Source organism: Streptomyces sp. NPDC024698 (genome assembly GCF_055559015.1).
The window spans coordinates 115344-173008 of record NZ_JBVHLK010000016.1 but is presented as its reverse complement, the minus strand read 5'-3'; the positions used below and the strand labels follow the sequence as shown (position 1 = coordinate 173008).

General features: G+C 71.7%; 41 protein-coding genes. 12 read left to right on the top strand and 29 right to left on the bottom strand.

Annotation, left to right across the window (positions count from 1 at the left end; all coding sequences use genetic code 11):
* The coding region (locus ACZ4AA_RS28715; RefSeq protein WP_467609165.1) for a carboxyl transferase domain-containing protein at positions 1 to 277 on the bottom strand (277 nt) is incomplete at its 3' end.
* A gap of 396 nt (positions 278 to 673) precedes the next feature.
* Between ACZ4AA_RS28715 and ACZ4AA_RS28710 the strand changes: the two genes are divergently transcribed.
* Entirely contained in the window at positions 674 to 1297 is a 624-nt protein-coding gene (locus ACZ4AA_RS28710; RefSeq protein WP_467609163.1) for a YceI family protein, read from the top strand.
* Between the two features lie 152 nt (positions 1298 to 1449).
* On the opposite strand, the gene ACZ4AA_RS28705 is transcribed toward ACZ4AA_RS28710, so the two are convergent.
* Positions 1450 to 2811: a hypothetical protein gene (locus ACZ4AA_RS28705; RefSeq protein WP_467609161.1), complete on the bottom strand. Its 1362-nt coding sequence runs from the start codon at positions 2809 to 2811 to the stop codon at positions 1450 to 1452.
* Between the two features lie 267 nt (positions 2812 to 3078).
* Between ACZ4AA_RS28705 and ACZ4AA_RS28700 the strand changes: the two genes are divergently transcribed.
* Positions 3079 to 3330 carry a hypothetical protein gene (locus ACZ4AA_RS28700; RefSeq protein WP_467609159.1) on the top strand — a complete coding sequence of 84 codons (252 nt, stop codon included), beginning with the start codon at positions 3079 to 3081 and terminating at the stop codon, positions 3328 to 3330.
* 69 nt (positions 3331 to 3399) lie between these two features.
* Here the strand turns inward: ACZ4AA_RS28700 and ACZ4AA_RS28695 are convergent, their stop codons facing one another.
* Positions 3400 to 6441 (bottom strand): glycoside hydrolase family 3 protein, encoded by a 3042-nt coding sequence (locus ACZ4AA_RS28695; protein ID WP_467609157.1) that lies wholly within the window; start codon positions 6439 to 6441, stop codon positions 3400 to 3402.
* A 300-nt stretch (positions 6442 to 6741) separates the two neighbouring features.
* Here ACZ4AA_RS28695 and ACZ4AA_RS28690 point away from each other — a divergent pair, with 300 nt between their 5' ends.
* Positions 6742 to 8628 carry a lectin gene (locus ACZ4AA_RS28690; RefSeq protein WP_467609155.1) on the top strand — a complete coding sequence of 629 codons (1887 nt, stop codon included), beginning with the start codon at positions 6742 to 6744 and terminating at the stop codon, positions 8626 to 8628.
* 90 nt (positions 8629 to 8718) lie between these two features.
* Here the strand turns inward: ACZ4AA_RS28690 and cimA are convergent, their stop codons facing one another.
* From cimA to ureA, 5 genes are all read right to left on the bottom strand, one after another.
* Complete coding sequence (gene cimA, locus ACZ4AA_RS28685; protein ID WP_467609153.1) at positions 8719 to 10323, bottom strand: citramalate synthase; 1605 nt, start codon at positions 10321 to 10323, stop codon at positions 8719 to 8721.
* 329 nt (positions 10324 to 10652) lie between these two features.
* Positions 10653 to 11243, bottom strand: a complete 591-nt coding sequence (locus tag ACZ4AA_RS28680; RefSeq protein ID WP_467609151.1) for a TetR/AcrR family transcriptional regulator — start codon at positions 11241 to 11243, stop codon at positions 10653 to 10655.
* A gap of 15 nt (positions 11244 to 11258) precedes the next feature.
* Complete coding sequence (locus tag ACZ4AA_RS28675; protein WP_467609149.1) at positions 11259 to 12296, bottom strand: agmatine deiminase family protein; 1038 nt, start codon at positions 12294 to 12296, stop codon at positions 11259 to 11261.
* A gap of 26 nt (positions 12297 to 12322) precedes the next feature.
* Positions 12323 to 14032, bottom strand: a complete 1710-nt coding sequence (locus ACZ4AA_RS28670; RefSeq protein WP_467609147.1) for an urease subunit alpha — start codon at positions 14030 to 14032, stop codon at positions 12323 to 12325.
* Positions 14029 to 14733, bottom strand: a complete 705-nt coding sequence (gene ureA / locus ACZ4AA_RS28665) for an urease subunit gamma (RefSeq protein ID WP_467609145.1) — start codon at positions 14731 to 14733, stop codon at positions 14029 to 14031. Before ureA ends, ACZ4AA_RS28670 begins: the two co-directional genes overlap by 4 nt.
* 165 nt (positions 14734 to 14898) lie before the next feature.
* Between ureA and ACZ4AA_RS28660 the strand changes: the two genes are divergently transcribed.
* The gene (locus ACZ4AA_RS28660; protein WP_467609143.1) at positions 14899 to 16332 is read left to right on the top strand and encodes a cytosine permease; all 1434 of its coding nucleotides are present in this window, start codon (positions 14899 to 14901) and stop codon (positions 16330 to 16332) included.
* On the opposite strand, the gene ACZ4AA_RS28655 is transcribed toward ACZ4AA_RS28660, so the two are convergent.
* The 4 genes from ACZ4AA_RS28655 to ACZ4AA_RS28640 form a co-directional block, all read right to left on the bottom strand.
* Positions 16279 to 17505 carry a KamA family radical SAM protein gene (locus ACZ4AA_RS28655; RefSeq protein ID WP_467609170.1) on the bottom strand — a complete coding sequence of 409 codons (1227 nt, stop codon included), beginning with the start codon at positions 17503 to 17505 and terminating at the stop codon, positions 16279 to 16281. The two genes, ACZ4AA_RS28660 and ACZ4AA_RS28655, sit on opposite strands and share 54 nt — an antisense overlap.
* A 137-nt stretch (positions 17506 to 17642) precedes the next feature.
* A complete protein-coding gene (locus ACZ4AA_RS28650) occupies positions 17643 to 18713 on the bottom strand; it encodes a hypothetical protein (RefSeq protein ID WP_467609141.1) in 1071 nt (356 codons plus the stop codon).
* A 155-nt stretch (positions 18714 to 18868) separates the two neighbouring features.
* The gene (locus ACZ4AA_RS28645) at positions 18869 to 19957 is read right to left on the bottom strand and encodes a branched-chain amino acid aminotransferase (protein ID WP_467609139.1); all 1089 of its coding nucleotides are present in this window, start codon (positions 19955 to 19957) and stop codon (positions 18869 to 18871) included.
* A 265-nt stretch (positions 19958 to 20222) separates the two neighbouring features.
* Positions 20223 to 21266, bottom strand: coding sequence for a 3-isopropylmalate dehydrogenase (locus ACZ4AA_RS28640; protein WP_467609137.1), 1044 nt, complete (start codon positions 21264 to 21266; stop codon positions 20223 to 20225).
* A 142-nt stretch (positions 21267 to 21408) separates the two neighbouring features.
* On the opposite strand from ACZ4AA_RS28640, the gene ACZ4AA_RS28635 reads away from it, so the two are divergent.
* Positions 21409 to 23010: a purple acid phosphatase family protein gene (locus ACZ4AA_RS28635; RefSeq protein ID WP_467609135.1), complete on the top strand. Its 1602-nt coding sequence runs from the start codon at positions 21409 to 21411 to the stop codon at positions 23008 to 23010.
* 51 nt (positions 23011 to 23061) lie between these two features.
* On the opposite strand, the gene ACZ4AA_RS28630 is transcribed toward ACZ4AA_RS28635, so the two are convergent.
* The gene (locus ACZ4AA_RS28630; protein WP_103550476.1) at positions 23062 to 23193 is read right to left on the bottom strand and encodes a hypothetical protein; all 132 of its coding nucleotides are present in this window, start codon (positions 23191 to 23193) and stop codon (positions 23062 to 23064) included.
* Positions 23194 to 23462: 269 nt separating this feature from the next.
* A complete protein-coding gene (locus ACZ4AA_RS28625) occupies positions 23463 to 24005 on the bottom strand; it encodes a GNAT family N-acetyltransferase (protein ID WP_467609133.1) in 543 nt (180 codons plus the stop codon).
* Positions 24006 to 24141: 136 nt separating this feature from the next.
* On the opposite strand from ACZ4AA_RS28625, the gene ACZ4AA_RS28620 reads away from it, so the two are divergent.
* On the top strand, positions 24142 to 25011 hold the full coding sequence (locus tag ACZ4AA_RS28620) for an alpha/beta fold hydrolase (RefSeq protein ID WP_467609131.1): 870 nt from the start codon (positions 24142 to 24144) through the stop codon (positions 25009 to 25011).
* 176 nt (positions 25012 to 25187) lie between these two features.
* Here ACZ4AA_RS28620 and pruA read toward each other — a convergent pair whose 3' ends face one another.
* Complete coding sequence (gene pruA, locus ACZ4AA_RS28615; protein ID WP_467609129.1) at positions 25188 to 26819, bottom strand: L-glutamate gamma-semialdehyde dehydrogenase; 1632 nt, start codon at positions 26817 to 26819, stop codon at positions 25188 to 25190.
* A gap of 38 nt (positions 26820 to 26857) precedes the next feature.
* Positions 26858 to 27784 (bottom strand): proline dehydrogenase family protein, encoded by a 927-nt coding sequence (locus ACZ4AA_RS28610; protein ID WP_467609126.1) that lies wholly within the window; start codon positions 27782 to 27784, stop codon positions 26858 to 26860.
* A 164-nt stretch (positions 27785 to 27948) separates the two neighbouring features.
* Here ACZ4AA_RS28610 and ACZ4AA_RS28605 point away from each other — a divergent pair, with 164 nt between their 5' ends.
* Positions 27949 to 29199: a PucR family transcriptional regulator gene (locus ACZ4AA_RS28605; RefSeq protein WP_467609123.1), complete on the top strand. Its 1251-nt coding sequence runs from the start codon at positions 27949 to 27951 to the stop codon at positions 29197 to 29199.
* 82 nt (positions 29200 to 29281) lie between these two features.
* On the opposite strand, the gene pdxR is transcribed toward ACZ4AA_RS28605, so the two are convergent.
* A complete protein-coding gene (pdxR, locus tag ACZ4AA_RS28600) occupies positions 29282 to 30685 on the bottom strand; it encodes a MocR-like pyridoxine biosynthesis transcription factor PdxR (RefSeq protein WP_467609121.1) in 1404 nt (467 codons plus the stop codon).
* A gap of 242 nt (positions 30686 to 30927) precedes the next feature.
* On the opposite strand from pdxR, the gene ACZ4AA_RS28595 reads away from it, so the two are divergent.
* Complete coding sequence (locus tag ACZ4AA_RS28595; RefSeq protein ID WP_467609169.1) at positions 30928 to 32016, top strand: MFS transporter; 1089 nt, start codon at positions 30928 to 30930, stop codon at positions 32014 to 32016.
* Between the two features lie 24 nt (positions 32017 to 32040).
* Here ACZ4AA_RS28595 and ACZ4AA_RS28590 read toward each other — a convergent pair whose 3' ends face one another.
* The gene (locus tag ACZ4AA_RS28590) at positions 32041 to 32616 is read right to left on the bottom strand and encodes a TetR/AcrR family transcriptional regulator (protein ID WP_467609118.1); all 576 of its coding nucleotides are present in this window, start codon (positions 32614 to 32616) and stop codon (positions 32041 to 32043) included.
* Between the two features lie 136 nt (positions 32617 to 32752).
* Here ACZ4AA_RS28590 and ACZ4AA_RS28585 point away from each other — a divergent pair, with 136 nt between their 5' ends.
* Together ACZ4AA_RS28585 and ACZ4AA_RS28580 are read left to right on the top strand one after the other, a co-directional pair.
* Entirely contained in the window at positions 32753 to 34402 is a 1650-nt protein-coding gene (locus tag ACZ4AA_RS28585; RefSeq protein WP_467609116.1) for an MFS transporter, read from the top strand.
* Between the two features lie 338 nt (positions 34403 to 34740).
* Entirely contained in the window at positions 34741 to 37713 is a 2973-nt protein-coding gene (locus ACZ4AA_RS28580) for a helix-turn-helix transcriptional regulator (RefSeq protein ID WP_467609114.1), read from the top strand.
* Positions 37714 to 37794: 81 nt separating this feature from the next.
* Here the strand turns inward: ACZ4AA_RS28580 and serA are convergent, their stop codons facing one another.
* The 6 genes from serA to ACZ4AA_RS28550 form a co-directional block, all read right to left on the bottom strand.
* Complete coding sequence (gene serA, locus ACZ4AA_RS28575) at positions 37795 to 39384, bottom strand: phosphoglycerate dehydrogenase (protein WP_467609112.1); 1590 nt, start codon at positions 39382 to 39384, stop codon at positions 37795 to 37797.
* 343 nt (positions 39385 to 39727) lie between these two features.
* A complete protein-coding gene (ilvC, locus tag ACZ4AA_RS28570) occupies positions 39728 to 40729 on the bottom strand; it encodes a ketol-acid reductoisomerase (protein WP_467609110.1) in 1002 nt (333 codons plus the stop codon).
* A 135-nt stretch (positions 40730 to 40864) separates the two neighbouring features.
* On the bottom strand, positions 40865 to 41392 hold the full coding sequence (gene ilvN, locus ACZ4AA_RS28565) for an acetolactate synthase small subunit (protein ID WP_261705560.1): 528 nt from the start codon (positions 41390 to 41392) through the stop codon (positions 40865 to 40867).
* Positions 41393 to 41412: 20 nt separating this feature from the next.
* Positions 41413 to 43266, bottom strand: coding sequence for an acetolactate synthase large subunit (locus tag ACZ4AA_RS28560; RefSeq protein ID WP_467609108.1), 1854 nt, complete (start codon positions 43264 to 43266; stop codon positions 41413 to 41415).
* Between the two features lie 227 nt (positions 43267 to 43493).
* Positions 43494 to 46847 carry a putative bifunctional diguanylate cyclase/phosphodiesterase gene (locus ACZ4AA_RS28555; protein ID WP_467609106.1) on the bottom strand — a complete coding sequence of 1118 codons (3354 nt, stop codon included), beginning with the start codon at positions 46845 to 46847 and terminating at the stop codon, positions 43494 to 43496.
* 217 nt (positions 46848 to 47064) lie between these two features.
* Entirely contained in the window at positions 47065 to 48006 is a 942-nt protein-coding gene (locus ACZ4AA_RS28550; protein WP_467609104.1) for a 2-hydroxyacid dehydrogenase, read from the bottom strand.
* A gap of 75 nt (positions 48007 to 48081) precedes the next feature.
* Between ACZ4AA_RS28550 and ACZ4AA_RS28545 the strand changes: the two genes are divergently transcribed.
* Both ACZ4AA_RS28545 and ACZ4AA_RS28540 read left to right on the top strand, forming a co-directional pair.
* A complete protein-coding gene (locus ACZ4AA_RS28545; protein ID WP_467609102.1) occupies positions 48082 to 49089 on the top strand; it encodes an aldo/keto reductase in 1008 nt (335 codons plus the stop codon).
* 102 nt (positions 49090 to 49191) lie between these two features.
* Complete coding sequence (locus ACZ4AA_RS28540) at positions 49192 to 50355, top strand: PQQ-dependent sugar dehydrogenase (RefSeq protein WP_467609100.1); 1164 nt, start codon at positions 49192 to 49194, stop codon at positions 50353 to 50355.
* 13 nt (positions 50356 to 50368) lie between these two features.
* Here ACZ4AA_RS28540 and ACZ4AA_RS28535 read toward each other — a convergent pair whose 3' ends face one another.
* The 5 genes from ACZ4AA_RS28535 to ACZ4AA_RS28515 form a co-directional block, all read right to left on the bottom strand.
* Positions 50369 to 53503, bottom strand: coding sequence for a helix-turn-helix transcriptional regulator (locus tag ACZ4AA_RS28535; protein WP_467609098.1), 3135 nt, complete (start codon positions 53501 to 53503; stop codon positions 50369 to 50371).
* A gap of 152 nt (positions 53504 to 53655) precedes the next feature.
* Positions 53656 to 53850 carry a hypothetical protein gene (locus ACZ4AA_RS28530; RefSeq protein WP_467609096.1) on the bottom strand — a complete coding sequence of 65 codons (195 nt, stop codon included), beginning with the start codon at positions 53848 to 53850 and terminating at the stop codon, positions 53656 to 53658.
* 185 nt (positions 53851 to 54035) lie between these two features.
* Positions 54036 to 54638: a hypothetical protein gene (locus ACZ4AA_RS28525; RefSeq protein WP_467609093.1), complete on the bottom strand. Its 603-nt coding sequence runs from the start codon at positions 54636 to 54638 to the stop codon at positions 54036 to 54038.
* A gap of 34 nt (positions 54639 to 54672) precedes the next feature.
* Complete coding sequence (locus ACZ4AA_RS28520) at positions 54673 to 55248, bottom strand: GNAT family N-acetyltransferase (protein WP_467609091.1); 576 nt, start codon at positions 55246 to 55248, stop codon at positions 54673 to 54675.
* A 4-nt stretch (positions 55249 to 55252) separates the two neighbouring features.
* Positions 55253 to 57556: an MMPL family transporter gene (locus ACZ4AA_RS28515; protein WP_467609089.1), complete on the bottom strand. Its 2304-nt coding sequence runs from the start codon at positions 57554 to 57556 to the stop codon at positions 55253 to 55255.
* Between the last annotated feature and the right edge of the window lie 109 nt (positions 57557 to 57665).

Genomic DNA, 57665 nt, shown 5'->3' with positions numbered 1-57665 from the left:
CGGTGTACGGCTTCTTCGCCTCCAGACCGAAACCGGTCGCCCGATGCCGGCGCAGCTGCTCGACCTCCTGGAACGAGCCCGCGTCGAGCAGCAGCTCGATCCGCTCCCGCGCCGTCAGCTTGCCCTTGGCGTGCTGCGCCTCGGTCGCCTTCTCGCTGGGACCCCGCAAGGCCTCCGCACGGATGGCGTGCAGTTCCGCCACACGGCCACGCGCGTCCGTCGGCTCGCCTGTGGGGATCGTGGTGCTCGCGGTGTCGGCCTCGTCCAAAACGGTCATGTAGTGACCATACGAAGTCCACCAAGGAAAGAGGCCCGTCGACTCTGCACAGTCCTCGGACCGTTTTCCTGGTGCCCCTGAACAGAACCACCATCACATGCAGGCGATCCGACTGCCCGGAGGGGTTCGGGCTTGTGGGGATCACACAAACCGTTCGGCCGAGTGCCATCCGACATTCATGAGCGGCACATGCCGTCACCGGGGTGACGCGCACCCCCGTTCGGCTGGCCGCGCCCTTTCGAGGTGACCGAGCGTCGCGACTCAAGCACTTTCCGGATGATGTTGAAAGTTGAACGGAATAGGTCTACGGTTGCCCGTGTTGACCTCGTTGAACATTCAACAGAACGTCGCCGTGGCTCTCCCCTGAACCGCGGCCCGTCCCCCAAGGAGCATCTGATGGGCATCTTCGGCCGCAAGACCACCGAGACCTCCGCCGCCGCGACGGCCACCGCGACGACCGGCACCGTGAACCCGGACCTGGCCGCACTGACCGGCGACTACACCATCGACCCGGCCCACTCGACGATCGGCTTCGTCGCCCGGCACGCGATGGTCACCAACGTCAAGGGCTCGTTCAAGGACTTCGAGGGCACGCTCCACCTGGACGGCGGCGACCCGTCCCGGTCCACGGCCTCCCTCGACATCACGATGGACAGCATCGACACCGGCTCCGCCGACCGCGACGGTCACCTCAAGAGCGCCGACTTCTTCAAGACCGACGAGTTCCCGGCGATGACCTTCCGTTCCGTCAAGGCGGAGGCCCTCGGCGGTGACGACTACCGGATCACCGGCGACCTGGAGATCCTCGGCACCACCCGACAGATCAGCATCGACCTGGAGTTCAACGGCTCCGCGAAGGACCCGTTCGGCAACGAGCGCGTGGGCTTCGAGGGCAAGGCCGAGATCCTTCGCTCCGATTGGGGCCTCACCTGGAACGCGGCCCTGGAGACCGGCGGCGTCCTCGTCGCCGACAAGATCAAGCTGAACTTCGACATCTCGGCGATCAAGAACGCCGGCTGAGCCCCGGGCCGACGGCCCCCGCACCGCCGCACGCTGTTCTCCGGCGCCGGGCTCCCCTCACGGGGGCGCCCGGCGCCGCCGTGTCGCGCGGACCTCGTAGGCACTCTCCTCAGGCCGTGTCCGGCACCTCGCACAGGCCGCACGCGGACGTCTCAGAAGCCTCCGCCGAAGTCGCCGCCCCCGCCGCCTCCGCCGAAGTCGCCGCCCCCGCCGTCGCCGAAGCCGCCGCCGAAGTCACCCTGGTCGAAATCGGCGCCGGAGACATCGCCTCCGTCGTAGCCGCCGCCGAAGTCGCCGTAGCCGCTGCCGTACGCGGCACCGTACCCGGGGCTCGCCATCATGCTGCCGAGCACGGTCCCGACGAGCAGGCCCGGCAGCACCCCGCCGCCGAAATAGCCGCCCGCCCAGGGACCGTACGCCGGGCCCGCGTCCCAGTACGGGCGGCGGCCGCCGTCCGTCTCGACCTCGCGGACCGCCGGTTCCTCACCGCCCGCGAGACGCATCCAGTCCGCCTTGCAGACCGGGACCTCGCGCGGCGCGCCCCCGGCAGGTGTCCAGGCCGTGTCGGCGACGGAGGGACCGTGCCGGGGGTCGAAGAAGCAGGGCGCGCGGCGCTCGGGGACCGGACGGCCCTCGCGGCGCGCGGCGAGCACGGCGAGGGAGAAGCGGCCCTCCTCCAGGGACTGGGTGACACCGCGTACGTCCTCGGGCCGCTCGGCCTTGGCCATGAAGGACTTCGCCTGTTCGTAGGCGTCCAGCGCGCGTTCGTAGTCCGCGCGCATCGTGTCGTCGGCGCCGGCCTCCGCCGGGTGGAAGTCCAGCCGGTCCAGCTCCTCACCGAAGGCGGTGATGTCCTCGTCGACGACCACGCGGAGCCGGTCGAGCGCGGCCCTCTGCTCCTCCCGCTCGCGGCGGCGGTTGCGGCGTACGACCGCGTACGCGCCGGCGCCGCCGAGGACGGCCACCGCGCCGACCGCGATCAGCGCCCCCGTCGGGACGTCGCTGCTGTCCATGCTGCCGCCCCAGCTCTCGGGGGCCGAACCGTGGATGTTCGCGAGCGCGCGGTCGGTGAACTCGTTCAGCTGGGTGTTCACGTCCGAGACGCCCTGGACGCTGGTGACGAGGTTCCGCACGGCCGAGCGGGACATCACCGCGGAGTCGGCGCGGGCGTCGAAACGGTCGCCGAGCCTGATCGCGTAGAGGCCGGTGATCCCGGTGGCGGTGCGCAGGTCTCGGAAGAGGTTCTCGGTGGGGAAGCCAGCGGGGAGCACGGCGACGAAGACCGGCCGGTCCGCCTTCTCGATCTTGGTGGTGAGGGCGTCCGCCTGCGACGCCGAGAGCTGTCCCGAGGCGGCCGGGTCCACATAGACGGGACCCTTGCGCAGGGCCGCCGCGACGGTGGAGACATCGGTGGCGGCGTGGGCCCGGGGTGCCGGGATCCACACCATCGCCAGGGCCGCGAGCATCAGTGCGACCAACAGGCCTGGACGTCCTCGGGTGTGTGCGGCCCTCATGCCTTGAAGCTACCCGAACCAGAGCGAAACAGGACATCGGAACTGCGGCTCACCAACCGTGCGGGAGCCGGTCCGGCACCTCGGCCGCGGGGGGCGTCGGCCGTCGCGCACGCCATGGACCCCCTGACGCCGGACCCGGCCTCGGACCGGCCCGGGTCCGGACCTGGACCGGCGTCGGACCCTCGTCACGGAACGATTCGGTTCCACCTTCCGGAACTGTGGCCTCCGTCACAGCAGTGGATGGCATGAACCTGCTGAAGTGACCGGATGATCGGACTCATCCTTCGCGTACTCCCCTTCTGGGTGCGCGAGCCGCTGCTCATCGCCGTCGGCTTCCCCTTCAGCGGCTTCCTCTTCTACGCGGCGGCCCGGGACGGATCCGCCTTCGGCGCGTTCCTCGGCCTCGCGATGCTCGTGTTCTCCGTGATCCGCGTCCACACCGTGGTCAAGGCCCTCCAGGCCCGCAAGCTCACCAGGGAACCGAGGAGCGCCGTGCCGGTGACGCCGCCCGCGCCGTAGGACACGGGGCCGGGAACACGGGAGGGCCGGGACCGCTGTGCGGCCCCGGCCCTCCCTGCGCGTTCTCCCTCATGCAGCGCGGTACGCCTGGGCCAGCTTCGCCACCGCCTCTCCGTAGTGGCCGGTCAGCAGCAGATGGTCCGCGTCCGCGAAGGGACCCGCGTTCGCCGCGGTGACCGCCGAGCCGATCCTCCCCTGGACGAGCAGGCGGGCCTTCGTCACGGCCGCGCGTCCCGCCGCGTCGTTGCCGCGCCGCTCCGCCGCCGAGGCCGCCCGGGCGAGCTCCCGCAGCGCGGCGGTGCCGCCCACGGGGACCTTCGTCAGCGTCGTCAGGCCCCATCCGTACGGGAACTGCGGGTCGTAGGAGGTGTCACCGACGTTGATCGGCACCTGGGCCTCCGACTTCGGCCAGGTGACCGGCAGCTGCCCGGTGAAGGCGCGCTTCCCGTAGAGGACGTCAGCGACCCCGTCGCCCTCGGTGCCCGGCAGCCACGAGGCCACCAGGGAGTCGACGGAGCCCAGCCGGTCGCCGATCAGCTGCGGGCGGCCCGAGACGATCAGCACCGCGCACTTCATGGCCGCGCAGACCTTGTCGACGGCGGCCTTGTCGGCCGCGGTCAGCTCCAGGTCGTTGCCGTTGCCGACATCGCCGAAGCCCTCCGCGTAGGGGGTCTCGCCGACGACGACCACACCGACGTCGTATCCGGCGGTCGGCGCCGAGGCGTCCTTGGAGTAGGTGACGTGACCGCCGGCGTCGCGCATCCCCTGGAGGATCGTCGTGCCCTTGGTGATGGCGCCGGACGAGCCCTGCCAGGTGACGGTCCAGCCGCCGGTCTGGTTGCCGAGGTCGTCGGCGTTCGAACCGGCGACGTACACCTTCTGGGACTTGCGCAGCGGCAGTACGCCGCCCGCGTTCTTCAGCAGGACCTGCGACTCGGCCGCCGCCTGCCGCGCCACGGCCCGGTGACCGGCCGAGCCGATCCGCGAGGCGCCGCTCGTGTCCGCGTAGGGCTTCTCGAAGAGGCCCAGCTCGAACTTCCGGGTGAGGATGCGCGACACGGCGTCGTCGATCCGCCGCTCGCTGACGCGGCCGGCCTTCACCTCGTCGATGAGCGTCGTCCGGAAGTCCTTGTACGTGTACGGCACCATCATCATGTCCACGCCCGCGTTGACCGAGGTGCGAACCTGCGAGGCGTAGTCGCCGGGGAGCTGGTCGATGGCGTTCCAGTCGCTGATCACGAAGCCGTCGAAGCCCATCCGGCCCTTGAGCACACCGTTGATCATGTCGGCGCGGGCGTGCATCTTCACCGGGCCCCGGCCGTCGCCGATGATGTCGAGCGAGGAGTAGGACGGCATGACCGAGCCGACACCCCGGTCGACCGCCGTCCGGAACGGTGCCAGGTGCACGGCTTCCAGCTGCTGCCGCGTGACCGTGGTGACGCCCTGGTCGAGGACGTACGAACCCGTCGTGGACGTGCCGTACCCGGTGCCGCCGTCGCCGGCGAAGTGCTTGGCGGTGGCGAGGACCTTGTCGTCGTCCTTCAGGTCCTTGCCGCTGCGCGCGCCCTGGAGACCCTGGATGATCGTCTCCATGGACTTGACGAGCGCCGGGTCCTCGCCGAAGGACTCGTAGGAGCGGCCCCAGCGTTCGTCGCGGGTCACGCACAGGCAGGGCGCGAAGTCCCAGGGGACGCCGGTGGCGCGGACCTCGGAGGCGGTCACCGCGCCCGCCCGCTCGGCCAGTCGCGGATCACGGGTGGCGCCGATCCCGATGTTGTGCGGCATGATCGTCGCGCCGACGAGGTTGTTGTGGCCGTGCACCGCGTCCACGCCGTAGATCAGCGGGATCTGGAACCGGGTCGCCTGCGCCCGCAGTTGGAAGGCGTCGATCATCTGCGCCCAGGCGGCCGCGGTGTTGGGGGTCGGCGTGGAGCCGCCGCCGGAGAGCAGTGATCCCAGGTCGTAGGAGGCGATGTCGCCGCCCGCGCCGACCGCGCCGCGCTCGGCCTGGGTCATCTGCCCGGTCTTCTCCTCAAGGGACATCCGGGAGACGAGATCGGCGACCCGCTTCTTCACCGGCAGCTTCGGGTCCAGATACGGCAGCCCGTGGGCGTCGATGACGACCTGCGGGCTCTCCGCGGGGGCTTTGGCGCCCGTCACCGTGAGCTTGAGCGGGATCGTCTCGGCCGCCTCGGCGGACTTGTCGCGCAGGGTCCTGACCGTGACGGTGCGGCTCGTGCCGGACGTCGTGCCCGCCGGGAAGGTGATCTCGCCCTTGACCGGCGCGTAGTCCTTGCCCGGCTCGGCGCTGCCGCCCGCGCTCTCATAGGCGACGGTCACCGGCTCGTCGATCGGGGTGAAGCCGGTGGTGGCGACGGAGACCTTCACGGCGGCCGTGCCGCCCTCCCGTACCGGGTAGACGGAGGCGTCGGTGGTGACGGAGGCCCGCAGGGTCTGATCGGCCTTGCCGTACAGCTCGACGTCGTCCATGGCGAACTGCCCGTGGACGCCGACCGGGAGGGTGAGGGCGTAGCCCCACATCTGGGTCAGGCCGAGGACGTGGTCGATCCCGCCGACGGGCTGGTAGTCCGTGCGGTAGACGAAGTCCGTGAAGGGGATCTCGATCTGCTTCCAGCCGGTGAAGTCGTCCGTGAAGGAGGTCGTCCACAGCTCGGAGGCCTCGCCGTCGGCGCCGCCGTCCTTGATCTCGAAGGAGATCTTCTTGGCGGTGTTCCGGCCGTCCCACCAGAAGCGGATGCCCTGGTGCGCCGACCAGTCGTGGGCCGGCCGGCCGGCCGCGAAGTCGTGGGTGAAGCCGCCGTAGCCGCTGATGTCGTAGTCGCCGGTGAGGACCTTCGTCCCCTCGGGCGCGTCGGACCGCGCGGTCAGGGCGAGCTTCGGCGGGTCGTCGCTGTCGCCGCCCCAGGTGAAGAGGCCCTCGGCGGGCTGGCTCGCGAAGGGCACCTCGCCCTCGAAGCGGTCGACCGAGACGGGCGCCGGCTCACCCGCCGCCGACGGTCCCGCCGAGGCGAGAGGAAGCAGTGCGGCGACCAGCGCGGCACCGGCCAGCAGAGCGGTTCTTCGTGCGGAATTCCGATCGAGCCCGGTCAATGGGGTTCCCCTCGACTCTCACGTTGTTCTGGCGACGTGCTTCCTGACGATGGCGTGCTCGTTCCGTTCCCTGCTCCTTCGGACGCCGCTCTCACGGCTTAGATCACGGCGTGAGTTAACTGGCGCCCCGGCACGTCGTCAAGACTTCACGCCAGAACCGGTACACACTCAACTCCCGTCCTGATCAGAGCAGTTGTTCCTTCAGAATCTGAACGCGCAACCCCTTGACGCGCCCCCGAACCCGTCATTTACTCACGCCTCGCACGCCTCCCACCCCCACCTCGAGAAGGGCGGCGCTCCATGAGGAGATCCAGCAGGGGATCCAGCAGGGGATCCACCCGGGCGGTTCGGACGATCGTTGCCGGGCTGCTCGTCACCGCGGGATTCACGGCGGCCGCGCCCGCGCATGCCGCGGGTGAACAGGTCACCGCCTATCTGACGACGACGGACGACGCCGGCGGACGCCATGTCGTGCGCGGGCTTCAGGCCCAGGCGCCGTTCGCCTTCCAGTCGGGCAGCGGCGGCGGCGGTGAGAACATCACCGTCGACGAGAACACCCGGTACCAGACCTTCACCGGCGGCGGCGCGTCGTTCACGGACACCGCCGCATGGCTGATGAACAGCAGCGGAGCCCTGTCGCAGAGCACGCGTGACGCGACGATGCGCAAGCTCTTCTCCCCCACCGACGGCATCGGACTGTCCTTCCTGCGCAACCCGATGGGCGCCTCGGACCTCGCGCGCTACGGCTACTCCTACGACGACCTGCCGGCCGGGCAGAGCGACCCGGACCTGGCGCGGTTCTCCATCGCGCACGACCTCGCCGACGTGGTCCCGCTGACCAGGCAGGCGCTCCAGCTCAACCCCTCCCTGACGGTGATGGCCTCGCCGTGGACGGCACCGGCCTGGATGAAGGACAGCGGGTCGCTGAACGGCGGCTGGCTGAAGGCGGAGGACTACGGCGCGTACGCCGCGTACTTCGTGAAGTACCTCCAGGCGTACCGGGACCAGGGCGTCCCCGTCTCGTACGTCACCGCCCAGAACGAGCCGACCTGCTGCTCGGGGTATCCCTCGATGAGCTGGAACGCCTCGGGGCTCGCCTACTTCACGAAGAGCGAGCTGCTGCCGAGGCTCAACGCCTCCGGTCTGTCGACGAAGGTGCTGGCGCACGACTGGAACTGGGACGTGTACGACTCCTACGCCGCCCAGACCGTCGACGACGCGGCGGTCCGCTCGAACCCCAACTTCGGCGGGATCGCCTGGCACGGGTACGGCGGTGACGTCACGAAGCAGACGAGCGTGCACAACCAGTACCCGGGTCTCGACGCCTTCGGGACCGAGCACTCCGGCGGCACCTGGATCGCCGATCAGCAGCGCGAGGACATGCTGAACATCGTCGACTACACCCGCAACTGGGCGAAGTCGGTGACCAAGTGGTCGCTCGCCGTGGACCAGAACAAGGGCCCGCACAACGGCGGTTGCGGCACCTGCACCGGCCTGATCACCGTGCACGACGGCGACGGGGCGAGCGGGACCGTCGACTACACGGTCGAGTACTACACGATGGGCCATCTGACGAAGTTCGTCCGGCCCGGGGCCCAGCGGATCGCCTCCACCGCCTCGTCGGCCGTCCCGAACGTCGCCTGGCGCAACCCGGACGGCGGCAAGGCCCTGATCGCCTACAACGAGGCGTCGGCCGCCAGGACGGTGACGATCAACTGGGGTTCCCAGCACGCCACTTACTCACTGCCGGGCAAGACCTCGGCGACCTTCACCTGGTCCGGCACCCAGTCGGGCGGGGGCAGCCGGTCGGGCGCCTTCGTCGGGCTGGCCGGCAAGTGCCTCGACGTGGCGGGCGGTTCCAGTGCCAACGGCACGGCGGTGCAGCTCTACGACTGCAACGGCACCGCCGCGCAGTCCTGGACCGTGGGCGCCGACGGTTCGGTGCGCGCGCTCGGGAAGTGCCTCGACGTCGCCTCGGGCTCGACGTCCGACGGCGCCGCGGTCCAGCTCTACGACTGCAACGGGTCGGGCGCCCAGCAGTGGTCGTACAACTCTTTGACGGGTGACGTGGTCAACACCGCGGCGAACCGATGCCTCGACGTGACGGGCAACTCGTCGGCGAACGGGGCGCGGGCGCAGATCTGGTCGTGCACGGGGGCCGCCAACCAGAAGTGGCAGCTCCGGTAGCCGCCCGGCACCGCGAAGGAGCCGGGACGCGGTGAACGCGGTGAAAGCCGGAGGGTGCCGTTCGCGCGCCCTCCGGCTTTCGGGGCGGGTCTACGCGGCGGGTTCGACCCCGGCCCGCAGCAGTCCGTAGGTGTACGCGTCCTCCAGGGCCTGCCAGGACGCGGCGATGACGTTCTCCGCCACGCCGACCGTGGACCACTCCCCCGTGCCGTCGGACGTGGAGATCAGGACCCGGGTCGTGGACTGCGTGCCGTGCTTGCCCTCCAGGATGCGGACCTTGTAGTCGACCAGCTCCAGCTTGGCCAGCTGCGGGTACAGCGTCTCCAGGGCCACGCGCAGGGCGCGGTCGAGGGCGTTGACGGGGCCGTTGCCCTCGGCGGTGGCGACGATGCGCTCGCCCTTGGCGAAGAGCTTGACCGTGGCCTCGTTGGCGTGGCTGCCGTCGGGGCGGTCCTCGACGATGGCCCGCCAGGACTCGACCTCGAAGTAGCTGCGTCTGCGGCCCTCGGCCTCCTCGCGGAGCAGGAGTTCGAAGGAGGCGTCGGCGGCTTCGTAGGTGTAGCCCTTGAGCTCGCGTTCCTTGACGCGCTCCACGACCCGGCCGATGAGTTCGCGGTCGTCGCCGAGGTCGACGCCGAGTTCCTTGCCCTTGAGCTCGATGGAAGCGCGGCCGGCCATGTCGGAGACGAGCATCCGCATGGTGTTGCCGACCTGCTCGGGGTCGATGTGCTGGTACAGGTCGGGGTCGACCTTGATCGCGGAGGCGTGCAGGCCCGCCTTGTGCGCGAACGCCGACACTCCCACGTACGGCTGATGGGTGGAGGGGGTGAGGTTGACGACCTCGGCGATCGCGTGCGAGATCCGGGTCATCTCCCGCAGCGCGCCCTCGGGGAGCACCTTCTTGCCGTACTTGAGCTCCAGCGCGGCGACCACGGGGAAGAGGTTGGCGTTGCCGACGCGTTCGCCGTAGCCGTTGGCGGTGCACTGGACGTGCGTGGCGCCGGCGTCGACGGCGGCCAGGGTGTTGGCGACCGCGCAGCCGGTGTCGTCCTGGGCGTGGATGCCGAGACGGGCGCCGGTGTCCGCGAGGACGGTGGAGACCACGGCCTGGACCTGCGCCGGGAGCATGCCGCCGTTGGTGTCGCACAGGACCACCACGGCGGCGCCGGCCTCGTGCGCGGCCCGCACCACGGACTTCGCGTAGGCGGGGTTCGCGCGGTAGCCGTCGAAGAAGTGCTCGCAGTCCACGAACACCCTGCGCCCCTGCGCCACCAGGTGAGAGACGGTGTCGCGGACCATCTCCAGGTTCTCCCCCAGCGTGGTGCGCAGCGCCAGCTCCACATGCCGGTCGTGCGCCTTGGCGACCAGCGTGATCACCGGGGCACCGGAGTCCAGGAGGGCCTTGACCTGGGGGTCCTCCGCGGCCTTGCCGCCGGCCCTGCGGGTCGCCCCGAAGGCCACGAGCTGGGCGTGCCGGAAGTCGATCTCCTGGGCGGCGCGGGCGAAGAACTCGGTGTCGCGGGGGTTGGCGCCGGGCCAGCCGCCCTCGATGAAGCCCACCCCGAAGTCGTCCAGGTGCCGTGCGATGGCCAGCTTGTCCGCCACGGTGAGGTTGATGCCCTCGCGCTGCGCGCCGTCGCGCAGCGTCGTGTCGAAGACGTGGAAGGAATCGTCGACTTCGCTGGTTTCCGTCATGGTCTCAAGGCTCCTGTATTGAATCTCGGTCTACCGGAATGACCGGCTCCACCGTCCCCCAATGATCCCTCGCGCTGCGCTCCCGGCTGAAGGTGGGCCAGAAATGCGAAAAACCCCTCGCGGGTGCGAGAGGTCTGCGCGCGGGTCGAGAACGACGGTGTCCGCCCGTACGTGGTCGTACGTGGCGGTCACTGCGGACCGGCGCGCCTGCTGCCAATAATCGTGGCGAACGAGAGCACGAGGGCAGTGTGGCACATACCGCCCTCGTGATCACACGGTGTCTCAGGATGCGAGCACTGGGCTACATGACCGGCGCGTCCGTGCGGCGTTCAGCTCAGGGACGCGTCGAGGAACTCCCGCACATGGGAGAGGACCTGTTCGCGGCTGGTACCGCGCAGGCCGATCGCCACATGGATGGAGAAGCCGTCCAGCAGGGCGCGCAGCCGGGCGCCGAAGCGGTCCGCGTCGACGGGCCGGAACTCGCCGCGCGAGACGCCCTCGGCGAGCAGGGCGACGAGGTCGCGGTGCCAGGCGCCCTCGATGGCCACCTGGCGTTCCCGGGCGTCGTCGTCCGCGTTCTGGGAGTGGTTCCAGACCTCGAGCCACAGGGTCCAGTGCGGGTCCCGGTGGCCGTCGGGCACGTACAGGTCGACGTAGGCGTCCAGGCGCTCGCGGGCGGTTCCGCGCGCGGCGAGCAGCCGGCCGCGCTCGGCGCCGAGGCGGCCCTCGCTCCACTCCAGGGTGCGCAGCAGCAGCTCGTCCTTGGAGCGGAAGTAGTACAGGAGATGGCCGCTGCTCATGCCGACCTCACGGCCGAGCGCCGCCATGGTGAGTTGCTCAAGACCGCGTTCGGCGATCATCTCCATGGCGGCGGCGAGGACCTCCTCGCGCGGTGGCGCGTTCTTCCGCGCACCGGCCATCCGTGACTCCCGTTGTCAGACCTTCGGCTGCTGCTGGGTGATGCAGTGGATGCCACCGCCGCCCGCGAAGATCGTACGTGCGTCCACCAGCGTCACGGTCCGCTCGGGGAACAGCCGGCGGAAGATGTCCGCCGCGGTCTCGTCGCGCGGGTCGTCGAAGCCGCACAGGACGACGCCGTCGTTGCAGAGGTAGTGGTTGATGTAGGAGTAGTCGGCCCAGTGGCCGTCGGCCTCCAGGACGGTCGGGGCGGGGACCTCGACGACCTCGATGGCACGGCCGCGCGCGTCGGTCTGGGCCCTGAGCAGCCCGATGACCTCCCGGCTGACCTCGTGGTCGGGGTGCGCGGGGTCCTGCTGGGAGTGGGCGACGATCACGCCGGGCCGGGCGAACGCGGCGACGATGTCGACGTGCCCGAGGGTGCCGAAGCCGTACGGGGGGTAGTCGCCGGTCAGGCCGCGCGGCAGCCAGATGGCCTTCTCGGTGCCGAGCTGGGCGTGGATCTCCGCCTCGACCTGCTCGCGGGTCCAGCCGGGGTTGCGCTCGGGGCCGAGCTGCACGGTCTCGGTGAGCAGCACGGTGCCCTCGCCGTCGACGTGGATGGCGCCGCCCTCGTTGACCAGCCGGGAGGCGTACGTCTTCGCCCCGGCCAGGTCCGCGACCTCGGCGCCGATCTTGGAGTCATGTTCCCAGCGGGCCCAGTCCTGGGCGCCCCAGCCGTTGAACGTCCAGTCCACGGCGGCGAGTCCGCCCTGGCCGTCGGTGAGGAAGGTGGGGCCGATGTCCCGCATCCAGGCGTCGTCGAGTTCCCGCTCGACGAGGTCGACGCCGGGGCCGAGGAGTTCGGCGGCCGGCGCGGACTGGCCGGGGCCGCACACGACCGTGACCGGTTCGAAGCGGCGGACCGCGCGGGCCACCTCCGCCCAGGCGGCGCGGGAGGCGGCGAGGTCCTCGGGGCTGTCGAAGGTGGGGTTGGGGCCCGGCCACGCCATCCAGGTGCGCTCGTGCGGGGTCCACTCGGCGGGCATGCGGAAGCCGTCGGCGGCAGCAGACATGGGGTGTTCCTTAGAGGCTGTGTCCATCAGAGGAAGTACAGGCGGTTGAGGGAGACCGAGTCGGCGGGCTCGGAGCGCAGCGGTTCGCCGTCGAGGGTGACCAGGCCGGTGCGCCCGTCCACGTCGACCGCTCCGGTACGGGAGTTGAGGCGCAGGTCGGCGGGGCCGATGCCGCGGGTGCCGCGGACCGCGACGCGGCGGCGGCGGGTCGGCATGGTGTCGTTGCCCTGGTCGAGGGCGGCCTGGGCGACGAAGGCCACGGAGATCTCGGCGGGTGTCGCGCCGTGCGCCCCGAACTGCGGTCCGAGGACGAGGGGTTCACAGGTGTCGGTGGCGGCGTTGGGGTCGCCGACGACTCCGTAGGCGGGGAAGCCGGACTTCAGGACGAGTTGCGGTTTGGCGCCGAAGTACTCGGGGCGCCACAGCACGATGTCGGCGAGCTTGCCGGTCTCGATGGAGCCGACCTCGTGCGAAAGGCCATGCGCGATGGCCGGGTTGATGGTCAGTTTGGCCATGTAGCGCAGGACGCGTTCGTTGTCGTGGTCCTCGGGGGCGCCGAACTGGGCCTTCATCTTCCCGGCCATGGCGAAGGTGCGGCGGACGGTCTCGCCGGCGCGGCCCATGCCCTGGGCGTCCGAGGAGGTGATGCCGATGGCGCCCAGGTCGTGCAGGACGTCCTCGGCGCCCATGGTCCCGGCGCGGATGCGGTCGCGGGCCATGGCGGCGTCGCCGGGCAGGTCGGTCTTGAGGTCGTGGACGGAGACGATCATGCCGTAGTGCTCGGCGACGGCGTCCCGGCCGAAGGGCAGGGTCGGGTTGGTGGAGGACCCGATGACGTTCGGGACGCCCGCCATCTTCAGCACGTTCGGGACGTGTCCGCCGCCGCAGCCCTCGATGTGGAAGGCATGGATGGTGCGGCCTTCGAGCACCTTGAGGGTGTCCTCGACGGACAGGCACTCGTTCAACCCGTCGCTGTGCAGGGCCACTTGGACGTCGTGGTCCTCGGCGACGCGCAGCGCGGTGTCGAGGGCGCGGGTGTGGGCGCCCATGTCCTCGTGGACCTTGAAGCCGCTCGCGCCGCCCTCGGCGAGTGCCTCGATCAGCGGAGCGTCGTGGGAGGACGAACCCCGGCCCAGGAAGCCGATGTTGACCGGCCAGGCGTCGAAGGCGCTGAACGCGTGACGCAGCGCCCAGGGCGAGTTGACGCCGACGCCCCACACGGGCCCGAACTCCTGGCCGATGATCGTGGTGACGCCGGAGGCGAGCGAGGCCTCCATGATGCGCGGCGAGAGCAGATGGACATGGGTGTCGACGGCTCCGGCGGTGGCGATCAGGCCCTCTCCGGAGACGATGGACGTGCCGGTGCCGACGACGACGTCGACGCCGTCGAGGGTGTCGGGGTTGCCGGCCCGTCCGATCGAGCAGATACGGCCCTCGCGGATGCCGATGGACACCTTCCGGATGCCCTGGACGGCGTCGATCACCACGACGTTGCTGATGACGACGTCGCAGGTGTCCCGTACGGCGGCGGCCTTGAGGTGCAGTCCGTCGCGGGCGGTCTTGCCGAATCCGGCGAGGAACTCGTCCCCCGGGAGCTGCGCGTCGGACTCGACGCGGACGGTGAGCCCCGAGTCGCCGAGCCTGATCCGGTCACCGGCGCGGGGGCCGTGGGTGGCGGCGTACTCGTAGGGGGTGAGGCGGCGGGCCTCGGCGGGGTGGCCTCCGGGACGGCTCATCGCTCGGCCTCCTGCTCGCGGGTGTCGGGGACGCCGAGGTATCCGCAGGCGGCGGCCCGGCGCAGGGCCTCTTCCCTGGCTCCCGGCGCGTCCAGCGGTCCGTCGACGAGGCCGGCGAAGCCGATGGCGACGCGCGCTCCGCCGATAGGCAGCAGGCCCACCTCGGCGCTCTCCCCCGGGCCGAAGCGGACGGAGGAGCCGGCGGGCACGGCCAGCCGCATGCCGTAGGCGGCCGCGCGGTCGAAGTCGAGCCGCGGGTTGGCCTCGAAGAAGTGGAAGTGGGAGGTGACCGAGACGGGGACGCCGGCCGTGTTGGTCACGGACAGGCGGACGACGGCCTCGGGTTCGGTGTGCTCCGGGCCCGGCAGCAGCGCGCCCGGGGCCCGGTCGCCGAGTCCGCCGCCGATCGGGGCGGTGACGACCGCGAGGCGCGAGCCGTCGTCGAAGACGGCCTCGACGTGCACCTCGGTGACGATGTCCGCGACGCCGGGCAGGACGTCGTCGGGGCCGAGGACGGAGCGGGCCGCCTCGACCGCCTCGGCGAGGCGTCCGCCGTCGCGGGCGACCTCGCAGACGGTGTCCGCGATCAGCGCGGTGGCCTCCGGCACGTTGAGCCTGAGGCCGCGCGCCCTGCGGGCCCGGGCCAGCTCGGCGGCCGAGAACAGCAGCAGTCGGTCACGTTCCGTGGGGGTCAGTCTCACGCCGCGACACCTCCTCGCCTTCCTCCGTTTAGAGCATCACTCTAAACGCCGGATTCATGGAAGGGAAACATTGACGTAGCAGCATCCAAGGCACCACATTGAGCGTCGCTCTAACTCGCGGCGCTTTCCGCGCCACGCCAGGCGGCCGTCAAAGGAGACCCAGCCATGCCGATCGAACAGCGCGGAGTCGACATGATCCCCGACGAGGAACGCACCAGTGGGCCGCGTGACCTCGTGTCGATCCTGCTCGGTTCCAACCTCTGCCTCGGGGTGATCATCTTCGGCTGGCTGCCGCCCTCGTTCGGGCTCGACTGGTGGTCCTCGGTCAGCTCGATCGTGGCAGGCACGGTGGTCGGAACGGCGCTCACCGCGCCGCTGGCGCTGGTCTCCCTGCGCACCGGCACCAACCTCTCCACCTCCTCCGGCGCGCAGTTCGGCGTGCGCGGACGGCTGGTCGGCTCGATCGTCGGCCTGCTGCTGGCGCTCGGCTACACCGCGCTGACCGTGTGGATCGGCGGCGACGTGATGATCGGCGTGCTCGGCCGCCTCTTCGGCCTCCCGGCGAACGGGGTCTCGTACGCCGTGGTGTACGCAGTGCTGGCCGCGGCCACCGTCGCGGGCGCCGTCTACGGCTACCGGGTGCTGCTCACGATGTCCCGCGCCCTGGCGATCGGCATGTCGGCGCTGCTGGTGGTCGGCGTGTTCGCGTACGCCCCGCACTTCACCACCGCGGCGCTCCCGGAGGCCGGCGGCTATCTGCTCGGTTCGTTCTGGCCCACCTGGCTGCTGGCGGCGGTCGCGGCCGGTCTGTCGGGCCCGATCGCGTTCATCACGCTGCTCGGCGACTACACCCGCTACATCTCGCCCGAGCGCCACTCCTCCCGCACGGTCCTGCACGGCACCTGGCTCGGCCTGATCGCCGGTCTGCTGGTCCCCCAGCTCTTCGGCACCTTCACCGCCTACGGGGCCCGCGCGGCCCTCGACTACGCGGGCCCGCTGGTGTCCGCCTCCCCCGGCTGGTACCTGGTCCCGCTGCTGCTGGCCGCCTCCGCGGGCTCGGTCGGCAACGCCGGTCTGATGCTCTACTCGATGGGCCTCGACCTCGACGCGATCCTGCCCCGCGCCTCGCGCGCCCGTGCCACCTGCGCGGTCGCCGTCGTCGCCATGCTCTGCGTGTTCCTCGGCCACTACGCCTGGAACGCCCAGTCGGCGATGACATCCTTCGTCCTGCTGCTGACCGCGATCGGCACCCCGTGGGCGGTCATCACCCTGATCGGCTTCGTCCGCTGCCGCGGGAACTACGACGCCGACGCCCTCCAGGTCTTCAACCGCCGCTCCCGCGGCGGCGTCTACTGGTACCGGGCGGGCTGGAACGTCCAGGCCACGGCGGCCTGGGTACTGGGCGCCTTCGTCGGCCTCCTGGCCGTGTCCCTGCCGTCCTACGAGGGCCCGCTGCTGTCCCTGACGGGCGGGGTGGATTGCAGCTTCATCCTGTCCGGCCTGGTCGGCGGCCTCGTCTACCTGGCCCTCACGGCCGGGACGCCGTCACCCGCCGTCGAGCCCCGGCAGGAACCGGCTTTCGCCGAAAGCCGGCTCTAGGTCGCTGAACCAGGTGGCGCGCTCGTCGTAGGCGGCGAAGAACGGGCGCCCCACCAGGTCCGGATCGCGGGCCTGGATGAGATGCAGCACGAAGACCTTCTCGCCCGCGACCTCCGCCGTCCCGTCCAGGCAGACCTTGCCCGGCATCGCCGACATGACCGGGCCGCGCACGGTCCGCGCGAGGCCGGACACCTGGGCGTAGGCGTCGCGGAAGATCTGGTGGCAACGGGCCAGAGGCACCCCGAAGTAGCCCTGCGGGCCGGTGTCCCGCTCGACGAACTGGTAGTAGGGCACCGCCCCCAGCGCGGTCGTCTCGTTCCACAGCTCGGCCCAGACGTCCGCGCTGTCGTTGATCCCCCTGACCAGGGGACCCTGGCAGCGGATCACGGCTCCCGTGTCACGCACCCGGCGCATCGCCGCGCGCACGGCCGGGGGCCGCAGCTCCTGGTGATGCGTGAAGTGGGCCATCAGGGCGAGGTTCCGGCCGCTCGCGACCACCTTCTCCAGCAGCCTCAGCAGATCGTCCGCGTCGCGGTCGGTGAGGAAGCGGTACGGCCAGAAGGCGAGCGACTTGGTGCCGAGGCGGATCGAGCGGACGGTGTCGATCTCCAGGAGCGGTTCGACGTACCGGCGCAGCACCTCCGTGCTCATCACCATCGGGTCGCCGCCCGTGATGAGCGTGCTCGTGACCTCCGGGTGGGCGCGCAGATAGGCCGAGGTGGCGGCGATGTCGTCGGTGGCGATGCGCAGGTCGGACTCGCCGACGAACTGGGGCCAGCGGAAGCAGTACGTGCAGTAGGCGTGGCAGGTCTGGCCCTGGCGCGGGAAGACCAGCACCGTCTCCGGGTACTTGTGCTGGAGACCGGTCAGGCGGACGCCCTCGTGCACGGGGACGTTGGCGTCGAGCTGACCCGAGGGGTGCGGGTTGAGCTTCATCCGGATCTCGTGGGCCGCGCGCAGCACCTCGGCCTTCGGGGCCTCGTGGCGGAGCAGGTCCGCCATCTGCTTGAGGTCGGGCTCGGGCAGCATCTCGGCCTGCGGGAACGTCAGCCGGAAGATCGGGTCGTCGGGCACGGCCGCCCAGTCGATCAGTTCCTCGATCACATAGCTGTTCGTCCGGAAGGGAAGGACGGCCGCGACGGCCCGCAGGGCGAGCCGTTCGTCGGGCGACATCGCCACGCGCCGGAGCAGGCCGTCGAGGTCACGCGAGGTGAAGGCCCGAAAACGGGGGCTCGTGCCGGGTGAGCCCGTGCTCGCGTGCGGAGCCGGGTGGAGCGCTGAGCACATGGGTGACCGGGGCCTCTGTTCCGTTATTCCGTGATGAGAGCCTGCGGCCTCAATTCGACGAAGGCGGTCGACGAGGCATCGTACTTCTCGGTGAAGTGCTGGAGGAGTAAGGCGTGCAGCTCGCTTTCGTCGTCGACCACGACGAGTTCGTGTGCGCCGGGGGCGCTCAAGGCATCGCTGTGCGCCGACAGTTGGTCCAGCCGGTGGCGTGCCATGTACGACACGAGGTCGTGCCCCGCGACATACAGGGCGTCGTCCGCGTAGACGAAACGGCAGCTGAACGCCCTGCGGCCGTCGGTCGCGTCGACCAGGGTCACCGGCAGACGGGTGAACCGCTCCATGGGTTTGCCCTGCTGCCACAGTTCGTCGAACCTCTGCTCGACGAACGTGCCGAGCGGGGAGCGGACGGCCACTTCGAGCTGGACGCCCTCGCCGGAGAGACGGCCGACGGTGAGGAAGGAGACGAGGGAGCGGTCGTCCCAGCGGTACAGGGTCACCCCGGGGGACGTGGAACACAGGCGCACTTCGAGCAGGTGGCGGCAGTCCTCGTCGAGCCGGTGCGCGAAGCGGTCCAGGGTGCGCAGGTTGCGCATGATGTCGCGGCGGATGTCGGCGCTCTGCTCACCCAGTTCACGGCCGCGCAGGATGACCGCCAGGGAGTCCGGGTCCAGGAGCAGGATCTGTACGCGGGCGCCGTGCGCGGTGGCCGCCTTGACGCCGCGGAAGAGCCGCTCGGAGAACTGCGGGCCGAACACGCTGGAGAAGGTGTCGAGGACCTTGACGTTCGAGGTCGCGCCGTAGACCTGGGCGCTGAACCATTCGTAGTCCAGCCGGGTGTGCTCGCGGACCCGGCCCTCCTGGGCGCGGCTGATCAACGGGCCGATCACGAACACGGTGACGACGACGCCGACGATGTCCGTGCCGAGATTCAGGGCGAGGTTCTCCCCGTAACTGTCCATGCGCCGGGCGCTCCAGAGCAGCAGCGCGGCGACGGCGGCGAGCAGACCGAGGGCGGTGAGGCTCTGGGGACGGCGCGGCGTGCGCAGGGTGCGCAGCAGCCAGCGCGGCCGTGACAGCGGCGACCTTGCGCTCACCTGCGCTCCCTCCGTGGCCGTGCGGGCGCACCGGAGGACACGCTCCCCCGTGGACTGTGTGGATACCCGTGCCGCCGGGGCCCTACGCGTCGAACGAACAGCCGGTCCCCGCAAGCCTGTTGGGGCTGCGAGGACCGGCGGGGAGGAGTGCGGGATCAGCCCAGCGGGTGCATCCAGCCATGGGTGTCCTCGGTGATGCCGCGCTGGATGTCGAGCAGGGCCTCGCGGAGGCGGAGGGTGACCTTGCCGGGCTCGCCGCCGGACTGGAGCCACTCGGTGCCGTCGCGCTTGACCGTGCCGACGGGGGTGATGACGGCGGCGGTGCCGCAGGCGAACACCTCGGTGAGGGTGCCGTTCTCGGCGTCGGTCTGCCACTGGTCGATGGAGACGCGGCCCTCCTCGGCGGTGTAGCCGAGGTCGCGGGCGACGGTCAGCAGGGAGTCACGGGTGACGCCCTCCAGGATGGAGCCGGTGAGGGACGGGGTGACGATCCGGTCGCCGTACACGAAGTACAGGTTCATGCCGCCGAGTTCCTCGATCCACTTGTGCTCGACCGCGTCGAGGTAGCAGACCTGGTCGCAGCCCTTGGCGGCGGCCTCCTTCTGCGCGAGGAGGGAGGCGGCGTAGTTGCCGCCCGTCTTCGCGTCGCCCATGCCGCCGGGGACGGCGCGGACACGGTCCTCGGAGAGCCAGATCGACACCGGCTTCACGCCGCCCGCGAAGTAGGCGCCGGCGGGCGAGGCGATGACGAGGAAGAGGTATTCGTTCGCGGGCTTCACGCCGAGGCCGACCTCGGTCGCGATCATGAAGGGGCGCAGGTACAGGGACTCCTCGCCACCGTGGGCGGGCACCCAGTCGCGGTCCTGGCGGACCAGCGCGTCACAGGCCTCGATGAAGGTCTCCACGGGCAGCTCGGGCATGCCGAGCCGGCGGGCGGAGGCCTGGAAGCGCTTGGCGTTCTTGTCGGGACGGAAGGTCGCGACGGAGCCGTCGGGCCGGCGGTAGGCCTTGAGGCCCTCGAAGATCTCCTGCGCGTAGTGCAGGGTCATGTTCGCCGGGTCGAGGGAGAGCGGTCCGTACGGAACGAGCTGGCCGTCGTGCCAGCCGCGACCCTCGGTCCACTTGACGGTCACCATGTGGTCGGTGAAGTGGCGGCCGAACCCCGGGTTGGTCAGGATCGCCTCGCGCTCGGCGGAGGCGAGCGGACTGGCGGAGGGCTTGAGCTCGATCGTGGGCTGCGTCATGAGTGGTTTTGTCCTTCACCGGTTGTATGTGACGGGCCGCACTCGCACCCGGACCGTCCGTGGCCAGTGCTAGGACGTCCGAGCATTCCCTCGTTCCGCGGCTCCGCCTCGATTATCGCGCGCGGAGGGCCGTGGACGAAACGATGGGAATACGGCCCGGGGGTGACCCAGGGGACTGATGGTGGCACCCGGCGGCGGAACGGCGAAAGCCGCCGGGCGCTGATGCGACCCGGCGGCTGCTACGGAACGTAGGTGGTGCGCCGGGTCAGCCGGCTACGCGCAGGGCGAGCGCGTCGCCGATCTCCTCGGTGCTGCGAGCGGGCTTGCCGACGCGCTCGGCGAGGTCGGCGGAGACGGCCTCCTCGATCCGGGCGGCCTCGGCCTCGTAGCCGAGGTGGCGCAGGAGCAGGGCGACGGACAGCACGGTGGCACTGGGGTCGGCCTTGCCCTGGCCCGCGATGTCGGGCGCCGAGCCGTGCACGGGCTCGAACATCGAGGGGAACTCGCCGCTGGGGTTGATGTTGCCCGAGGCGGCGACCCCGATGCCTCCGGAGACGGCCGCGGCGAGGTCGGTGATGATGTCGCCGAAGAGGTTGTCGGTGACGATCACGTCGAAGCGCTCGGGCTGGGTGACGAGGAAGATCGTCGCCGCGTCCACGTGGATGTAGTCGGTGGTGACCTCGGGGAACTCCTCGGCCACCTTGTTGAAGACGTTCGTCCACAGGTGCCCCGCGAAGGTGAGCACGTTGTTCTTGTGGACCAGCGTCAGCTTCTTGCGCGGGCGGGCCTGCGCGCGGGCGAAGGCGTCACGGACGACCCGCTCGACACCGAAGGCCGTGTTGACGGAGACCTCGGTGGCCACCTCGTGCACGGTGCCCTTGCGGATGGTGCCGCCGTTGCCGGTGTACGGGCCCTCGGTGCCCTCGCGGACCACGACGAAGTCGATCTCGGGCTGGCCGGCGAGCGGGGTGGCGACGCCGGGCAGGAGCTTCGAGGGACGCAGGTTGACGTGGTGGTCGAACGCGAAGCGGAGCTTGAGCAGGAAGCCGCGCTCCAGGACACCGGACGGGACCGAGGGGTCGCCGATCGCGCCGAGCAGGATGGCGTCGTGCCCCTTCAGGGCGTCGAGGTCGGCGTCGGTGAGGGTCTCACCGGTGGCGTGGTAGCGCCGGGCGCCGAAGTCGAACTCCTCGGTCTCCAGTTTCACGTCCTGCGGGAGGACGGCGGAGAGGACTTTGAGCCCCTGGGCCACGACTTCCTGGCCGATGCCGTCACCGGGGATCACTGCGAGATCGATGCTGCGAGACATGACGGCACCGTACTCCCTGTCCCATGGAATGACACACGACGTCCGCCATGCGGACACGATGGTGTCGCGGCACGTCCATGCTTCGACACACGTTCACCCGTAGGTATGAACGCCGTTGGCGTGAGGTGGGAACTTTCCAGACATGACCGCTCCCTCCACCGGGGCCTCCCCCGAGCGTCCCGTCCCCGATGTCGGTATCCCGTACGAGCTCGCACGCGACATGAGCATGGCGGAGCAGTACGAGTACCTGAGGACGCGACCCACGCGGCGCCGGGCGCTCGTCGCGGCGAGCGCCTTCGCGGGCGGCGGCCTGCTGGCCGGCTGCGCCCGGGGCACCCGGGCGCCGTCCCGGACGGCGCCCGGCTCCTCGGCGAACCCGGCCACCCGCGAGGTGTCCGGCTCCGCCGTCACCCCGTTCGGCCGCCACCTCGCCTTCGGCGCCGACCCCAAGACCCAGATGCGGGTCTCCTGGCAAGTGCCGTTCGCGGTCAGGCGGCCCTACATCCGGGTGGGCCCGACACCCTGGACGCTGAGCCGGAGGATCGAGGCCGAGGTCCGCCCGCTGCACACCCCGGGCGTCACCGGCCAGCGGGCGCCCCTGGAGCAGTACTACCTGCACGCGGCGCTCGACGGGCTGCGCCCCGGGACGACGTACTACTACGGCGTCGGTCACGAGGGCTTCGATCCCGCGAGCAAGGAGCGGCACTCCACGATCGGCCACTTCCGCACCGCGCCCGCGCACCCCGGGACGTTCGTGTTCACGGCCTTCGGCGACCAGGGCGTCACCCCCGACGCGCTCGCCAACGACAAGGTGCTCCTCGGCCGCGGACCCGCCTTCCATCTGCACGCGGGCGACATCTGCTACGCGGACGGGGTCGGACTCGGCCGGCAGTCGGACATCTACGACCCGGCCGCCTGGGACCTGTTCCTGAGGCAGACCGAGACGGTCGCGAGGACCGTGCCGTGGATGGTGACGACCGGCAACCACGACATGGAGGCCTGGTACTCGCCGAACGGCTACGGCGGCCAGTCGGCCCGCTGGACGCTCCCCGGCAACGGCTTCGACCCCCGCAACGCGCCGGGCGCCTACTCGTTCGTGTACGGCAACGTCGGCGTCGTCGCGCTGGACGCCAACGACGTGTCGTACGAGATCCCCGCCAACAAGGGCTACTCGCGGGGCCGGCAGACGGCCTGGCTCGACAAGCGGCTCGGGGAACTGCGCAGCCGGGTGGACTTCGTGGTCGTCTTCTTCCACCACTGCGCCTACTCGACCTCGACGCACGCCTCCGACGGAGGGGTGCGCGACGCCTGGGTGCCGCTGTTCGCCAAGCACCAGGTGGACCTGGTGATCAACGGACACAACCATGTGTACGAGCGCACCGACGCCATCAAGGGCGGCACGGTGGGCAGGCAGGTGCCCGTGGGCGCCTCGACCGATCCGACCCGGGACGGGATCGTCTACGTCACGGCGGGCGGCGCGGGCAAGAGCCTCTACCGATTCCCCGCCGGGGTCAAGGACAGTTACGAGGGCAGGGTCACGCACCGCGAGGCGGTCGAGACATTCCACTGGACGAAGTCGAAGCAGCAGAAGCCGGACACCGTGGAGTGGTCCAGGGTGCGGTACACCGGCTTCTCCTTCCTCTCGGTGGAGGCGCAGGCGGGCCCCTCCCCCGTGCTCAAGGTGTCGGCGCTGGCCCAGAGCGGTGAGCGCATCGACCACTTCGAGGTGCGGCGCGGAGCGTGACCCCGCGCCGCACCTCCACGGGCGCGGCTCCCGGTACCGGGGCGGCGGGCCTCAGTGGCCCGTCGCTCCGCCGTTGTCCCTGCGGTCGAGGGCGCGCTGGAGCGCGGCGGCGGCGTTCTTGCGGTCGGACTCACTGCTCGTGCGCGAGAGGTGACGGACTCGGCGGACGGTCGTCTCGGCCATGATGAATCGACTCCTTGCCTCCGGTGGCACCCGAACGGGCGGCCGGAAGTGCGATGAGGGATTTACGAGACGCCGGAAGGGGCGGGGAGCGGTGCCGCAGGGGTTGCCTGCCAAGGGCTCCGGCTCACGACCGCCATTCGCTTGGTCGAGCGAGACGTTCGGCTCCTACCAAGCTAGGCGAGGACCGCGCATCTGTCTCCACAATTACTCGGACTTCCTACTATCTGAGACGGTGGACTGGCTCACACGGCCGCGACCTGGGACTTCACTCAGAGCACGTCACCCTCGCGCCAGTCGAAGACCAGCGCGTGCGCCGGGTCGAGCGGGTCCCGGGCGGGGCCGGGACGCACGAAGGTGGTGCCCTCCTCGTCGGGGAGGCGGACGGTTCCGTCCGGCGTGAGCACACAGACCCGGCCCGGCCAGAGCCGCCAGCCCCGCGCCGCGTACAGGGCGGCGCCGTCCTCGCTGGCGGAGAGCGCGCCGAGCCCGTACGCGCCCGCGATGATCCGTTCCAGCTCGGCCATCACCCGTCCGCCGAGCCCCGCGCGGCGCACGTCGGCACGTACGCCGACCGCCTCGACGTATCCGGCCCGCAGCGAGCGGCCGCGGTGCAGGACGCGCCGCTGGATCACCGAGCCGTGCGCCGCGATGCCCCGGCCGTCGTGGATCAGGACGTGCAGTCCGCCGAGCGCGTGGTCCCAGTCCTCGTCCCGGAAGTCCCCGTCGAAGGCGTCCTCCAACAGGGTGCGGGCGGCGCGGAGTTCGGCGGGTTCGAGATCCGCCGTGTGGGCGATCCGCAGTCGGGTGGCCATGCGGCCAGTATTCACACGCGAGCCGGGAATCCCAGCCTTCCGGCCTAACCTTTGAAATCCACTTGCCCGGTTACAAGGGAGCGTGCTGAACTGTTCTCACCACCAAAAAGCACTTCAGGGGTTAGGGGAATCGGTCATGGGAAGTCACCCGGTCCACCACCGCGCCGTCACCGTCGACGGTCACCGGATCGCCTACCGCGAGGCGGGCCCGGCGGACGCTCCCGTGCTGCTCCTGCTGCACGGCTTCCCCACCAGCTCGCACATGTTCCGGGACCTGCTGCCGCTGCTGGCCGACCGCTACCACCTGATCGCCCCCGACCACCTCGGCTTCGGCCGCTCGGACGCCCCGGCGGCCGCCGCCTTCCGGTACACCTTCGACCGGCTGGCCGAAATCACCGGAGCGTTCACGGAGCGGCTCGGCATCGAGGAGTACGCGCTCTACATCCAGGACTACGGCGCCCCGATCGGACTCAGGCTGGCGCTCGCGCACCCCGAGCGGGTGACCGCGATCATCACGCAGAACGGCAACGCGTACGAGGAGGGGCTGGGCGCGGACGCCTGGGCCCCGGTGCTGGCGCTGATCGCGGAGCGCACCCCCGTGACGGAGGCGCCGGTCCGGGCGATCAGCGGCCCGGACGGGATCCGGTGGCAGTATCTGACCGGCGTGGCGGACCCGACCCTGGTCAGCCCCGACGCCTACGAGCACGATGCCGCCCTGATGGCCCGTCCGGGACAGGCGGAGATCCAGCTCGACCTGATCTCCGACTACGGCTCCAACCTCGCGCTCTACCCCGCGTTCCAGGAGTACTTCCGCACCAGCGGGGTGCCGCTCCTGGCGGTCTGGGGCGCGGGCGACGAGATCTTCGTCCCCGAGGGCGCCCTCGCCTTCCGGCGCGACCTTCCGGACGCCGAGATCCATCTGCTGCCCACGGGGCACTTCGCCCTGGAGACCCACGCGCACCAGGCGGCCGGCCTGATCCGGGACTTCCTCGGGCGGCATCTGTGAGAAGGGCGGCCTGTGCGGGAGGGGCGGCGCGCGCCGGGACACGGGGCGCGCCACGGGACACCGGCACGCGCCGTGGAACTGGAACCGCCCCCGCTCCACGGACGGGGGAGACCGTGAGGCGGGGGCGGAGTGGGTGACGGGCGGCCGGCCCGGGGGCCGGCGGCCTCGTTCGGCTGTCAGCCCATGTGCGGGTAGCCGTAGTCGGTCGGCGGGACCAGCGTCTCCTTGATGGCGCGGGTCAGCGTCCAGCGCATCAGGTTCTGCGGGGCGCCCGCCTTGTCGTTGGTGCCGGAGGCACGGCCGCCGCCGAAGGGCTGCTGGCCGACGACGGCGCCGGTCGACTTGTCGTTGATGTAGAAGTTGCCCGCCGCGTAGCGGAGCTTGTCCATCGTGTACGCGGCCGCCGCACGGTCGCCGGAGATGACCGCGCCGGTGAGCGCGTAGTCGGACGCCGACTCCATCTGGGTCAGCATCTCGTCGTACTTGTCGTCCTCGTAGACGTGCACGGCGAGGAAGGGGCCGAAGTACTCGGTCGTGAAGACCTCGTTCTCCGGGTCCGAGCACGCGACGACGGTCGGGCGCACGAAGTAGCCGACGGAGTCGTCGTACGAGCCGCCCGCGACGATCGTGCAGGTCGGGTCAGCTTTCGCGCGGTCGATGGCCGCCTTGTTCTTGGCGAAGGACCGCTCGTCGATGACCGCGCCGATGAAGTTCGACAGGTCGGTGACGTCACCCATGGTCAGCCCGTCGACCTCGGCCGCGAACTCCTCCTTGAAACCGGAGTTCCAGATGGAGGCCGGGACGTAGGCACGGGAGCTCGCCGAGCACTTCTGGCCCTGGTACTCGAAGGAACCGCGGGTCAGGGCGGTCTTGAGGATCGCGCGGTCGGCCGACGGGTGGGCGACGACGAAGTCCTTGCCGCCGGTCTCGCCGACCAGACGCGGGTAGGAGCGGTACTTCTCGATGTTGTTGCCGACCGTCTTCCACAGGTACTGGAAGGTCTTGGTCGAGCCGGTGAAGTGGATGCCGGCGAGGTCGCGGTGCTCCAGGGCGACCTTGGAGACCTCGATGCCGTCACCGGTGACGAGGTTGATGACGCCCTTGGGCAGGCCCGCCTCCTCCAGGAGCTGCATCAGCAGCACGGCGGCGTGGGTCTGCGTCGGGGACGGCTTCCACACGACGACGTTGCCCATGAGCGCCGGAGCGGTGGGCAGGTTGCCCGCGATCGCGGTGAAGTTGAAGGGCGTGATCGCGTAGACGAAGCCCTCCAGCGGGCGGTGGTCCATGCGGTTCCACACGCCCGGGGAGTTCGCCGGGGGCTGCTCGGCGAGGATCTGGCGGGCGTAGTGGACGTTGAAGCGCCAGAAGTCGACGAGCTCGCAGGGGGTGTCGATCTCGGCCTGCTGGGCGGTCTTCGACTGGCCGAGCATGGTGGAGGCGGCCAGCGTCTCGCGCCAGGGACCGGCCAGCAGCTCGGCGGCGCGCAGGATGATCGCGGCGCGGTCGTCGAAGGCCATCGCGCGCCAGGCGGGGGCGGCGGCGAGGGCCGCGTCCACGGCGTCCTGGGCGTCCGCCTGCGTGGCGTTGGCGTAGGTGCCGATGCGCGCCTTGTGGTTGTGCGGCTGCACGACGTCGAAACGGTCGCCGCCGCCCATGCGCCGCTCGCCGCCGATCGTCATCGGCAGGTCGATCGGGTTCTCGGCCAGCTCCTTGAGCTTGGCCTCCAGGCGGGCGCGCTCGGGCGAGCCGGGCGCGTAGCCGTGCACCGGCTCGTTGACGGGGGTGGGGACCTGGGTCACAGCGTCCATTTTTTCCGTAACTCCTTGAGTCGAGCGGGTGTTCGGTCTCAGCCCTTGGTCAGGATCGAGCGGGCGAAGAAGAGCAGGTTGGCCGGCTTCTCCGCGAGGCGGCGCATGAAGTAGCCGTACCAGTCGGTGCCGTACGCGGTGTAGACGCGCATGCGGTGGCCCTCGGCGGCGAGCCGCACGTGCTCGTCGCTGCGGATGCCGTACAGCATCTGGAACTCGTACTCGTCCAGCTTGCGCCCGGCGGTCCGCGCCAGCTCCTGCGCGATCGAGATGAGGCGCGGGTCGTGGGACCCGATCATCGGGTAGCCCTCGCCCTCCATCAGGATCCTCAGGATGCGGACGTACGCCTTGTCGGTCTCCGCCTTCTGCTGGTACGCGACCTCGGCGGGCTCCTTGTAGGCGCCCTTCACCAGACGGACGCGGCTGCCGCTCTCGGCGAGGCGGCGGGCGTCGGCCTCGGTGCGGAACAGGTAGGCCTGAATCACACAGCCGGTCTGCGGGAAGTCCTTCCGCAGCTCCTCGTGGATCGCGAACATCGAGTCGAGGGTGGTGTGGTCCTCGGCGTCCAGCGTGACGGTGGTGCCGATCGCGGCGGCGGCCTCGACGACCGGGCGGACGTTGGCCAGGGCCAGCTCGTGGCCGCCCTCCAGGGCCTGCCCGAACATGGAGAGCTTGACCGACATCTCGGCCTTGGTGCCGAGGCCGAGCTCCTTGAGGCGGCCGATCAGCTCCAGGTACGCGTCACGGGCGGCGTAGGACTGCTCGGGGGTCGTGATGTCCTCGCCGACGACGTCCATCGTGACTTCCAGGCCCTTGCCCGTGAGGTCCTTGATGATCGGGACGACCTGGTCGACGGTCTCACCGGGGATGAAGCGGTCGACGACCGGCTTGGTCACCGGGGCGGCCGAGATCAGACGGCGCATCTTGTCGCTGCGCGAGGCGGCGAGAATCACGGGACCCAGCACGGGGCACCTCCACAACGAAGTCAGCAGGAGGCCGAATCCCGACGATTCGGGTACGGCACGGAGAACCACCGTGAAACCTAGGGATATCTCCGATCCTGGGCCATCGACAGCTGTCACGCATCCCTGCCCCTGATCTCAGACATATGTATGAAGGCCTCGCGGAAATGCGCGAGAATGCCGGGGTGAGCGGTGAACACAGAGGCGACTATCAAGAGCTGGTCGACGAGATCTCGGCGCTCCTCGGCGTCCCGGCCACGCTGGAGAACCGCGATTTCGAACTGATCGCCTTCGGCGCGTACGACAGCGAGGGCGACCTCGACCCGTCCGCCCTGGACCCCGTGCGCACCCGCTCGATCCTCACCCGACGTTCCACCACCGCCGTCCGCACCTGGTTCGAGGGCTTCGGCATCACCCGCGCGACCGGTCCGGTCCGTATCCCGCCGACCCCTGAGGCCGGGGTCTACCGGGGGCGGATCTGTCTCCCGGTACGCCATCGGGGCATCGTCCTCGGCTATGTCTGGCTGCTCGAGGACGACCCGGGCCCCACCGACGCCCAGCTGGCCGGGGCCATGGAGGTGGCCTCCCGCATCGGCGCGCTGCTCGCGGACGAGGCCCAGGCAGGGGCGGACCTCACCCGGGAGCTGCGGGCCGTCCTGACCGCCGAGCGTGGCTGGCAGCTGGACATGGCGGTGGCCGAACTGCGGACGGCGCTCGGCGCCCGCGGCGAGGGACTGCACACGGTCGTGTGCGTGGCGCCGTGGCCCTCGGCCGACCCGGACGACGCCCCCTCCGCCCGTACGGTGCCGGGCGCGACCGCGCTGTGCACGATCCCGTGGGGCACCACCGACCAGAGCCTGGCCCTGCTGATCCGGCTGCGCTCCCCGGAGGTCCTGGCTCCCGCGCTGACGGCGGCCGGCCGGTTCGTACGGGAGGCCGCGGGCGCCCGCGGCGCGGGCCGGGGCGCGGGCCGGGGCGGGGGTACGGGAGCGGCCTCGCCCGGCGGGACGGCCGCCGCCGGGGTCGCCGGGGCCCGGGAGGGGCTCGGGGAGCTGGGGGCCGCCTGGCGCGAGGCCGCCGCGGCCGCGCGCGCGGTGCTGGCCGAGCCCCGGCTCGGTCCCGTCGCCGAGTGGGGTGCGATCGGCCCCTTCCGGCTCCTGACCGCCCTGCCGCCGGACGCGGCCCACGATCCGGCCGTGAGCGCTCTGTTGGGCACCGCCCACCGTGAACTGGCGCGCACGGCCGAGGTGTTCCTCGACCGCGCGGGTCAGGCCGGGCGCACGGCGGCCGAGTTGGGCATCCACCGGCAGACGCTCTACTACCGCCTGTCCCGGGTGGAGCAGCTCACCGGCCTCGACCTGGACGACGGCGAGGACAGGCTCCTGCTCCACATGGCCCTGAAGGGCGCTCGGCTCTAGGGAGGGGCGGACAGGCCGGGGAGGATCCTGTCGGTCCGTCGGTCCGTCGGTCCGTCGACCAGGAGGCCAGCTGGTCAACAGGTCAGCTGGTCAGCAGGTCGGCGACGGCTGCCACGCCCTCGGCGATCGCCCGCTCCCCCACGTCACCGAAGCCGAGCACCAGCCGGGGCGGTGTCGCCGACCCGTCCGCGCGGCACGGGCTCATGCCGTACAGGCCCACGGCACGCTCCCGGGCCGCGAGGACGACGGACCGCTCGTCGGTGCCCGGCGGCAGATGCAGGACCGCGTGGAATCCGGCGGCCAGCCCGGTGAGCCGGACCTCGGGAGCGTGCGCGGCCAACGCGTCGACCAGGGCGGTGCGCCGGGCCGCGTAGAGCGTGCGCATCCGCCGCAGATGACGGTCGTGGCGCCCGGACTCGATCAGCTTCGCGAGGGCCAGCTGGTCCAGGACGGGGGAACCGCGGTCGGCCAGCCGCTTGGCCTCGGTCAGCGGGGCGGTGAGCGCGGGCGGGCAGAGCAGCCAGCCGATGCGCAGCGCCGGGGCGAGCGACTTGCTGACGGTGCCGATCGAGACGACCCGGTCGGCCGCCAGCCCCTGGAGAGCCCCGACCGGCTCCCGGTCGTAGCGGAACTCGGCGTCGTAGTCGTCCTCGATGACGTACGCGTCCCTGCGCATGGCCCACTCGATCAGCGCGATCCGGCGTTCGGGGGCGAGGACGACGCCGGTGGGCCACTGGTGGGCCGGGGTGACGACGACGGCGCGGGCCCCGGTCGCGTCGAGCGCGCGTACGTCGACGCCGTCCTCGTCGACCGGTACGGGCACGGCCCGCAGACCCGCGGCAGCGGCGGCGGCCGACGCGGTGGCCGGGCCGCCCGGATCCTCGTACGCCACCACCCGCACCCCGGCGAGCGCTAGGCCGCTCAAGGCCAGTCCGAGCCCCTGCGCGTAGCCGGAGCAGACGACGGTCCGCTCGGGGTCGGCCGCGGCCGCCCGTACCCGGCGCAGATATCCGGCCACCACCTCGCGCAGCACCGAACTCCCGCGCGGATCGCCGTAGTCGAGATCCGCGGTCGGCATCGCGCGGGCCGCCTCGCGGGTCGCCCAGAGCCAATCGGCCAGCGGGAAGCTCCCCAAGTCCGGTACGCCGTGCCGGAAGTCGGCGATCAGACGAGGGGCGGTCCGCTCCCGGGAGGCGAGCGCGGGTGGCACGTGCGCTCCCGCGGCGACCCGGGTGGCGGAGCCGACACGGGTCACCAGGTAGCCCTCCGACTGGAGTTGGGCGTAGCAGTCCTGGACGAGACCGCGCGACAGACCGAGTTCGCCGGCGAGTGCGCGGGAGGAGGGGAGCCGCTCCCCGGCGCCGAGCCGGCCCGTGCGGATCGCCTCGCGCAGCTGCCGCTCCAGCTGGGAACGCAGCTGCTCGCCGCTGTCCCGGTCGACGGACAGCAGCAGTTCGGGTGACAGACCGGACCACTGCGGAGGCATGGAATTGGAGCTTACCGGCGGTCCGGCCGGAGCCTAGCGTCGAATCCATGACGCCTTCCTCGACGCCCCGGCCCTCCCGAAGGACTCCCCCGGCACCCGCCCCGTCCCCGGCCCCTGGTCCGGTGGGCGCGTCCGTCTCACCGGCACCGGCGGACCCGGCGGCGTCCGCGTCCCCGGCGCCCGAGGGGCCCGCCGGCCGGCCGCCCTTGCTCAGCCGGCCCCTGATGCTCCGCTTCGTGAGCATGATCGGCGCCTCGGCGAGCTTCTTCCTGCTTCTGTCGGTCGTCCCCGCCTACGCCACGGCGTCGGGGGCGGGCCCGGCCACGGGGGCCCTGATGCTGGCCACCGTGCTCGGTGAGCTGGCCGGTCCCCGTCTGGTCGGGCGGTACGGCTGCCGGGTCGTCCTGGGCGTCGGACTCACCCTGCTCGGGGCGCCCGCGCTCGTCCTGACCCTCGCGCACTGCCTGACGTGGATCGTGCTGGTCTGCCTGGTCCGCGGCCTCGGCTTCGCTCTGACGCTGGTGGCCGGCGGCGCGCTGACCGCCTCGCTGATCCCGGCCGAGCGGCGGGGTGAGGGTCTGGCGCTGGTGGGCGTGGTCTCCGGCGTGCCGTCCCTGGTCGCGCTGCCGCTGGGCGTGTGGCTGGCGGGGCGGGTGGGCTTCACCCCGGTCGCCCTCGCGGCGGGCGTGATCGCGCTCGCCGCCGTCGCGTCCGTACCGGCCCTGCCCGGCCGGGAGCCGGCGTCGGAGAAGCCGGTCGGGATGGTGGCGGCGCTGCGCACCGGCGCCCTGGCCCGGCCCGCGGCCGTCTTCGCGACCACGGCCCTGGCGACCGGGATCATCGTCACCTTCCTGCCGCTGGCGGTCCCCTCGGCCGCCGCCGGGGTCGTGGCGGCGGCCCTGTTCGTCCAGCCCGCCGCGTCGACGGCGGTCCGGTGGGCGGCGGGCCGCTACGGCGACCGGCACGGACCCGCGGGCCTGGTGGTGCCGGGCCTGCTCCTGTCCGCCGCGGGCATGGTGCTCACCGCGTGCACCGGGAGCGCGGTCGCCGTCCTGGCCGGGGTGGCCGTGTTCGGGGCCGGCTTCGGCATCGCCCAGAACGCCACCCTGTCCCTGATGTACGCGCGCGTCCCCGCCTCCGGCTACGGCACGGTCACCGCGCTGTGGAACCTCGCCTACGACGGTGGCATGGGCGTCGGCGCACTCGGCTTCGGCGTCCTGGCGGCTCCGATGGGGTACGCGGCGGCCTTCGCCGTCACGGGCGCCCTGATGCCGCTGGCGCTGGTCCCGGCCCTCCGGGACCGGTCCGCCCCGGTCGTCCGGGCGGGGTGAGCGGGAGCGAAGGCCCTCACCGGCTCAGCCCGCCTCGCGCACCCCCGCGATCACCTGGCGCAGCCCCTCGGTCAGCGCGTCCGCGTCGGGGGCGGTCTTCGGGTCGAAGGTCCACTGGGCGATGAGACCCGACATCAGCGTCAGATAGAAGCGGCCCAGGGTGTCCGCGCTCTCGTCGGACACCTCCTCCTCGGGCACGTCCATCAGGAGCGCGACCAGGCCCCGCCCGCCCTCCCGCTGGGCACGGGAGAGATGGTCGCGCACCTCGGGCAGCTCGATGGTCATGACCTCCATGCTGAGCCGCCAGAGCGAACCGGGCTCCCGCATGGTGTCGACGATGTTGGACCAGACCTCACGGAACCGCTCCAGCGAACCGGGGGCGCCGCTGATCGCGGCCGCGCCCTCGCCGTCGAAGGGCATCTCGTCCACCAGCGCGACATAGGCCTGCGCGAGCAGCGCGTCCTTCGAGCCGTAGTGGTAGCCGATGGACGCCAGGTTGGTCCCCGACTCCTTGACGATGTCGCGCGCGGTGGTGCGCACGAACCCCTTCTCCAGCAGGCAGCGCTTGGCGCCTTCGAGCAGATCCTCACGGTGTCCCATGCCGGTCAGCGTACCCCTGATTCAGACAACCGTCCCATACGCACGTCAAGGACGCACGTATGAAACAAGCGTGTGGAACGAACGTCTTAAACGAACGTACTAGACAAGCGTTTAATACGTCCGTACAGTCCCTGCCATGACGAACCCGACGAGCACGACTCCCGCCTCCGGCGCCCCCGGCGCCCTGGCCGGCCGCCGCGAATGGACCGCCCTCGGCGTCCTGATGCTCCCGCTGCTCCTGGTCTCGATGGACGTCTCCGTCCTCTACTTCGCGATCCCCTCGATCAGCGCGGACCTGGAGCCGAGCGGCACCCAGCAGCTGTGGATCTTCGACATCTACGCGTTCGTGCTCGCCGGCCTGCTGATGACGATGGGCTCCCTCGGCGACCGCATCGGGCGCCGCAGGCTGCTCCTGTGCGGCGCCGCCGCGTTCGGCACCGCCTCGGTGCTCGCCGCCTACGCGAACAGCGCCGAGACCCTCATCGCCGCCCGCGCCCTCCTCGGGGTCGGCGGCGCGACCCTGATGCCGTCGACGATGGCGATCATCCGGACGATGTTCACGGATCCCGGACAGCGCGCGAAGGCGATCGGGCTGTGGTCCGGCGTCATGACCGGCGGTGTCGCCCTCGGCTCGGTGATGAGCGGTGTCCTCGTCCAGTACTTCTGGTGGGGCTCGGTCTTCCTGGTCAACCTGCCCGCGATGGCACTGCTGCTGGTCCTCGGCCCGTTCCTGCTGCCCGAGTCCAGGAACCCGGAGCCGGGACGCTTCGACCTGCCGAGCGTTCCGCTGTCGATGGCCGCGGTCCTGCCGGTGATCTACGGCATCAAGGAGATCCCGTCCGAGGGCTGGAGGACCCAGTACGTCGTCCCGGTCCTCGTCGGCCTCGTCTTCGCCGCCCTGTTCGTCCGCCGTCAGCGCACCGCGGAGTCCCCGCTGATCTCCCCCGCGCTGTTCCGCGGCCGCGGCTTCGCGCCCGCCGTCGTCCTCAACCTGCTCTCCTCCTTCGGGATGATGGGCTCGGCGTACTTCACCACCCAGTACCTCCAGTCGGTGCTCGGCAAGAGCTCCATGTCCGCCGCCCTGTGGGCCCTGCTCCCCACCGTCCTGGTCGGTGTGGCCGCGCCGGTCTCCGCCCAGCTCGTGCAGAAGGGCGTCCACCGCGCCCATGTCGTCTCCGGCGGATTCGTCCTGGCCGCCTGCGGCTACGGCCTGCTCGCCCTCGCCGGCACCGAGTCCCTGTGGCTCGTGCTGGCCGGCGCGGGTGTCCTCGCCTCCGGGATCGTCACCGTGATGTCCCAGATGATGGACCTGGCCCTCGGCACGGTGCCCGTCGGCAACGCGGGCGCCGCCTCCTCCCTGCTGGAGACCGGGGCCGAGTTCGGCGGGGCCCTCGGGATGGCGGTCCTCGGCTCCATCGGCACCGCGGTCTACCGCCACGACATCCCGGCCGGAGTCCCGGCCGCGGCCCACGAGACGCTGGGCGGCGCGCTGGCCGTGGCCGCGCGGCTGCCGGGCCACGCCGGGACGGCACTGGCCGGCGCCGCCCGGGAGGCGTTCACCCACGGGATGCAGGCGGCGGCCGTCGGCGGCGCGGTCCTGCTGCTGGGCGCCGCCGTCCTCGCCACGGCGACCCTGCGCAAGGTGGCGGTGCGCGAGGACGGCGACGTCCCCGACGCCGGGACCGGCGCCCCGCTCCCCGCGACGGCGCCCGGGACGACCGGGGCCACCGGCGTCACTGGGGCGACCGGGGCCACCGGACAAGGCAACGACCTGACACCCGCCTGACCCCGTCCGCCGTCCCGGAACCCACCCACGCCCCGCCCACCGCGCGGCCGGAACACACCCAGCACCCCCCCCGCCCGCCGGACAGGCCGGAGCACACCCCACACCCCCGCCCGCCAGGCGGCCCGAACCTCGCCCCGCACCCCCACCCACCGGGCCCGCACCACATCCAGCACCCCCACCCACCGGGCGGCCCGGAGCACCCCGGGCCGCCCGGCGTCGGCATGCGCCCGGAGGGATCCCCGCACGCGGCGGCGCCCGTCGGACCGGCTCCCCCGGTCGGTTCCCGATCAGGTCGGCGACGCCGGGGAGTTGTCGGCGGGGCGTGCCAGGATGGGCGTGTGACACAGACATTCGGTACGCCGTTCATCGGCCGCGGGGACGAACTCTCCCGGCTCACCGGCGTGCTGGAGCGCGCCAGGGACGGCGAACCGCGTGCGGTCCTGGTCGCCGGGGACGCCGGTGTCGGCAAGACCCGCACGCTGACGGAGGCCGCGGCGCACGCGGCCGCCGCCGGGACGACGGTCCTGACCGGGCACTGCGTGGACCTCGGCGACGTGGGCCTGCCCTATCTGCCGTTCACGGAGATCCTCGGTGCCGCGGCCGCCGACGACCGTCTCGCCCCCGCCTTCGCGGCCCACCCGGCGGTGGACCGGCTGACCGGCGCCGGTCAGGGAACCGACGGCGCACCCGACCCCGGCGGCCGGCTCCGGCTCTTCGAGGCCGTCGCGGGACTCCTCGCCGACCTGGCCGACATCGCCCCGCTCCTGCTGATCATCGAGGACCTCCACTGGGCCGACCAGTCCTCCCGCGACCTGCTGCGCTTCCTGCTCAGCCGGGAGGTGCTCCAGCGGCCCGCCGCCGCCGGCCCCGCCCGCCGGCTCGCCGTCTTCGCCTCGTACCGCGCGGACGACCTGCACCGCCGCCATCCGCTGCGCCCCCTGCTCGCCGAGCTGATCCGGCTGCCGGCCGTCGACCGGCTGGAGCTGCGGCCCATGGCCGACGCGGACGTGGCCCGGCTCGTGCGCGCCCTGCGCACCGGCCCCGTCCCGGACAGCACGGTCCGCGGCATCGTCGAGCGCGCCGAGGGCAACGCCTTCTACGCCGAGGAACTGCTCGCCGCGCTGCCCGGTGACGACGACCCCGCCTCCCCCGCCATGCCCAGCGGACTGGCCGACGTCCTGCTCATCCGCATCGAGCAACTCTCCGACACCGCCCAGCAGGTGCTGCGCACGGCGGCCGTCGCGGGACGCCGCGTCGAGCACGAACTGCTGCGCGGCGCCGTACAACTCCCGGAGGAGGAGCTGGAGTCGGCGCTGCGCGAGGCCGTCGGCCGCCAACTGCTGCTGCCGGGCGCCGACTCGACGTACTCGTTCCGCCACGCGCTCACCCGCGAGGCCGTGTACGCGGACCTGCTGCCCGGTGAACGGGTGCGGCTGCACAGCCGGTTCGCCGCGCTGCTGGCCGGAGAGGCCCGCTCGGCGAAGAACGCGGCGGAACGCGCCCATCACTCACGCGAGAGCCACGACCTGCCCGACGCGCTCACCGCCTCCCTCGAAGCGGCCGATCACGCCCAGCACGTCGGCGCGCCCGCCGAGGAGCTGCGCCATCTGGAGACGGCGCTCGAACTGTGGCCCGCGGTGGAGGCGAGCGCCCGCCCCGACGGGGGCACGGTCGCCCTCACCCTGCGCGCCTCGGCGGCGGCCGCCAGAGCCGGGGAGATGCATCGCGCGGTCCACCTCACCCGTGACGCCCTCGCCAGAGTCGGCTCGGACGCCGACTCCGAGCTCGCGGCCCGGGTCCGGTACACCCTCGCGGGCAACCTGATGCGCATCGACAGCCTGAAGGACGCGTTCACGTACAGCAGCGAGGCACTCGCCCTGATCCCCGCCGAACCGCCCTCGTACACCTGGGTGTGGGCGGCGGCGACGCATGTCATGGCGGCCCGCCACGTGGGCCGGGCCGAGGACGCGGAGCGGGTCGCCCGGCAGGCGCTCGCCACCGCCGAACACCTCCGGCTGGCCGATGCCCAGGCCGACCTGACGATCTCCCTGGTCGGCATGGAGGCGGACGACCGGAGCACCCCGAAGGGCCGCGAGCGTCTGCGCCGGGCCCGTGAACTGGCCCATGGCGCCGGGAATTTCCCGGTCGAGATGCGGGCCCTGTTCGCCCTGGCCATCGGGTGCTACGAATCCGGCGACCTGGAGGAGTGCCTGACCTGGCTCGGCGACGGCGTGGACCGCGCCCGCCGCTCCGGTCTGCTCTCCTCGCCGTACGCCCTGGAGCTGCGCTACCTCCAGTCGCTGGTGCTCTACACGCTGGGCCGCTGGGACGCGTGCGCCCGCGCGGCCGCCGAGGACGCCGAGGTGCTGCCGGCGGCGGCCGGGTTCGCGACGGGCCCCGCCCTGTACGTGGCCCTGGCCCGCGGCGAGCACGAGGCAGCCGTCCGCGGCGCCCGCGCCCTGCTCGACCGGCCCTTCGACTGGATGTCGAGCCTGGTCGCGAGCATCGTGCTGACCGACGCGGCGGCCCACGAGGGCGACGCGGACGAGGCCGTACGACGGCTGCGCACCGCGGCCGACGCCCTCACGGACGCCTCCGGCACCGGCCCTCCCCCCGTCGTGGTGCGCCTCGCCGCGCTCGCGCTCTCGGCGGTCGCGGACGCGGCCGAGGAGACGCGCCGATCCGGTGACCCGGCCGCCGCCGACCGCTGGGCGGACACCGCCACCGAACTGGTGGAGCTCGCCAGGAGCACGGCGGCCACGGGCGGGAAGGGCGGCGTGCGAGGACCCGAGGGCCTGGCCTGGCTCGCCCGCGCGGAGGCGGAGTGGCTGCGGGCCCGCAGCGGTCCTGACGTCGCCGCCTGGGAGCGGGCCGTGACGGCCTTCGGCTACGGCGACCCGTACGAACTGGCCAGGAGCAGAAGGCGGTTCGCGGAGGCCCTGCTCGCCGAGGGCCTCCGCGAGGAGGCCGGCGAACAGGCCCGCGCCGCCCACGACACCGCCGTGCGTCTCGGCGCGGCCCCGCTGCGCGAGGCACTGGACGCGCTGCTGCGGCGCGGGCGTCTCGCCGCGTCTCCTGCCGCCGGGGAGCGCATCGCCGCGCTGACCGCCCGGGAGAGCGACGTTCTGCGGCTGCTCGGTCACGGGCGCACCAACCGCCAGATCGGCGAGGAGCTGTTCATCAGCGGCAAGACGGCGAGCGTCCACGTCTCCAACATCCTCGCCAAGCTGGGCGCCGCGAGCCGTACCGAAGCCGTGGCCATCGCCTACCGCGAGGGTCTGATCGCACCGGAGACGACCCCCTCGGCGTGAGGGTCCGAAACGGCCGGGGGCCGGGACACCGACTGGTGTCCCGGCCCCCGGCCGTCGTACGGGAAGCCGTCGTGACGGCCCTCAGACCAGGTTGACCGACCGCGTCGAGGTCGCGCCGATCTCGGCGGAGAGCTCGGTGAGGACGTTCGGCGGCACGGTGTCGTCGACGGTGAGCACCGCGAGGGCCTCGCCGCCGGCGTTCGCGCGGGCGACCTGCATTCCGGCGATGTTGATACCGGACTCGCCGAGGATGCGGCCGACGGTGCCGACGACACCGGGACGGTCCTCGTAGCGCAGGACGAGCATGTGGTCGGCGAGCGCCAGGTCCACGTCGTACTCGCCGACGGCGACGATCTTCTGAAGGTGCTTCGGGCCGGCCAGCGTGCCGGAGACCGCGACCTCCTGGCCATCGCCGAGGGTGCCGCGCACGGTGACCACGTTGCGGTGGTCGGGGGACTCCGAGCTCGTGGTCAGCCGGACCTCGACGCCGCGCTCCTGCGCGAACAGCGGGGCGTTGACGTAGCTCACGGTCTCGTCGACGACGTCCTCGAACACGCCCTTGAGCGCGGAGAGTTCGAGCACCTTGACGTCGTGCTGGGTGATCTCGCCGTACACCTCGACGTCGAGGCGGACCGCGACCTCGCCCGCGAGGGCGGTGAAGATGCGGCCGAGCTTCTCGGCGAGCGGCAGACCCGGCTTGACGTCCTCGGCGATCACGCCGCCCTGGACGTTGACCGCGTCGGGGACGAGCTCACCGGCGAGGGCGAGGCGCACGGAGCGGGCGACGGAGATGCCGGCCTTCTCCTGGGCCTCGTCCGTGGAGGCGCCGAGGTGCGGGGTGCAGACGACCTCGTCGAGCTCGAACAGCGGGGAGTCCGTGCAGGGCTCCTTCGCGTAGACGTCGAGGCCGGCGCCGGCGACGCGGCCCTCCTTGAGCGCCGAGTACAGCGCCTCCTCGTCGACGATCCCGCCGCGGGCGGCGTTGACGATGCGCACGGTCGGCTTGACCTTGTGCAAGGCCTCGTCGCCGATGAGCCCGAGGGTCTCGGGGGTCTTGGGCAGGTGCACGGTGATGAAGTCCGCGACCTCGAGCAGCTCGTCGAGGGTGAGGACCTTGACGCCCATCTGCGCGGCCCGCGCGGGCTGGACGTAGGGGTCGTAGGCGACGACCTTCATGCCGAACGCCGACATGCGCTGCGCGACGAGCGCGCCGATGCGACCGAGTCCGACGACACCGAGGGTCTTCTCGGCGAGCTCGACACCGGTGTACTTGTTGCGCTTCCACTCGCCGTTCTTCAGGGCCGTGTTGGCCTGCGGGATGTGGCGCGCGGTGGCGAGGAGGAGACCGCAGGCCAGCTCGGCCGCGGTCACGATGTTCGAGGTGGGGGCGTTGACGACCATCACGCCGGCCTTGGTGGCGGCGGAGACGTCGACGTTGTCCAGGCCGACGCCGGCTCGTGCGACGACCCTCAGCTTCTTGGCGGCGGCGACGGCCTCGGCGTCGACCTTGGTGGCCGAGCGGATGAGGATGGCGTCGACGTCGGCGATGGCGGGCAGCAGCTCGGCACGGTCCGCGCCGTTGCAGTGCCGGATCTCGAAGTCCGGGCCCAGGGCGTCTACGGTCGCGGGCGACAGCTCTTCAGCGATGAGTACGACAGGTTTCGAGCTCACGTGAGTCCTCACAAGTCCCATGCGGACGGCCGTCCCGACGGCCGCAGGCGGTGGAGGGTTTTAGCGGCCCCGGTATGTACCTGCACTTCTGGGGGGGTCGCTCGAGCCGCGTGGAAGACGCACGACGCTGTGGGCCTGACGCGTTGGTGATGTGGAGCAGTGTAGTGGCGCCGCGAGGGTCGTCCTGCGCCTCCGCGGAAGGATCACCCGTCCGTGGCTGGACGGGATGTCCAACACCGCGCCCACGGGTGTTACCCGGGGTTAGACAAGGGGCCGGGGCAAGCCCGCCCCGGGGTTCGACGAAGGGCCGGGGCGAGCCCGCCCCGGCCCTTCGTCGCGCGGCTCACGCCTCGTCGTCGTTGACCCACGACATGAGCTTGCGCAGCTCCTTGCCGGTGGTCTCCAGGAGGTGGTTCTCGTCCTGGGTCTTGTACTCGTTGTACTTCTTCAGACCGGAGTGGTACTCGTCCATCCAGTTACGGGCGAACGTGCCGTCCTGGATCTCGGTGAGGACCTGCTTCATCTCGGCCTTGGTGGCGTCCGTGATGATGCGCGGGCCGGTGATGTAGTCGCCCCACTCGGCGGTCTCGGAGACCGACCAGCGCATCTTCTCCAGGCCGCCCTCGTACATGAGGTCGACGATGAGCTTCAGCTCGTGGAGGCACTCGAAGTACGCGATCTCCGGCTGGTAGCCGGCCTCGGTCAGCGTCTCGAAGCCGGCCTTGACCAGGGCGGCGGTGCCACCGCAGAGGACGGCCTGCTCACCGAACAGGTCGGTCTCGGTCTCCTCGGTGAAGGTCGTCTTGATGACGCCGGCGCGGGTGCCGCCGATGCCCTTGGCGTACGAGAGGGCGAGCGCCAGGCCGTTGCCCGTCGGGTCCTGCTCGACGGCGACGATGCAGGGAACGCCGCGGCCCTCCTCGTACTGGCGGCGGACCAGGTGACCGGGGCCCTTGGGGGCGACCATGCAGACGTCGACGTTGGCCGGCGGCTTGATGAAGTCGAAGCGGATGTTCAGGCCGTGGCCGAAGAACAGCGCGTCGCCGTCGTTGAGGTTGTCCTTGATGGACTCCTCGTAGACCTGGGCCTGGATCGGGTCCGGCACCAGGATCATGATGACGTCGGCCTCGGCCGCGGCCTCCGACGGGGTCACCACGCGCAGGCCCTGCTCCTCGGCCTTCGCCTTGGACTTGGAGCCCTCGTGGAGACCGACGCGGACGTCGACACCCGAGTCGCGCAGGGACAGCGCGTGCGCGTGGCCCTGGCTGCCGTAGCCGATGACCGCGACCTTGCGGCCCTGGATGATGGACAGGTCAGCGTCGTCGTCGTAGAACAGCTCGGCCACTGGGGTTCTCCTTGTTTTCCGGTATTTCCGGTGTTGCGTCCCACCGTACGGCGGGCGGGGGAAGTGAAGTTCTCGGGTCTCGGCATACGGGCGGACCGGGTGAGCGGCCCGCCCGCGCGCCGGCGGCTTCCTGACTTAGGCCGACCGGTCCAGTGCGCGCAGCGACCGGTCGGTGATCGAACGCGCCCCGCGTCCGATCGCGATCGTGCCGGACTGGACGAGCTCCTTGATGCCGTACGGCTCCAGCATCTTGAGCATGGCCTCCAGCTTGTCGGCGCCACCGGTTGCCTCGATGGTGACGGCCTCCGGGGAGACGTCGACGGTCTTGGCACGGAACAACTGCACGATCTCGACGATCTGGGAGCGCGTCTCGTTGTCGGCGCGCACCTTCACCAGAACGAGTTCCCGCTGAACGGCCGAACCGGGTTCCAGCTCGACGATCTTCAGGACGTTGACGAGCTTGTTGAGCTGCTTGGTGACCTGTTCGAGCGGGAGTTCCTCGATCACGTTCACCACGATGGTGATGCGGGAGATCTCGGGGTGCTCGGTGACACCGACGGCGAGGGAGTCGATGTTGAAGCCGCGCCGGGAGAACAGGGCGGTGATCCGGGCGAGGACACCGGGCTTGTTCTCGACGAGGACGGAGAGGGTGTGCTTGCTCATGGGTCTGACTCGGCTCTCTCTCAGTCGTCTTCGTTGTCGCCGAAGTCGGGGCGGACGTCCCGGGCGAACATGACCTCGTCGTTGGAGGTGCCTGCGGCGACCATCGGCCACACCATCGCGTCCTCGTGGACGATGAAGTCGACCACGACCGGGCGGTCGTTGATCGAGTTCGCCTCCTCGATCACCTTGTCGAGGTCGTCCGGGGACTCGCAGCGGATGGCGTGGCAGCCCATCGCCTCCGACAGCTTGACGAAGTCGGGGACACGGGTGCCGGCGCTCGGCTGCTTGCCGTCCGCGTCCGGGCCGCTGTGCAGCACGGTGTTGGAGTAGCGCTGGTTGTAGAAGAGGGTCTGCCACTGGCGGACCATCCCGAGGGCGCCGTTGTTGATGATGGCGACCTTGATCGGGATGTTGTTCAGAGCGCAGGTGGTGAGTTCCTGATTGGTCATCTGGAAGCAGCCGTCGCCGTCGACCGCCCAGACCGTACGGTCCGGCTGTCCGGCCTTGGCGCCCATCGCGGCCGGGACCGCGTAGCCCATCGTTCCGGCGCCGCCGGAGTTCAGCCAGGTCGCGGGCTGCTCGTACTGGATGTAGTGCGCGGCCCACATCTGGTGCTGGCCGACGCCGGCCGCGAAGATCGTGCCCTCCGGGGCGAGCTGTCCGATGCGCTCGATGACCTGCTGCGGGGACAGCTGGCCGTTGTCGGGCTGTTCGTAGCCGAGCGGGTAGGTCTCGCGCCAGCGGTTGAGGTCGCTCCACCAGGCGGTGTAGTCGCCGGCGTTGCCCTCGCTGAGCTCCTTCTGGACCGCCTGGACCAGGTCGGCGATGACCTCGCGGGCGTCTCCGACGATCGGCACGTCGGCGGCGCGGTTCTTGCCGATCTCGGCCGGGTCGATGTCGGCGTGGACGATCTTGGCGAAGGGGGCGAAGCTGTCCAGCTTGCCGGTGACGCGGTCGTCGAAGCGGGCACCGAGGGCGACGATCAGGTCGGCCTTCTGGAGCGCGGTGACGGCGGTGACCGAACCGTGCATGCCCGGCATTCCCACGTGCAGATGGTGACTGTCGGGGAATGCGCCGAGCGCCATCAGGGTGGTGGTGACGGGCGCTCCGGTGAGTTCCGCGAGGACCTTCAGCTCGGCGGTGGCGTGCGCCTTGAGGACGCCGCCGCCGACGTACAGCACGGGCCGCTTCGCCTGGGACAGCAGCTTGGCGGCCTCGCGGATCTGCTTGGCGTGCGGCTTGGTCACCGGGCGGTAGCCGGGCAGGTCCTGGGTGGGCGGCCACTGGAAGGTGGTCTTGGCCTGGAGGGCGTCCTTGGCGATGTCGACGAGGACCGGGCCCGGGCGGCCGGTGGAGGCGATGTGGAAGGCCTCCGCGATCGTCCGTGGGATGTCCTCGGCCTTGGTGACCAGGAAGTTGTGCTTCGTGATCGGCATCGTGATGCCGACGATGTCCGCCTCCTGGAAGGCGTCCGTGCCGATCGCCTTGGACGCGACCTGCCCGGTGATCGCCACGAGCGGCACCGAGTCCATGTGGGCGTCGGCGATCGGGGTGACCAGGTTGGTCGCGCCGGGGCCGCTGGTCGCCATGCAGACGCCGACCTTGCCGGTGGCCTGCGCGTAGCCGGTGGCCGCGTGGCCCGCTCCCTGCTCGTGCCGCACGAGCACGTGCCGCACCCTGCGGGAGTCCATCAGCGGGTCGTACGCGGGAAGGATCGCACCGCCGGGAATGCCGAATACGGTCTCGGCCCCGACCTCCTCGAGCGAGCGGATGAGGGACTGCGCACCCGTGACGTGCTCGGGGGCGGACTGGTGTCCTCCGGAACGGGGCCGCGGCTGCGGATGGGCCCCGGTGGCCTGCTCGGTCATCGGCATTCTCTTCTCGATGCTGAGGGTTTTTGCGACTTTTGTGCGGTGTACGACTGCTGCCTGTGCAACAAAAAACCCCTCGTGCCGTGAGGCAAGCGAGGGGAGCGCGCCGGGTGCGGTCGCCGGGTGTTCCGGATCGTTCCGGTGTCCACCTGGCTTCAGCCGACGCGCTTTCCAAGTACGAGAATTCGGGTGCGCATGGCATTGACCCTCCCCCCGGCACGCACCGACTGTCAAGTGGGTGGGACGGGAGTCTCATTATGTGAGCGGAGGGCCGTTCCGCCCCCCAGGACCAGGGGCACACCACTCCTGTACACCCCGGCGCCGCCCCCGCCCGCGAACACCGGCTCGACGGGGCAGTCGGGCACCGGATAGTGGCCGGAAGACAGCGCTCTGCGCAGCCGGTACTCGTCCAGCGGGCCGGAGAACGCCATGCCCTGCCCGTGGGTGCAGCCCATCGCGCGCAGGGCGACCACCTGCTCGGGAAGATCCACCCCGTCGGCGACGGACTGCATCCCCAGATCGGCGGCGATCCGCAGCAGCCCGCTGGTGATCTTGTGCAGCCGAGCGGACTCGACGACTCCCTCGACCAGACTCCGGTCGATACGCAGGACGTCGACGGGAAGCCGCCTCAGTGCCGTGATCGCCGCGTAGCCGCTGCCGAAGCCGTCCAGGGCGATCCGCACACCGAGACGCCGCAGCGCGTTCAGCCGGCGCTCCAGCTCGTCCAGGGGGACCCTCGGATCGGTGTCGGACAGCTCGATGATCAGGCCGCCGGAGGCGAGCCCGTGCCGGGTGAGCAGGGACTCCACGGAGCCCAGCGGCATCGAGCGGTCCACCAGACGCCGGGCGGTCATCCGGACCGTGACGGGCACGGCGACCCCCGCGGCGGTGCGCTCGGCGGCCTGCTCGACGGCCTCGTCGAGCATCCAGCGGCCGAGTTCGGCGGTCCGCTCGCTGTCCTCGGCGACCCGCAGGAACTCGGCGGGCGTGAAGAGCACCCCCTGGGAGGAACGCCAGCGCGCCTGTGCGGTGACCGACGCGATCCGGCCGTTCTCCAGCGACACCACGGGCTGGTGCAGCAGGGCGAACTCGCCGTCCTGGAGGGCGGAGCGCAGCCGGGTCGCCAGTTCCGCCTTGCGGACGACGTCCTGCTGCATCTGGGGCGCGTACAGCTCGACGCGGCCCTTGCCCGCCGCTTTCGCGCGGTACATGGCGAGGTCGGCGTTGCGCAGCAACTCGCCCGCGCCGAGGCCCGGTTCGGCGAAGCCCACGCCGATGGAGGCGGCGACCCGGACATCGTTGCCGTCGATACAGTAGGGCTGGGAGAGCCTGATCCGCAGACGGTCGGCGAGTTCCCGTACCTGCTGCTCACGGGCGGTGCGGTCGCGACCTCCGTCGCCGACGATGAGGGCCGCGAACTCGTCGCCGCCGAGCCGGGCGGCGGTGTCTCCGTGCCGGACGGAATCCTGGAGTCTGCGGGCGGCCTGGACGAGCAGTTCGTCGCCGGCCTGGTGCCCGATGGTGTCGTTGACGGCCTTGAAGCCGTCGAGGTCGATGAACAGGACGGCGGTGCCCCGGTCGGTGGAGCGGCGCCCGGACAGGGCCTGCTGGACGCGCCGGGTGAACAGCGCGCGGTTGGGCAGGTCGGTGAGCGGATCGTGCTCGGCGTTGTGCTGCAACTGCGCCTGGAGTCGCACGCGTTCGGTGACGTCCCGGCTGTTGAAGATGAGGCCGCCGTGGTGCCGGTTGACGGTGGACTCCACATTGAGCCAGCCGCCGTCGCCGGAGCGGAACCTGCACTCGATCCGGGTGGTGGGCTCCTCGGCGTGGCTGGCGGCGAGGAAGCGCCGCACCTCGTGGACCACGCAGCCGAGGTCCTCGGGATGGATGAGCGAGGCGAGTTCGGAGCCGACGAGTTCCTCGGCGTCGCGGCCGTAGACCCCGGCGGCGGCGGGGCTGACGTATCTCAGGATGCCGTTCGGGGCGGCGATCATGATGACGTCGCTCGAACCCTGCACCAGGGAGCGGAAGTGGTTCTCCTTCTGGGCCAGCTCCTGGGTGAGGGTGATGTTGTCGAGCAGCATGATGCCCTGGCGCACCACGAGGGCGAGCACGACGAGGCCCGCGGTGACGAGGACCACGCGGTCCACCCGGCGGCCGTTCAGGATGTTGTAGAGGATCCCCAGCGTGCAGACGGCGGCGGCCAGGTAGGGCGTCAGGGCGGCGAGCGATCCGGTGATCGGCCGGGCCGCCGGGGAGCGGCCGGCTCCGGCGTCCCGGGTGTCCTCGTGCGCGGGCCCGTCCTGGCCGGTGCCGTCCTGATCCGGTCCGCGGGGAGGGTCCGGCTCCGCCCGCCCCTGGCCTTCGTGGGACTCGGCGTCCTCGCGCGGGGCGCCGTGGCCGTACGGCGGACGGGTCTCCCGGGGTCCGGGCGAGGCATGGCTTCCCGGGGGGCCGTGCTGCCCTTCCCTGCGCTGCCCGGGGATGCCCTCGTGCACCACGCGCGCGTGCTCCTGCGAGCCCTGCCCGTCCGGCCCGCGCCGGTCGGGTCCGCGCGGGTCCGGGCCGTACGCGTCGATGTCGCGCTCGCCCGTGCCGTGCTCCTCGCCCTCGCCGCCGTGCCGGGTGACGACCCAGGGGGCGTAGGCGAGGAGCAGCGAGCCGGCGAACCAGCCCGCGTCCAGGAGCTGGCCCGAGTGGTAACTGTTGTGCAGCAGGGGCGAGGTGAACAGCGCGTCGCACATCACGGTCAGGGCGAGCGCCCCGATCGCCGTGTTCACCGCCGACCTGTTCACCGACGAGCGCCTGAAGTGCAGTGCCAGCACCATGCTGACCAGCGCGATGTCCAGCAGCGGGTACGCGAGCGAGAGCGCGGTGTGCGCGACGCTCGGCCCGTCGAACTTGGCCGCCTGGGCGAGCGCCAGACTCCAGGACAGGGTGAGCAGCGATCCGCCGATCAGCCAGGCGTCCAGCGCGAGACACACCCAGCCCGCCTTGGTGACCGGCCGTTTGGCGAGCACCAGGAGTCCCACGATGGCGGGCGGGGCGAAGCAGAGGAAGAAGAGATCGGCGTAACTCGGCGTGGGCACCGGGCGGTCGAGGACCACCTCGTACCACCCCCAGACCAGGTTTCCGAGCGAGGCCATCGCCGAGGAGAGCGCGAACAGCAGCCACGCCGGCCGAAAGCGGCTGCGTCGGCCGCGGGCGTAGAGGAGGCAGGAGACCGCCGCGGTGCCCGCGGCGACGCTCAGCCCGAAGTCGCCCATGACCAGCGCGAGACTCGTGGATCCCCAGCCGAGCGCGGAGCCGACGGCGTACGCCGCGCACAGCAGGGCCAGCACGAGTTGCGAGAACAGGCCCGTCCCGCCGTCGAAGACCGTCCGACGGGTCAGCAGCACCCCTGGGGAGCTCACCGGGCCGACCCGGTCCGTGCCCCGGGATCCCGCTGGTCCCGGTGCGCCGGATGCCCGTGCCTGCGGCGGCCCGGGTGCCTGCGCTGGTGATGGCCGCCGTGACCGCGGCTGTGCGTGGCCGCGCGCCAGGGTCGTCGGCGGCGGCCCCGCCGCGTCGGATCGTTGGTCCATAGGCCGTGCATCGCCCGTCGCCCCCCTCGCAGTCTCATGTCCGTCCCCGGCGCCGAACGGTGCGCGGCGCCGCCCCTGTCGGGACGATACACCAGTCTCGTCACTCAGGGACATAGTTCCTCTACGCTCCGTGACGACCAGGGACTATGCCGACACCGCCCGCATCCGGAGAACTGCGGAGGGTGTCCGAAGAGGACGCGGGGTGAACGGCGGTTGCTCAGGTGCCGGTGGTAAGGACCACGTTGCCCAGCGGCTCCCGGTTCACGAATCGGGTCAGCTGATCCGCGAGGAGTCGCTTGGCGCGCGGCCAGAACGCCGAGGTCGGCCCTCCGACATGGGGGCTGAGGAGCAGGCCGGGCGCGTGCCACAACGGGTGGCCGGGGGGCAGCGGTTCGGGGTCGGTGACGTCCAGCGCGGCGGTGATGCGCCCGCTCCTCAGCTCACCGAGCAGCGCGTCCGTGTCGACGACGGGGCCGCGGGCCACGTTCACCAGGAGCGCGCCGTCCTTCATCCGGGACAGGAAGCCGGCGTTCACCAGGTGCTGGGTGCTGTCCGTGAGCGGCACGGACAGGATGACGACGTCGAACTCGGGCAGCAGGGACGGCAGTTCGGTGAGGGGGCGCACGGGACCGCGCGCCGTGGCACGGGCGGAGCGTGCGACGCGCGCGACCCGCGCGAGCTCGAACGGCGCGAGCCTGTCCTCGATGGCCGACCCGATCGACCCGTATCCCACGATGAGCACGGACTTGTCGGCGAGCGAGGGGCGGAAGCCCGAACGCCACTCCTGTCTGTCCTGGCCCCGCACGAAGTCGGGGATCCCGCGCAGCGAGGCGAGGACGAGGGCCAGCGTGAGTTCCGCGGTGCTCGCCTCGTGCACCCCGCGGGCGTTGCACAACACCACCCCGGACGGAAGGGACTTGAGGCTCGGCAGGACGTGGTCGACGCCGGCGGAGAGCGTCTGCACGACCCGGAGCGACGTCATTTCGGCCATCGGCCGCTGCGAGACGGCGGGGGGCTTCATGTACGGCACGACGTAGAACGCGCAGTCGGCGGGATCGGCGGGGAACTCCTCGCCGCCGTCCCAGAAGCGGTAGTCGGGGCCCTCGGGCAGTCCGTCGATCTCGTCCGCGTGGAAGGGGAGCCAGACATCGGAAGTCATGGTCAGGAGGTTATGCCAGGCGCTCATGCGCGCAGAGGTTAGGTTGGGGGCCGGCAGAAGGAGGATCACGGCCAGGTGGAGCGCAGAACGATCGGGGCGGCGGCGCTCGATGTGGGGGCGGTCGGACTCGGATGCATGCCGATGAACTGGGCCTACACCAGGTCGCGACAGCGCGGCGAGGAGTCGCTGCGCGCGGTGAACGCGGCACTGGACCGGGGCTCGACGCTGCTCGACACGGCCGACATGTACGGGCCCTTCACCAATGAGCTGCTCCTCGGGCGCGTGCTGAAGGAGCGGCGCTCCGAGGCCTTCGTGTCGACCAAGGTCGGGCTGCTGGTGGGCGACCAGCATCTCGTGGCCAACGGCCGCCCCGGCTATGTGCGACGGGCGTGCGACGCCTCGCTGCGGCGGCTCCAGACGGATGTGATCGATCTCTACCAGCTGCACCGCGCCGATCCCGAAGTGCCGGTCGAGGAGACCTGGGGCGCGATGGCCGAGCTGGTCGCGGCCGGAAAGGTCCGCTCGCTCGGGCTGTGCGCGGTGGGTGCCGGGCCCGGCCGCCGGACCGGCGCGCGGCCGCACGAGGGAACGATCCGCCTGCTGGAGCGGGTGCAGCAGGTCTTCCCGGTGAGTACGGTGCAGGCCGAGCTGTCGGTGTGGTCGCCACAGGCGCTGGACGCGCTGCTGCCCTGGTGCGCGGCGCGCGGCGTCGGGTTCCTGGCCGCGATGCCGCTCGGCAACGGCTTCCTGACCGGCACCCTGACCCCGGGCGAGGGCTTCGAGCCCGACGATCCGCGCGCCCGCCACCCTCGCTTCACCGCCGAGATGATGGCCGCGAACCAGCCCATCGTCGTCGGTCTGCGGCGCGTGGCGCGGCGGCACGGGGGCGGGGACCGGCCCGTCACGCCCGCGCAGGTGGCGCTGGCGTGGGTCCTGGCGCAGGGGCCGCACGTGGTCCCGGTGCCGGGGGCCAAGCGGGAGCGCTGGGTCACCGAGAACGCGGGGGCGGCCGCACTGCGGCTGACGGCCGAGGATCTCTCCGAGGTGGCGCGGCTGCCACCGGCCCTGGGATCCTGGGACTGAACAGCGCTTCCGCAACCGGCGCGGATCTGCCGCCCGGGACCGGGAACCCGTGGCACGCGAGCGGTGTATGAACAGGAGGACCGCCGCGTCGAAGGGACACTGATGGTGCAAGTTCGAGCAGTGACAGTCGGGTTGGCCGCGAGCGCGCTTCTGCTGACGGCCGGATGCTCCTCCTCCGGCAGCCCGGGCCCCGGCGCCTCCACCCGTACGGCGAGCAGTTCCTCGCAGGCGCCGTCCGCACCGAGCGCCTCCCCGCAGCAGACACCGCCCGCGAAGGGCTCGGTGAAGGTCCTGCGCACCGTCACCCAGGATCTCGATACGCCCTGGGGCCTCGCGCCGCTGCCCGGGGGCGGTCTGCTGGTGTCCTCGCGCGACAAGGGGACGATCACCCGGATCGACGAGAAGACCGGCCGGAAGACGCTGCTGGGCGAGGTTCCCGGGGTGGCCCCGGCGGGCGAGGGCGGCCTCCTCGGCCTCGCGCTCTCACCGGACTTCGCCTCCGACCACATGATCTACGCCTATCTGACGACGGCCTCCGACAACCGCGTCGTCCGCATGCTGTACGACGAGCACAAGCCGTCCGGCGAGCAGCTGGGCGCACCGGACACGATCTTCCGGGGCATCCCCAAGGGAGTGATCCACAACGGCGGCCGGATCGCCTTCGGACCCGACAGGATGCTGTACGCGGGCACGGGCGAGACGGGTGACCGGGGCCTGGCCCAGGACAAGAAGTCGCTCGGGGGAAAGATCCTGCGCATGACGCCGGAGGGCGAGCCGGCGCCGGGCAATCCCTTCCCCGACTCGGTCGTGTACTCGTACGGGCACCGCAATGTCCAGGGTCTCGCCTGGGACGACCGGCAGCGGCTGTGGGCCTCGGAGTTCGGCCAGGACACCTGGGACGAGCTGAACCAGATCAAGCCGGGCGACGACTACGGCTGGCCCGTGGTGGAAGGCATCGGCCACAACCCGAAGTACCACGATCCCGTCGCCCAGTGGCACACCGACGAGGCCTCCCCGAGCGGGATCGCCTACGCCCAGGGGTCCATCTGGATGGCGGCGCTCAGGGGCGAACGGCTGTGGCGCGTCCCGTTGGACGGCACGAAGGCGTCCGCCGCACCCGAGGCCTTCCTGACGGGCACGTACGGCCGGCTCCGCACGGTCCTCTCCGCGGGCGGCGACAGGCTCTGGCTGACCACGAGCAACACCGACGGCCGCGGCACACCGGCGAAGGGCGACGACCGGATTCTGGAGGTCGAGGTGACGTAGGCGCGGCGGGCTCTCAGCCGGCCGCCCGGGCGGGCGGGCTCCCGGGCGTGGCCACGGCGTCCGGACCGTCCGGCGGGAACAGCCGCAGCCGGTGGGCCAGGGCCGCCGCCTCCCCCCGCCCCGAGACGTCCAGCTTGGCCAGGATGTTCGAGACGTGGACGCTGGCCGTCTTCGGGGAGATGAACAGTTCCTCGGCGATCTGGCGATTGCTGCGGCCCGCGGCGACCAGCCGTAGGACGTCGCGCTCACGGCTGGTGAGGCCGAACGCGGCCGCGGGGTCCGCGGGGACGGTACGGGTCCTGGCCGGGGTGTGCTCCAGGGTCAGGCGGGCCCGCTGGGCGAGCAGGGCCACGGCCTCGGTGAGCGGGCGGGCCCCGAGGTGCTCGGCGGCGGCACCCGACAGCCGCAGGAGTTCCGCGGCGCGGGCGCGCCCGCCGTCGTCCGCGCCCGTGAGCAGCAGGGCCTCGGCCAGCCGGAGCCGGACCCGGGCGAGGTCGTAGGGGCGCTCCAGCGGCTCGACGGCCTCGGCCACCTCGGACCACTGCTCCGGGCTGCTCGCCCCGTCGGCCCGCCGGAGTTCGGCGCGCAGCCATTCGGCGTGGGCGAGCCAGACGGGCGCTCCGGTGGCCAGGTTCCGCGCGACCGCGCGGATGCGTGCCATGGTCGGGGCGCGGCCGGGGACGGCGACGGGCAGGCCGCGGGCGTCGGCCTCGGCGGTGACGGCGGCCAGCAGCAGGGGCCAGGCGTAGCGCTGGGTGCCGGGCGGGAAGCCCGCGGCCAGCGCCTCCTCCAGGGCCGTACGGGCGTCGAGGAAGCGGCCCTCGCCCGCGGCGATGCCGATGGTGGTGCACAGCAGCGGCAGGGAGTGCTGGGGCATCGGGTCATGGGTGCCGAAGTGGCCGCGGGCGGCGGCCAGTTGACGTCCGGCTTCGATGAGGTCGCCGCGGGCCAGGGCGACGGGCGCGAGACGGGAGGCGCCCACGCCCGAGGCCTTGCCGCCGAGTCCGATGGCCAGGGCGCTGCGCGCGGCCTCGGCGGCCTCGTCCCAGCGGCCGAGCGCGTACAGCGATTCGGAGAGATTGCCCCAGACCCAGGCCTGGGTGTCCAACAGGCCGTTGCGGCGGGCGAGTTCGATGCCCTCGTTGAGGACGGCGACGGCCTCGCGGGAGCGGCCGACGGACTCCAGATGGGAGGGCAGGTTGATGTGCAGCCGGCCCACGACGTACGCGGCGCCCTGGCGGTTGGCCCGCTCCCTGACCCGGTACATCTCCGCGAGCCCGGCCTCGATCTCGCCCGCGTCGACCATCAGGCCGCCGAGGGTGAGCCGGGCGTTCAGCTCGGTGTCACGGGCGCCCACCATCCGCGCGTACTCCACGGCGCGTTCGGCCGCGGACAGAGCGCCGTGGCCCGGCTGGTGCACCATGCACCAGGCGGCGACCATGGACAGGACCTCGGCGTGCACCTGGGAGGGCGGCAGACCGCGCACCAGGTCCTGGGCGGTGGCCAGTTCCTTCCAGCCGTCGCCGCGGACCTGCGCCTGCACGAGCCGGGACCGCTGGACCCAGAACCAGGCGGCGCGCAGCGGGTCGCCCTCGTCCTGAAGGAGGTGCAGCGCCCGCTTGGTCGTCCTCAGGGCGCGTTCGCGTTCCCCGCACAGCCGGCCCGCGACGGCGGCCTCGGCCATCAGGTCGAGGTAACGCAGGGGCTTGGCCGTGGAGTTGTCGCCGGCCGGGCTCTCCCCGCGCTCCGGCGGCGGCGGATAGGCCTCCACGTAGTCGATGGGACGCAGTCCGGCCCGCACGGTGTCGGGGACGGCCTCCCAGAGTTCCATCGCCCTTTCCAGGAGTCTCAGTTGCTCGGCGTGGGCATGCCGGCGGCGGGCCTCGACCGAGGCGTCGAGGACGGCGGGCAGGGCCTTGGCCGCGTCGTGGGCGTGATACCAGTAGCTGGCCAGCCGGGTGACGCGCTCGTCGGCCGGTACGAGCGCCGGGTCGGCCTCCAGGGCTTCGGCGTAGCGGCGGTTGAAGCGCGAGCGCTCGCCGGGCAGCAGGTCGTCGCTGACGGCCTCGCGGACCAGGGAGTGGCGGAAGCGGTAGCCGTCGCCGCCGGGCGTCGCGATCAGGATGTTGGCGCCGACGCAGGCGCGCAGGGCCTCGATGAGGTCGTCCTCGGCGAGCCGTGCCACGGCGGCGAGCAGGGAGTACTCGACGGTGCTGCCACCCTCGGCGACGGTCCTGGCGACCCGCTGGGCGCTCTCGGGCAGCCCTTCGACGCGGACGAGGAGCAGATCGCGCAGGGTGTCCGTGAGTCCGGTGGGACAGCCCTCGCGGGCGGCGACGGCCAGTTCCTCGACGAAGAACGCGTTGCCGTCGGAGCGGGCGAAGATCTCGTCGGCGTGGGCGGTGTCGGGTTCGCGGGCCAGGATCCCGGCGATCTGACGGCCGACCTCGGCCCGGTTGAAGCGGCCCAGTTCGATGCGGCGGACCGTACGGAGACGGTCGAGCTCGGCGAGCAGGGGGCGCATCGGGTGGCGGCGGTGGACGTCGTCGGCGCGGTAGGTGGCGATCACGACGAGGCGGCCGCTGCGCAGCGTGCGGAAGAGGTAGGCGAGCAGATGGCGGGTCGAGGCGTCGGCCCAGTGCAGGTCCTCCAGCACGACGACGACCGTGCGGTCCGCCGCGACCCGTTCCAGCAGGCGGGCGGTGAGCTCGAAGAGGCGGGCCGTGCCGTCCTCCTCGTACTGCCGGCCTCTGCTGGTCTGGGCGAGTTCGGGGAGCAGGCGGGCGAGTTCCTCCTCCTGTCCGGCGGCCGCGGCGGCGAACTCGTCGGGCAGGGTGCGGCGCAGGGCGCGCAGGGCGGTGGAGAAGGGGGCGAAGGGCAGTCCGTCGGCGCCGATCTCGACGCAGCCGCCGCAGGCGACGACGGCACCCTCGCGGGTGGCGGCCGTCGCGAACTCCTCCAGGAAGCGGGTCTTGCCGACGCCGGCCTCGCCGCCGAGCAGGAACGCCTGGGGCTCTCCCCCGGTGCCGGGCGTCCCGGGGGCACCCTGGGCCGCGGCGCGGGCGAGCGCGTCGTTCAACACCTCCAGTTCGTCGGCGCGTCCGACGAACACCGGGCTGACGGACCTGGTCTCCACGGGCCCGAGCATGGCACAGGGCTCCGGCGGGGCGGCAGCGCTTATCGGGACGACGGTCGTCCGCCGCCCGCGGGGAGGCAGCCGGCCGACCGTCTCGGCGGCTCCGTCCCGCACACCCGGTGGGGGGCCGGACGGTGTCCGGCCCCCCACCGGCGCCCCGGCACTCACGCGGTGCGGGCGAACCGGTGCCGGCGGGGACGGTCGCCATGGGACCGTTCCTCGGCGTCTTCCTGTGCTGTCCTGCGGGCGGCGCGGCGGGCGGCCCGGCGGCCGGACGCGGCCTCTCTGGCGAGCCGGTGGGTCTGGGCCTCACGGATCATTTCCTCGGACCGGATCCGGTGGAGCTCGTACTCGAACATCTCGTACCCCTGGTGAAGAGTCGGTTTCGGTCTCGCCGCTCGGCGATGCCTCAACCTTCGTCTCCCAGGGGGGTGCGCCACATCGGGAGAGTTCCGCATCTTGGGAACGCGAAGGGCCTTAGGGCGGCCGCCGGATTCCGGCGCCGGCCCTAAGGCCCCTCAGAGTCGTCCCGGTGTCCCGGCGGTCAGCTGGTGGACGGCAGTCCGAGGAGGATGTCCGAGTACTTGGCGACCGCGAGCACCAGTCCCACGACGCCGAGCGACACACCCGCCCAGGCGACGGACTTGATCCAGGCGGCCTGCGGCCTGCCGGGAGCGCCGAACGCGGGCCGGACCAGCACGAAGACGCCGACGATCAGCGCGGCCAGCGCGAACAGGCCGCCGACCAGCGCGGTGGTCGCCCAGGCATCGCCGTAGACCTCCTTGACCTGCGTGGCGACGCTCGCCGTCGAGGAGGTCCGGAGCTGGCCGACCAGGGTCTCGCGGGCGGCGGCCACGGTGGCGACCCAGCTGCCGGTCAGCGACACCACGCCGAGTCCGGCGGACACGACGGCCGCGGCACCCTGGCCGACACCGGCGTCCCGTCCCGCGTCGGCGGCGGCGTCCGCGGGGTTCTCGTCCTGCTCGTCCTGCTCGTCGAGGTCCGCCGCGGTCTCGTCCCGCTCCTCGGCCTCGGTCTGTTCGCCGGTGACGGCCGGGGCGGCCTCGGTGACGTCCACGGTCTGCTCGTCGCGCTTCGCCTCGGTACCGGTCTCGGACCCGGTCTCGTCAGCTGTCTTGGTTCCCATGCGCGCACCGTACGGACGCTGTCTGAGAGGTTCCTTAATGATCGTCGCGGGCGGTGTCCTCGCGGGCGGCACGCCACTCGGGGGCGAGCACGGACCACACCTCCAGGTCGTGCCGGACTCCGTGGTGGGGGTGCTTCTGGCGGAGCACGCCGTCCCGGTTCATGCCGAGGCGCCGGGCCACGTTCAGGCTCGGGACGTTGCCCGCGGCCGCGACCCACTCCACGCGGTGGATCCCGCGCTCCTCGACCGCCCAGTCGATGAGGATCCGCATCGCGCGGGTCACGAGGCCGCGCCCGGAGGCGGCGGGCTCCAGCCAGCAGCCGACCTCGCAGTTGCCCTGATCGGCGTCGAAGTTCAGGAAGAGGACACCGCCCACGAGCTTCCCGTCCAGCCACAGGCCGTGCAGGGACCCGGTGCCGGCGGCGCGCATGTCGGCGTACCGCTGGAGCTGTGCCCGCGCGGACGGCACATCCGTGGACCGTGCCCCGAAGGGGATGAACCGCCCGATGAACTCGCGTCCGCGGTCCAGGTGCGCGAGAAACTCCTCGGCGTGCCAGGGCTCCAGGGGCCGCAGCTCCGCTCCGTCACCGCCCAGGGATATGGCGTACATCCCGTCACCGCTCCTTCGTCGTCACGTCCTGCGCCCCGGCGTCCGGCAGCTTCAGGTCCGGCACCTCGACGTCGGCCGCCGCGCGGCCCAGTACGTCCGCCGCCTCGGCGTCCGTGGCCTCGGCCAGCCTCTCATGGGCGGCACGGCACTCGGGCGGCTCGATGCTGATGCGCGGCAGCCTCTTGTCGAGCGCGCGGGGCAGCCACCAGTTGGCGTCGCCGAGCAGGTGCATGAGGGCGGGTACGAGGAGCGTGCGCAGGACGAAGGCGTCCAGGGCGACGGCCGAGGCGAGGGCGATGCCGAACATCGCGATGACGCGGTCGCCGCTGAGCACGAAGGCCAGGAAGACCGAGATCATGATGACGGCGGCGGAGTTGATCACCCGGCTGGTCTCGGCGAGGCCGACACGGACGGCACGCCGGTTGTCCCCGGTCTCCAGCCACTCCTCGTACATCCGGCTGACCAGGAAGACCTGGTAGTCCATGGAGAGCCCGAAGAGCACCGACACCATGATCACGGGCAGGAACGGCTCGATCGGGCCCGCCCGGCCGAGGCCGAGCAGTTCGCTCCCCCAGCCCCACTGGAAGATCGCGACGACGACTCCGAAGGCGGCGGCGACGGCGGCGATGTTCATGACCGCCGCCTTGAGCGGGATGCCGATCGAACGGAACGCGAGCAGCAGCAGGACGCAGCCGAGGCTGATCACCACGCCGACGAAGAGCGGGAGCTTGCCGATGATGACGCCCGCGAAGTCGTCGTAGCTCGCCGTCACGCCGCCGACCTGTATGTCGAGTGCGGTGCCCGACTCGGCGCGCGGCAGCACCTCGGTGCGCAGCCGGTCGACGAGGTCGCTGGTCTTCTGCGACTGCGGGGCGGAGGAGGGGACGACGGTGAGGAAGGCGGTGTCGCCTGCGCTGTCGTACGTCACCGGGGTGGCCGAGGCGACTCCCTCGGTGGACCGCAGCGTGGCGTCCAGGTTGTCCAGGGCGAGCCTGTCCTCGGCGCCGCCGACCTTGGTGACGAGGGTCAGGGGTCCGTTCAGGCCGGGTCCGAAGCCCTCCGAGATCCGGTCGTAGGCCTGCCGGGTTGTCGTGCTCTTCGGGTCGTTGCCCTGGTCGGAGGTGCCCAGGTGGAGAGAGAACGTGGGGAGGGCGAGCACGGCCATCACGACGACGGCCACGACACCGAGCAGCTTGGGGTGGCGCTCCACGAAGGCGGACCAGCGGGCGGCGAACCCGGTGGCCATCTCGGGCTCGGGCCCGTGCTCCTCCAGGCGCCGGCGTTCGCGGCGGCTGAGCGCGCGCGGCCCGATGAAGGACAGCAGCGCGGGCAGCAGGGTCACGGAGGCCGCGACGGTGAGGACGACGGTCAGGGAGGCGGCGATCGCCACGCCGTTGAGGAAGCTGAGCCGCAGGATGAGCATGCCCAGCAGGGCGATGCAGACGGTCGCGCCCGCGAAGACGACCGCGCGGCCGGTGGTGGCGACGGCGTTCTGCGCCGCCTCGGCCACCGTCAGCCCGCGTTTGAGGCCGCGCCGGTGTCTGGTCACGATGAACAGCGCGTAGTCGATCCCGACGCCCAGGCCGACCAGCATGCCGAGCATGGGGGCGAAGTCGGCGACGGTCATGGCGTGCCCGAGGAGCACGATGCCGAAGTAGGCCGTGCCGACGCCGATCAGGGCGGTGGCGATGGGCAGCATGGAGGCGGCGAGCGAACCGAAGGCGAGGAAGAGGACGACGGCGGCGACGGCCACGCCGACGATCTCCGCCGTGTGCCCGCCGGAGGGCTTGGTGAGCGCGATGGCGGTACCGCCCAGCTCCACGTCGAGCCCCTTGGCGTCGGCGGCCTTCGCGGTGCTGACGACGGCCTGCACCTCGCCCTTGTCGAGGTTCTCGGCCCGGTCGGCGAAGGTGACGGTCGCGTACGCGGTCCGGCCGTCCTGGCTGATCCGGCCGCCGGAGTCGGCCCGGCCCGGTCCCTGGTGGGTGTACGGGCTGTCGACGGAGGCCACTCCGGGCAGCTTCTCGATCGTGTCGAGGGTCCGCGTCATGGTCTGCTCGACGTCGGCCGAGCGGACGGTGCCCGCGTCGGTGTGCCAGACGATCGTGTCGCTGTCACCGCCGAGGCCGGGGAAGCCCTTGTTCAGGAGCTGCGTCGCGTGGCCCGACTCGGTGCCGGGGACCTCGTAGTCGTTGGAGTACGCGGAACCCGTCACGGCGGCGGCGGCGGTGACGCCGCCGAAGGCCACAAGCCACAGCAGAACGGCGACGAGGCGATGCTGAACGCACCACCGTGCAAGGGCTGCCACGAGCGAGCTCCCTGGGGGGATTTGTGGATCTTTATCGGGAACTGCCCGCAAAGAACACATGACTAATGCGTCATCACTGTTGCAGTCGGAAATGATCCTTTGTCGCATT

Coding starts and splice junctions, on each gene's coding strand:
- ACZ4AA_RS28710 (WP_467609163.1), top strand. CDS start 674: ATGGGCATCTTCGGCCGCAAGACCACCGAGACCTCCGCCGCCGCGACG.
- ACZ4AA_RS28705 (WP_467609161.1), bottom strand. CDS start 2,811: ATGAGGGCCGCACACACCCGAGGACGTCCAGGCCTGTTGGTCGCACTG.
- ACZ4AA_RS28700 (WP_467609159.1), top strand. CDS start 3,079: ATGATCGGACTCATCCTTCGCGTACTCCCCTTCTGGGTGCGCGAGCCG.
- ACZ4AA_RS28690 (WP_467609155.1), top strand. CDS start 6,742: ATGAGGAGATCCAGCAGGGGATCCAGCAGGGGATCCACCCGGGCGGTT.
- cimA (WP_467609153.1), bottom strand. CDS start 10,323: ATGACGGAAACCAGCGAAGTCGACGATTCCTTCCACGTCTTCGACACG.
- ACZ4AA_RS28680 (WP_467609151.1), bottom strand. CDS start 11,243: ATGGCCGGTGCGCGGAAGAACGCGCCACCGCGCGAGGAGGTCCTCGCC.
- ACZ4AA_RS28675 (WP_467609149.1), bottom strand. CDS start 12,296: ATGTCTGCTGCCGCCGACGGCTTCCGCATGCCCGCCGAGTGGACCCCG.
- ACZ4AA_RS28670 (WP_467609147.1), bottom strand. CDS start 14,032: ATGAGCCGTCCCGGAGGCCACCCCGCCGAGGCCCGCCGCCTCACCCCC.
- ACZ4AA_RS28660 (WP_467609143.1), top strand. CDS start 14,899: ATGCCGATCGAACAGCGCGGAGTCGACATGATCCCCGACGAGGAACGC.
- ACZ4AA_RS28655 (WP_467609170.1), bottom strand. CDS start 17,505: ATGTCGCCCGACGAACGGCTCGCCCTGCGGGCCGTCGCGGCCGTCCTT.
- ACZ4AA_RS28645 (WP_467609139.1), bottom strand. CDS start 19,957: ATGACGCAGCCCACGATCGAGCTCAAGCCCTCCGCCAGTCCGCTCGCC.
- ACZ4AA_RS28640 (WP_467609137.1), bottom strand. CDS start 21,266: ATGTCTCGCAGCATCGATCTCGCAGTGATCCCCGGTGACGGCATCGGC.
- ACZ4AA_RS28635 (WP_467609135.1), top strand. CDS start 21,409: ATGACCGCTCCCTCCACCGGGGCCTCCCCCGAGCGTCCCGTCCCCGAT.
- ACZ4AA_RS28630 (WP_103550476.1), bottom strand. CDS start 23,193: ATGGCCGAGACGACCGTCCGCCGAGTCCGTCACCTCTCGCGCACGAGC.
- ACZ4AA_RS28625 (WP_467609133.1), bottom strand. CDS start 24,005: ATGGCCACCCGACTGCGGATCGCCCACACGGCGGATCTCGAACCCGCC.
- ACZ4AA_RS28620 (WP_467609131.1), top strand. CDS start 24,142: ATGGGAAGTCACCCGGTCCACCACCGCGCCGTCACCGTCGACGGTCAC.
- pruA (WP_467609129.1), bottom strand. CDS start 26,819: ATGGACGCTGTGACCCAGGTCCCCACCCCCGTCAACGAGCCGGTGCAC.
- ACZ4AA_RS28605 (WP_467609123.1), top strand. CDS start 27,949: ATGCGCGAGAATGCCGGGGTGAGCGGTGAACACAGAGGCGACTATCAA.
- pdxR (WP_467609121.1), bottom strand. CDS start 30,685: ATGCCTCCGCAGTGGTCCGGTCTGTCACCCGAACTGCTGCTGTCCGTC.
- ACZ4AA_RS28595 (WP_467609169.1), top strand. CDS start 30,928: ATGATCGGCGCCTCGGCGAGCTTCTTCCTGCTTCTGTCGGTCGTCCCC.
- ACZ4AA_RS28590 (WP_467609118.1), bottom strand. CDS start 32,616: ATGGGACACCGTGAGGATCTGCTCGAAGGCGCCAAGCGCTGCCTGCTG.
- ACZ4AA_RS28585 (WP_467609116.1), top strand. CDS start 32,753: ATGACGAACCCGACGAGCACGACTCCCGCCTCCGGCGCCCCCGGCGCC.
- ilvN (WP_261705560.1), bottom strand. CDS start 41,392: ATGAGCAAGCACACCCTCTCCGTCCTCGTCGAGAACAAGCCCGGTGTC.
- ACZ4AA_RS28560 (WP_467609108.1), bottom strand. CDS start 43,266: ATGCCGATGACCGAGCAGGCCACCGGGGCCCATCCGCAGCCGCGGCCC.
- ACZ4AA_RS28555 (WP_467609106.1), bottom strand. CDS start 46,847: ATGGACCAACGATCCGACGCGGCGGGGCCGCCGCCGACGACCCTGGCG.
- ACZ4AA_RS28550 (WP_467609104.1), bottom strand. CDS start 48,006: ATGACTTCCGATGTCTGGCTCCCCTTCCACGCGGACGAGATCGACGGA.
- ACZ4AA_RS28540 (WP_467609100.1), top strand. CDS start 49,192: ATGGTGCAAGTTCGAGCAGTGACAGTCGGGTTGGCCGCGAGCGCGCTT.
- ACZ4AA_RS28535 (WP_467609098.1), bottom strand. CDS start 53,503: ATGCTCGGGCCCGTGGAGACCAGGTCCGTCAGCCCGGTGTTCGTCGGA.
- ACZ4AA_RS28530 (WP_467609096.1), bottom strand. CDS start 53,850: ATGTTCGAGTACGAGCTCCACCGGATCCGGTCCGAGGAAATGATCCGT.
- ACZ4AA_RS28525 (WP_467609093.1), bottom strand. CDS start 54,638: ATGGGAACCAAGACAGCTGACGAGACCGGGTCCGAGACCGGTACCGAG.
- ACZ4AA_RS28520 (WP_467609091.1), bottom strand. CDS start 55,248: ATGTACGCCATATCCCTGGGCGGTGACGGAGCGGAGCTGCGGCCCCTG.